This is a genomic window from Streptomyces sp. NPDC002867, assembly GCF_053591895.1.
Genome location: NZ_JBSFUR010000024.1, coordinates 56671 through 105281 on the forward strand (window position 1 = coordinate 56671; position 48611 = coordinate 105281).

The following is a 48611-nucleotide window of genomic DNA, read 5'->3' on the forward strand; positions in this document are numbered from 1 at the left end:
CGAGGGCCGGGATCTCGGTGCGGCAGATGTCGTCCGCCTTGGGGCAGCGCGGGTTGAAGGCGCAGCCCGCCGGGATCTTGAGCAGGTTGGGCGGCAGGCCCTTGATCGCGTACAGCTCCTGGCCCTTCTGGTCCAGGCGCGGGATCGAGTCGAGCAGACCCCGGGTGTAGGGGTGCGCCGGACGCTTGTAGAGCTCGTGCACGGGGGCGGTCTCGACGATCCGGCCCGCGTACATGACCGCGATCTTGTCCGCGACGTCGGCGACGACGCCGAGGTCGTGGGTGATCAGGATCAGACCCATGTTGTACTCGCGCTGGAGCTCGGCGAGCAGGTCCATGACCTGCGCCTGCACGGTGACGTCCAGAGCGGTGGTCGGCTCGTCGGCGATGATCAGGTCCGGCTCGAGGGCCAGGGCCATGGCGATCATGATGCGCTGGCGCATACCGCCGGAGAACTGGTGCGGGTAGTCGCCCACCCGGGCCTTGGCCGCCGGGATCTTCACCCGGTCCATCAGCTCGATGGCCTTGGCCTTGGCCTCCTTCTTGGACAGGCCCTGGTGCACCCGGAACATCTCGCCGAGCTGGTAGCCGACGGACAGCACCGGGTTCAGCGAGGACAGCGCGTCCTGGAAGATCATGGCGATCTTCCGGCCGCGGATCTTCCGGCGCTCCTCGGCGGACATGGTGAGCATGTCCCGGCCGCGGAAGAAGATCTGGCCCTGCGGGATGCGGCCGGGCGGCATGTCGAGGATGCCCATGACGGCCTGGGCCGTCACGGACTTGCCGGAGCCGGACTCGCCGAGGACGGCGAGCGTCTCGCCCGCGTCCACGCTGTAGTTGACGCCGTTCACGGCCTTGGCGACCCCGTCACGGGTGTGGAACTCCACGTGCAGGTCGCGCACTTCGAGCAGATGACCCTCGTGGTCCCCGGAACTCCGGGGCTCGGGGACGGCTGTCGTCTTGTCCAGCGGACTGTCGATACTGGTCACGTACGCCTCCCTCAGCGCATCTTCGGGTCGAGGGCGTTGCGTACCGCATCGCCGAACATGAGGAACGAGAGCACCGTGATCGAGACCATCACCGAGGGGATGATCAGCACGTACGGCGCGTTGCGCAGCTGCTCCCGGCCGCTGGAGACGTCCACGCCCCAGGAGACGGTCGGGTCGGCGAGGCCGACACCGAGGAAGGACAGCGTGGCCTCGGCCGCGATGTAGCCGCCGAGCGCGATCGTCGCGACGACGATGATCGGGGCGAGCGCGTTGGGCAGCACGTGCTTGAAGAGGATGCGCGTGGTCGAGGCGCCGAGCGCCTTGGCCGCCACGACGTAGTCGGCCTGCTTGATGGTGATGACCGCACCGCGGGCGACGCGGGCGATCTGGGTCCAGCCGAGGAAGGCCAGGGCGAGGATCACGACCCAGATGGCACGGTCGTCGAAGGTGGTGAGCACGACGAGCGCGCCCAGCAGGAACGGGATGCCCATGAAGATGTCGGTGACGCGGGACAGCAGAGTGTCGGTGATGCCGCCGAAGTAGCCGGCCAGCATGCCGACGATCGTGCCGAGGACGCTCACCAGCAGGGTGACGCCGACGCCGACGATGATCGAGGCGCGGGCGCCGTAGATGACACGCGCGTAGATGGAGCGTCCCTGGCCGTCGTAGCCGAACCAGTCGGGGGCGAAGAAGTGACCCCAGTTGGGGTGCTGCAGGTAGTGCTTCGCGAGGTCCGCGTCACGCGGCGAGGCCGAGGTGAACAGACCCGGGAACGCGGCGATCACCAGCAGCAGGACGATCAGCCCGGCCGAGATGAGGAACAGCGGGTTGCGGCGCAGGTCGCCCCAGGCGTCGGACCACAGGCTGCGCGCCTTGCCCGGCTTGGGGGCGCCCGCGACGAGCGCGGTGTCCGGGGCGGCGGCGGTGGTCGTGACCTTCTCGGTCTCGGTGGACGCCGCGGTGGCTGCGGTCTTCTCAGGCATACCGGATCCTCGGGTCCAGGACCGCGTAGAGCAGGTCGACGAGCAGGCTGCAGAGCAGGTAGACGAGGACGATCAGCGAGGCGATGCCCACGACCGTCGCGCCCTCGCGGCTGACAAGAGCCCGGAAGATGGCGTTGCCGACGCCATGCACATTGAAGATGCCCTCGGTGACGATCGCGCCGGTCATCAGGTTGCCGATGTCCGTGCCGAGGAAAGTGACCACCGGGACAAGGGAGTTGCGCATCAGGTGGACACCGACGATGCGACGGCGCGGCAGGCCCTTGGCCACCGCGGTGCGCATGTAGTCGGCTCGCAGGTTCTCCGCCATCGACGTGCGGGTCAGACGGGCCACGTAGGCCAGGGAGAGCGAGCCGAGGACGATCGCCGGCAGGAACAGGTCGCCGAAGCTCTCGGAGTCCTGCACGGTCGGGGTGATCAACTTCAACTGGAAGGCGAACAGGTACTGCATCAGGTAGCCCAGCACGAAGGAGGGCATCGAGATCAGTACGAGGGTGAGGCCGAGAAGACCGCGGTCCCGCACCGACTCCGGCTTCAGGCCGGCGACGATGCCGAGGCCGATGCCGACGACCACCGTGAAGGTGAAGGCGAAGAGCGTCAGCCGGAGGGTGACCGGGAACGCCATGCTGATGGTGTCGGCGATGGGGAGCCCGCTGCCGATCTCCGTACCGAAGTCGCCCTGCAGCAGCCCGGTGAAGTAGTTCAGGTACTGCTGCCACAGCGGCAGGTCGAGACCGAGTTCGTGCCGCTTCGCTTCGAGGATCGCCGGGTCGAACTGCTGTTCTCCCATGAGCGCTCTGACGGGGTCTCCGGGCAGCGCGTACATCATGGCGAAGATCAGAAAGGTTGACCCGATGAACACCGGGATCATCTGGAGCAGTCGTCGTGCGACGTAGCGCCCCATAGGTGCCTCCGTGAGGGGTTGAAACGCCCGGAGGCGTCCCTGAGTGCAGCAGGGCACCCCCGGACAACCGCCGCCGCCGGATGACCGACGGCGGCGGGTTATGGCCGAGTGGGGATAAGGCCCGTCAAGCGCGTGGCGCTTACTTGACGGTGACTCCGGTCAGCTCGAGGTCGCCGTGGAAGTCGACCTGGACGTTGTCGACACCCTTGCCGTGGCCACCGTTGATGCGGTAGTACCACAGCGGGATCGCCGGCATCTTCTCGAGCAGCTTCTTCTCGACCTCCTGGTAGCCCTTCACGGACTCTTCCAGGGAGTTGGCCTTGTCGGCCTCCGCCATCATCTTGTCGATCTCGGCGTCCTTGAAGCGACCGTTGTTCGCCTCGGCCTTGGAGTTGTAGAGCTCCTTGATGAAGTTCACGTTGACCGGGTAGTCGGCCACCCAGCCACCGCGGTACATCGACTTCACCTGGTCGTTGTCACGGGCCTCGAGGTCCGTGGCGAAGTCCGGCTTGGCGTCGCCGACGCAGTCGACGCCGGTCGCCTTGCGGATGGACTCGCAGACCGCGGTCACCCACTCCTTGTGGCCACCGTCGGCGTTGTACTGGATCATGATCTTGTTGCCGGGGACGCCGCCGCCCTCGGTCACCAGCTGCTTCGCCTTGGTGGGGTTGTACGTGAAGACGTCCGTGCCCAGGTCCTGGTTGCCCTTGACCTGCGGCGGCGTGAAGCTCGTCGCGGGGGTACGGGTGTTGTTCAGGACGGTCTTGGTGATCGTCTCACGGTCGATCGCCATGGACAGACCCTGGCGGACCTTGGGGTCCATCTCCTTGAACGTCGCGGTGTAGAACGCCGGGACGAGCGTCTGGATCGCCGCGTACGGCTGCTCGATGGCGCCGTCGCCCAGGTCCTGCTTGTACTTCGGCAGGTCCGTCGGGCCGACCTGGCGGATGATGTCCAGGTTGCCGGAGACGACGTCCTGGTACGCGGCCTCGACGGTCGCGTAGTTCTTGAACTGGATGCCCTTGTTCTGCGCCTTGTTCGGGCCCTGGTAGTCAGGGTTCGCGGCGACCTGGATGAGCTTCTTGTGGGTCCACTTCTCGAACTTGTACGGGCCGTTGCCGATCGGCTTCTGGCCGAACGCCTTCGGGTCGTCGTAGAAGACCTTGGGCAGCGGCGCGAACGTCGCGTAGCCGAGCTTGTAGTTGAAGTACGGGACCTTCTCGGTCAGCTCGATCGTGAAGGTGGTGTCGTCCACGACCTTCAGACCCGACATCTTGTCGGACTTCGGGTCGCCCTTCTCGGGGTGCACGTCGGCGTAGCCGGCGATGTCGCTGAACCAGAAGCTGTTCTGCTGCTGGTTCTTGACGTTGGCGTACCAGTTCCACGCGTCCACGTAGGACTGCGCGGTGACCGCCTCGCCGTTGTGGAACTTCCAGCCGGACTTGAGCTTCACGGTCCAGGTCTTGGAGTCCTTCGTCTCCACGGACTCGGCGTTCGTGTAGACGATGTTGCCCTTGGCGTCGAAGTCCAGCAGCTGGGTGAAGAGCGACTGAATCACGTACGAGCCGAGGCTCTCGTTGGTGTCCGCCGGGATCAGCGGCTTCTGCGGCTCACCGACGTCGATCGAGACGTAGCCCGCGGGCTTGCCCGAGGCGTTGTTCTTGTCCGAGCCACTGTCGCTGCCGCCACAGGCAGTTGCCGACAGGGCGACGACGATCGCACCCGCGACCCACTTGGCGCTCTTGGCACCGCGCATGGGTTCCTCCTCATGAGTCCACTTGTCACTACAAGAAGGGCACTGGAAGTTGCGCCGACACCCCTGACGACGCTGTGTCAATGCCCCGAGTGTGCTCGTGAGTCGGCGCTCCCCACAGCGCGTGACCCATTGACCCGAGCTCAATGGAGCCAACTATTAAGTACGTCCGGGCGGTAAACCACACTCAAAGGGTCTCGTTTTGACAACATCAGCTGGCGTTCACAGATCGAAATCCGGACAAAGCGATCACAGACAGACACCCGCGAAACGGACCGTTAACACATGTTCCGGAGAGCGACGGCCGATATACGGACACTCGGGCCGTCAAAATGAGTTGACGAAACGGCCCGGCCCCCCACAGTGTCTGCGGGGGGCCGGGCCGTCGGTCAAGGGCTGCTGCGTCAGCTGTGCTTGGCGCGCGAGGCCGCGCGGCCGCGCTCCTTCTGGTCGAGCACGACCTTGCGGATGCGCACGGCCTCCGGGGTCACCTCGACACACTCGTCGTCGCGGCAGAACTCCAGGGACTGCTCCAGCGACAGCTTGCGCGGCGGGACGATCGCCTCGAACGAGTCGGCCGAGGACGACCGCATGTTCGTGAGCTTCTTCTCCTTGGTGATGTTCACGTCCATGTCGTCGGAGCGCGAGTTCTCGCCGACGATCATGCCCTCGTAGACCTCGGTGCCCGGGTCGACGAAGAGCACGCCGCGCTCCTGAAGGTTCGTCATCGCGAAGGCGGTGACGGAGCCGGACCGGTCGGCGACCAGCGAGCCGTTGTTACGGGTCGTCAGCGTGCCGAACCACGGCTCGTGGCCCTCGTGGATGGAGTGCGCGATACCCGTGCCGCGGGTGTTCGTCAGGAACTCCGTACGGAAGCCGATCAGACCACGGGACGGGACGACGAACTCCATGCGGACCCAGCCGGAGCCGTGGTTGGACATGTTGTCCATGCGGCCCTTGCGGACGCCCATGAGCTGCGTGACGGCGCCCATGTGCTCCTCGGGCACGTCGATCGTCATGCGCTCGACCGGCTCGTGGACCTTGCCGTCGACCTCCTTGGTGACGACCTGCGGCTTGCCGATGGTCAGCTCGAAGCCCTCGCGGCGCATCTGCTCGACCAGGATCGCCAGCGCCAGCTCACCGCGGCCCTGCACCTCCCAGGCGTCCGGGCGCTCGGTGTCCAGCACGCGCAGCGAGACGTTACCGATCAGCTCGCGGTCCAGGCGGTCCTTGACCTGACGGGCCGTGACCTTGCGGTCCTTGACCGCGGTCTTGGCGTCCGCGCCCTTGCCGGTGCCGCCCCGGCCGACCAGCGGCGAGGTGTTGGTGCCGATGACCATGGAGATGGCGGGCTCGTCGACGGTGATCAGCGGCAGCGCGATCGGGTTCTCCGGGTCGGCCAGCGTCTCGCCGATCATGATGTCCGGGATACCGGCGACCGCGCAGATGTCACCGGGGCCGGCCACCTCGGCCGGCTTGCGGGTGAGCGCCTCGGTCATCATCAGCTCGCTGATGCGGACGTTGGAGATCGTGCCGTCCCGCTTGATCCAGGCCACGGTCTGGCCCTTGCGCAGCTCGCCCTGCTCGACGCGGAGCAGTGCGATGCGGCCGAGGAAGTTGTCGGCGTCGAGGTTGGTGACGTGCGCCTGCAGCGGGGCGGCCTCGTCGTACTCGGGGGCCGGGACGTGCGACAGGATCGTGGTGAAGAACGGCTCGAGGTTCTCGCTGTCGGCCGGGACGGTGCCGTCCTCCGGCTTGGTCAGCGAGGCGACGCCGTCACGGGCGCAGGCGTAGACGATCGGGAACTCGATCTGGTCCTCGTCGGCGTCCAGGTCCAGGAACAGGTCGTACGTCTCGTTGACGACCTCGTCGATCCGGGAGTCCGGGCGGTCCGTCTTGTTGATGCAGAGGATGACCGGCATCCGGGCCTGCAGCGCCTTGCGCAGCACGAAGCGGGTCTGCGGGAGCGGGCCCTCGGACGCGTCGACGAGGAGCACGACCGCGTCCACCATCGACAGGCCGCGCTCGACCTCGCCACCGAAGTCGGCGTGGCCGGGGGTGTCGATGATGTTGATGGTGATCGGGTCGCCGCCGTCCTTGGGGTGGTACTTGACGGCGGTGTTCTTGGCCAGGATCGTGATGCCCTTCTCACGCTCCAGGTCGTTCGAGTCCATCATCCGGTCGTCGAGCTGCTCGGCGGCGTGCGCGGCGAAGGCACCGGCCTGCTTCAGCATGGCGTCGACCAGGGTGGTCTTGCCATGGTCGACGTGGGCGACGATGGCGACGTTACGGATGTCGTGGCGCGTGGGCATGCTGGCTGGCGCTTCTCTCGATCGTGGGATGCGGCGTCTTTCCTCGTACGCCCGCCGGGCGGACACGCCACGGCTCCTCCCATGGTACGGGCACGCCGGACGAACAGGCTTCCGGGACGGATGGGGGGAGGCCGAAGGAGGCGGGGATCACGCCGGGGAGCGGCGCGTGGAGTGTGGCCGGCAACAGCCGGAGAAACGGGAGGCGTCGTACGGGTGCCGGGCGGCCGGCGCGCTGTTCGGGGAGCACGCGGGCTGCTGTCGGCGCCGGGCGGAGCTGGGTCGGGAGGCGGCACGAGCTTGCCCGCCGGCGCGACCGGCGGGCAAGGGAATTGAGGGACTTCTGAGGTTGGCGGGACAAGGGGTGCCCGGCGGCCGAGGGGCGGACGGCCCGGATGCCGGGCCCTACTGCCGGGCGGCGCCCGAGGCCCCGGTCTTCTTGTAGCCGATGTCCTGGTAGACGGGGGTCGCGAAGCCGAAGGCGCCGACGTTGACCAGCCCGGAGCGCACCGCGACCAGCTCGGGGCGCTGGTAGAGGGGGATCGACCCGGCCGCGGCCCAGATGCGGGCGTCTGCCCGGCGCATCAGATCACGGGCGGCGTCCTCGTCCAGCTCGCCGGCCGCCTGGTCGAAGAGCTGGTCGATGTGGTCCGTGCCGACGCGGGTGTAGTTCTGCTCGACCAGCAGCGAGCCGTCCGACGCGGGACGGGGCTTGGCGTAGATCGGGCGGGCGTCGGTCGCCGGGTAGGCGCTCGCGGGCCAGGAGTAGAGGGCGAGGTCGAAGTCGCCGGACGCGATGTGGTCCTTGAAGTAGCTGTCGTCGGAGACCTTGGTGATCTCGGTGCCGACGCCGATGCGGCGCAGCATCTCGGAGATCTTCTCGCCCACCGTGCGCACCACCTCCGAGCCGGGGCCCGACGGGAGCACGAAGCGCAGGCTCAGCGGCTTGCCGTCCTTGCCGACGGCCCCTCCGGCGGACGCCGGATCGGGGGCGGCCGTGCCGCGCGGGGCGTAGGCCCCGGCCATGCCGTCGTCCTCCCGCGCCGCGATGTCCGTGCGGCGGCCCCCGGTCCCGTCGCCTTCGGCGAGCGACCGCGCCTGGCGCTCGACGACCAGGCTCTGGAGGGCGGCGGCCGGGGCGGGGGCCAGGACGTGCGTGCCGGAGGCGGCGGAGTCGCGCAGGCGGGCGTCGGCCGGGGGCTTGTCGTCCCCGACGATGTAGAGGCCCTCGTCGGAGGCGCTGTCGCCCGCGCCGGAGGACTTCTGGCCGGGCTTCTGCGCGTCCTTGTTCTTCTCCGACCCGGTGGCCTCGCCGCCCGCCTTGGCCGGCCCGGAGGTCTTCAGGGCGCCGCCGGGCGTCCAGCCGGCGTCGGCGAGCAGGGCCTGCGCCTCCTGCGTGTTCTGGTCGCCGAGCGCACCGCTGTTGTCGCTGTACGCGCGCTGCCCGGCCAGCGCGACATGGCTGCCGGGCGGGTCGGCGGGCAGTCCGAGCGGTGTCAGCACGGTCTCGGCCAGTTCCTTGCGGTCGATGGCACGGGCGACGGCGCGCCGGACACGGTCGTCGGACAGCGGCCCGGACTCGCCGTTCATCGCGAGCTGGGTGTAGGCGGGCTCCAGCGACTTGCGGACCTGGTAGCCGCGCAGCACCGACTGCTCCGCGGCGTACTGCGCCTGCGCCTTCGCGGTGCGCTCACGGGCCGCCCGCGCCGCCTCGGCCAGGTTCTCGTCGGAGCCGTACGCCTGCGCCCAGGACCTGAGCGCGGCGGAGGGGGTGATGTCGGAGCCGGGGCCGTGCGCGAGCGGCCGGCCGCCGCGGCCGGCGTCCTTCGCGGCGTAGGAGATACGTTCCGCCGCGGCCCTGTCGACGTCCGCCACGTCGAGCGTGCCGGAGGTGAGCGCGGCGACGCGCCCCTCGCGCGGCACGGCGGCGAGCACCAGGGCGTCGAGCTTGGCCTGCCGCCCCCACCAGCGCGGATTGCGGACGAGGGTCGTGGTGGCGGCCTTGCGGTCGATCTTCTTGACCGTGAAGGGTCCGGCCGTCCTCGCGAGCCTGGCACGGGCGCCGTCGTTGAAGGCGGCCGGCGTCGCCGTCACCTCCTTCGGGTACAGCGGCGTGAACAGCGCCCGCCAGTCCGCGTAGGGCTTGCCGAAGGTGACCTTGACCTCGAGGTCGTCCTTGCCGCGCTCGATCCGCTCGATCCGCTCGTAGCCGGCGTTGCGGGCCGTCCAGTACGCGGAGTCCTTGCCGCTCAGTGCGCGCCACTGGGCGAGGAAGTCGGGTGCGCCGATCTCGCGGCCGTCGCTCCACACGGCTTGCTGGTTGAGCTTGTAGAGGACGACCTGCTTGGGCTCGCGCTCGACGATCTCGGCCGATTCCAGATAGTCGGGGTTGCGCTCGGGGCGGCCGTTCTCGTCGAGGACGAACAGTGCGGGCAGCACGGCTCCGGCGATCCGGCTCGTGGTGGCGTCGGCGTCGGCCTGGAACGCGTTCAGCGTGGCGGGCACGCTGTCGACGGCCCACCGCACGGTGCCGCCGTCGGCCGTCTTGTCCCGTGCGGCCGGAGCGATGTCCTGGGCCACGGGCTTGCCCGTGCCCTCGTCGTCGCCCGAACCGCAGCCGGCGAGGACGGGCAGGGCGAGCACACCGCTGGTGAGCAGCGCGACGGAGCGGAGCTTTCGGGAGCATGTCCGCCCGCGGAGGGCCTCGACCTGGGACATGGCTTATACCTCTTAGTCCTGGTTTGTCGATTTTGGAGATGATCACACCGATTCCCCCCACTGAAGTGGACGAGGGCGGCGGGCCGCCGCCGACACGACGGAGGTTCGCGGAAGGTCACCCGCGCGGGTCAACCGCGAATGCCGCACCGACGTGCATAAAGGAACAAAATGGGGGGAGCGAGACACCAACCACGAGGGGCGCGCCGACAGCGCGTGCGCCGGGAATCCCCTGCACGTCCCTTCACAAGCGGGGATGTGACGCGCGACACTCTCAGGCGCATGAGCGATGCCACCGCACCCTGCGGAAGTGAGGACACGTCATGTCCCAGCAGGAAGAGATGACGGCGATGCGGCAGCGCATCGACGAGCTGGTCCAGCGCGTCGGGCAGCTGGAGCGGACCGTCGATCAGCTGCGGGTGTCGGGCCGGGCCGAGCCCGGCGGCCGACCGAAGGAGCCGAGCCGCCCCGAGCTGGTCACCATCCCGGACACCCCGTACAACCACGCTCTGTGGACGGACACGGACGACGAGGGGCTGGGCGCGCGCGACCGGCACGCGCCCTGACAGGCACGCACCCCCCGGACCTCACCCGATCCCACTCCACCCGGAGTCCTCGTTGGCCACAGGTACCGAACCACCACAAATCCACAAGGGCGTGCACGGGCGGACGCGCGCCGCCATCGGCCCCCGCCATCTGCGGACGGACCGGTGGTGGCTCGCCCCGGCCCTCACCACCGCCGGACTGCTCGCCTTCATCGTCTACTCGACCTGGCGCGCGTTCGCGAACGCCGACTACTACGCGGCGCCGTACGTCTCGCCGTTCTACTCGCCCTGTCTGGCCGAGAACTGCGTGCCGATGCGGGCGGGACCCAACTGGGAGATCTTCGGGAGCTGGTGGGGGCTGTCGCCCGCCCTGCTGATCCTGATCTTCCCGCTCGGCTTCCGGCTGACCTGCTACTACTACCGCAAGGCCTACTACCGGGGCTTCTGGGCGTCGCCGCCGGCCTGCGCGGTCGCCGAGCCGCACACGAAGTACACCGGCGAGACGCGCTTCCCGCTGATCCTGCAGAACATCCACCGGTACTTCTTCTACGCGGCGCTGCCCGTCGCCGGGATCCTCACCTACGACACCGTGCTCGCCTTCCGCGACGAGCACTACGCCTGGGGACACATGGGCCTCGGCACGCTCGTCTTCCTGGTGAACATCGTGCTGATCTGGGCGTACACCCTCTCCTGCCACTCCTGCCGGCACATCGTCGGCGGCCGGCTGCGGCACTTCTCCAAGCACCCGGTGCGCTATCGCCTGTGGAGCTGGGTCGGCACGCTGAACGCCCGGCACATGCAGCTCGCCTGGGCCTCGCTGTTCAGCGTCGCGTTCGCCGACCTCTACGTCTACCTCGTCGCGTCCGGCGCCTTCGACGATCCGCGCTTCTTCTAGGGGAAGGTGCCATCCGACATGACACAGCTCGAACGGCAGGAGTGGGACGTCGTCGTGGTCGGCGCGGGCGGCGCCGGTCTGCGCGCCGCCATCGAGGCGCGCGAGCGGGGGGCGCGTACGGCCGTCGTCTGCAAGTCCCTGTTCGGCAAGGCGCACACCGTCATGGCCGAGGGCGGCATCGCCGCCTCCATGGCCAACGTCAACGAACACGACAACTGGCAGGTCCACTTCCGCGACACGATGCGCGGCGGCAAGTTCCTCAACCAGTGGCGTATGGCCGAGCTGCACGCCCAGGAGGCGCCCGAGCGGGTGTGGGAGCTGGAGACCTGGGGCGCGCTCTTCGACCGCACGAAGGACGGCCGGATCTCCCAGCGCAACTTCGGCGGCCACGAGTACCCGCGCCTCGCGCACGTCGGCGACCGGACCGGCCTGGAGCTGATCCGCACGCTCCAGCAGAAGATCGTCTCGTTGCAGCAGGAGGACAAGGAGGAGTTCGGGGAGTACGAGGCCCGGCTCAAGGTCTTCCAGGAGTGCACGGTCACCCGAATCCTGAAAGAACACAGCCTGAAGGAGGGCGACAGGGTCGCCGGGGCCTTCTGCTACGAGCGCGAGACCGGCCGCTTCTTCACCCTCGAAGCGCCGTCCGTGGTGCTGGCCACCGGCGGCATCGGCAAGTCCTTCAAGGTCACGTCGAACTCGTGGGAGTACACCGGCGACGGGCACGCGCTGGCCCTCCTGGCGGGGGCCCCGTTGCTCAACATGGAGTTCGTGCAGTTCCATCCGACCGGCATGGTCTGGCCGCCGTCGGTGAAGGGCATCCTCGTCACCGAATCGGTGCGCGGCGACGGCGGGGTGCTGCGCAACTCCGAGGGCAAGCGGTTCATGTTCGACTACATCCCCGACGTGTTCAAGGAGAAGTACGCCGAGTCCGAGGACGAGGGCGACCGCTGGTACGACGACCCGGACAACAACCGTCGCCCGCCCGAGCTGCTGCCCCGCGACGAGGTGGCCCGCGCCATCAACGCCGAGGTGAAGGCCGGCCGCGGCTCCCCGCACGGCGGCGTCTTCCTCGACGTGTCGACCCGGATGCCGACCGAGGTCATCCGGCGCCGGCTCCCGTCGATGTACCACCAGTTCAAGGAGCTGGCGGACGTCGACATCACCGCCGAGGCGATGGAGGTCGGGCCCACCTGCCACTACGTGATGGGCGGGATCGCCGTCGAGTCCGACACCGCCGCCGCGGTGGGGGTCCCCGGCCTGTTCGCCGCCGGGGAGGTGGCGGGCGGGATGCACGGCTCCAACCGGCTCGGCGGGAACTCCCTCTCCGACCTGCTGGTCTTCGGCAGGCGGGCTGGCCTGTACGCGGCCGAGTACGCCGAGGGCCAGGCCGTCCGCCCGGTCGTGGACGAGGCCCAGATCGACGCCGCGGCGGCCGAGGCACTGCGCCCGTTCAGCGCGGAGGGGGCCGAGCCCGGGGCGACGCCGGAGAACCCGTACACGCTCCACCAGGAACTCCAGCAGACGATGAACGACCTGGTCGGGATCATCCGGCGCGCGGGCGAGATGGAGCAGGCGCTCGACAAGCTCGCCGAGCTGCGGGTGCGGGCGCGCCGGGCCGGGGTCGAGGGGCACCGGCAGTTCAATCCCGGCTGGCACCTGTCCCTGGACCTGCGGAACATGCTGCTCGTCAGCGAGTGCATCGCACGGGCCGCGCTGGAGCGCACCGAGAGCCGCGGCGGCCACACCCGCGAGGACTGCCCCGCGATGGAGCGCTCCTGGCGCCGGGTGAACCTGGTGTGCCGGCTCGCCGATCCGGGCGGAGACGTCGCGGCCACCGACCCCGAGCGCGGCCGGATCGTCCTGGAACGCACGACGACCGAGCCCATCCGACCCGACCTGCTCGGCCTCTTCGAGAAGGAGGAGCTGGTCAAGTACCTCGCCGAAGAGGAGCTGACCGAATGAGCACGTACGACGCCCGCTTCAGGGTGTGGCGGGGCGACCAGGACGGCGGGGCGCTCACGGACTTCACCGTCGCGGTGAACGACGGCGAGGTCGTTCTCGACATCATCCACCGCCTCCAGGCCACCCAGGCCCCCGATCTCGCGGTCCGCTGGAACTGCAAGGCGGGCAAGTGCGGATCGTGCAGCGCGGAGATCAACGGCCGGCCGCGGCTGCTGTGCATGACCCGGATGTCGGTGTTCTCGCGCGAGGAGACGATCACGGTCACCCCGCTCCGGGCGTTTCCCGTCGTGCGGGACCTGGTGACCGACGTGTCCTTCAACTACGAGAAGGCGCGCGAGGTCCCCGCCTTCGTGCCGCCGCCGGGCGTTGCGGCGGGCGAGTACCGGATGCAGCAGATCGACGTGGAGCGCTCGCAGGAGTTCCGCAAGTGCATCGAGTGCTTCCTGTGCCAGGACACCTGCCATGTGGTGCGCGATCACGAGGAGAACAAGGCGGCTTTCGCCGGCCCCCGCTTTTTGATGCGCGTCGCCGAACTGGACATGCACCCGCTGGACGCGGCGTCCACCGCGGGCCTCGACCGGAAGACGACGGCCCAGGACGACCACGGCCTCGGCTACTGCAACATCACCAAATGCTGTACGGAGGTGTGCCCGGAGGGCATCAAGATCACCGACAACGCGCTGATCCCGCTGAAGGAGCGCGCGGCGGACCGCAAGTACGACCCGCTGGTGTGGCTGGGGAGCAGGATCAAGCGGCGGAAGGACGAGGCGATCGAGTGATGTCAATCGGCACGTCACCGAACCGCTCCGCACGGCATCGTGCGGTGGACGGCGTCGACGAGCCAGGCGGCCCGGGGATACCGGTCGGCGGGCAGCAAGAGTAGGGAGTTCCCGCGGCGGGCGTGCGGTCGCGGGCGTTCCGGACCGGGCATAGCCTCCCGAATGTGACACGAAGAGCCACCCGGGCCGCCCTCGCCGTGCTGGTGGCGGCGTGGTGGCTGGTCGTGCCCGCCGCCCCCGGCGTCCGTGCCGACGACCCCGTCGAACTGTCGCGGCAGGGGCAGATCACCGACCGGGTGGGCGCCCTGGGGGACCGGGAGCCGCAGGTCGTACAGGCACTGGACCGGCTCTACGACGAGCAGCGGCTCCAGCTGTTCGTGGTGTACGTCCGCGACTTCTCGGGCCTCGGCGCACAGCAGTGGGCCGGCGAGACGGCCGGCCGGAACGGCCTCGGACAGAGCGACGCCCTGCTCGCCGTCGCCACCCACGACCGGCAGTACGCGTACTGGGTCGACGACGCCTCGCGCCTGACCGACCCCCAGCTCGCCGAGGTCGCCGCCAGGGGCGTCGAGCCCGCGCTGCGGCAGAACGACTGGGCGGGCGCGGCGATCGGCGCGGCCGAGGGCTACGGCGCCGTACTTGCCGGCCGGCCGGTGCCCGAGGTCGCCGTCACCCCGGGCGTCGCGGATCCCGGCGCGGACCAAGGCGCCGGGACGGGCGCGGGCGACCTGGTGCTGCCGGTCGCGGTGCTCGGCGGGGCCGCCGCGCTGGCCGCCTACACGTACGCCAGGCGCCGGCGGCGCACGGCGACCCGTACGACACCGCAGGGCGGCCAGGAGGGCTGGGGGAAACCGCGGCAGAGACCGCTTCCCGAACTCGACGCCGCGGCGAAGCGGACCCTCGTGGACACCGACGACGCGCTGCGCACCAGCCAGGAGGAACTGGGCTTCGCCGTCGCGCAGTTCGGCGAGGAGGCGGCCGGTCCGTTCACCGCGGCCGTCGAGCACGCGAGGAACGAACTCACCGCGGCGTTCCGGCTGCGGCAGCAGCTCGACGACGCCTACCCCGAGGACGACGCGACCCGGCGCAGGATGCTGGACGAGATCCTCGCCAGGTGCGCGGAGGCCAACCGCCGCCTGGACGCGGAGTCCGAGGACTTCGACCGGCTGCGCGCCCTCGAACAGAACGCCCCCCAGGCGCTCGCCGCGGCCGAGGCCGCCCTCGACGACGTCAGCGGGCGCATGGTGAGCGCGGAGGCCGCCCTGGGCGTGATGCGCGAACGGTACGCGTCGACGGCGTCCGCGCCGGTCTCCGACGACGTGGAGCAGGCGAAGGACCGCCTGGAGTTCGCGACGAACAGTCTCGGACAGGCGCGCAAGGCCGTCGAGGGCGGCGACAACGGCACGGCCGCCGTCCACGTACGCGCCGCCGAAGGCGCGGTCGCCCAGGCCGTACGGCTCGTCGAAGCGGTCGACCGGCGGGCGCAGGAGCTGGCGGAGGCGGCCGGGAAACTCCCCGGGGCGCTCACCGAGACCGAGGCCGACCTGGCGGAGGCGCGCGGGCTGCTGGAGGGGACCGCGGACGGCGTGTCCACCGCCGCGCTGCGGGGGCGGGTCGCCCGCGCGGAGATGGTGTCGGCCGAGGTGCGGCAGGAGTTCGATGCGGGGCCGTACGACCCCATCGACGCGCTGCGGCGGGTCGAGGAGGCCGACGCCGCGCTCGACGAGGCTCTGGCGGAGGCCCGGAAAAGCGAACAGGGGACGCTGCGCGCCCGCGCGCTGCTGGACCGGGCCCTGCTCGGCGCGCGCGCGGCGACCGATGCTGCGGCCGACTACATCGTCACCCACCGCGGCGCGGTCGGCAGCGAGGCCCGCACCCGGCTCGCGGAGGCGCAGCGTCGGCTGGAACGGGCCCGGGCGCTGGGCGAGGGCGACGCCCGGACGGCGCTGGCCGAGGCCCAGAACGCGGACGCGCTGGCGCGGCAGGCGCAGTCGCTGGCGGAGAACGACGTACGGGGCTACCCGGGTCACGGCGGCTTCGGGGGCGCCTTCGGCGGCGGGGGCCTGGACGGGGGCGGACTGGGCGGTGCCGTGCTGGGCGGGATCATCCTCGGCGGAATGCTGGGCGGCGGGGGCAGGGGCGGGGGCGGTGGGGGCTTCGGGGGCGGTTTCGGAGGCGGGGCGCCCGGGAGCTTCGGGGGCGGGGGCACGCGGGGACGGATGGGCGGTGGCCGTTTCTGACCCTGCTCCGATCCCGACCGTACGGCGTTCAAGGAGAGTGCGATGACCAAGCAGACCGTCCTCGGACGGGTCGCCCGGTTGGCCAAGGCGAACCTCAATGCGCTGCTGGACCAGGCGGAGGACCCGCAGAAGATGCTCGACCAGCTGATCCGCGACTACACGGACAACATCGCCGAGGCGGAACAGGCGATCGCGGCCACCATCGGCAACCTGCGGCTGATGGAACAGGACCGCCGGGAGGACGTGGAGGCCGCCAAGGAGTGGGGCGGGAAGGCGCTCGCGGCGAGCCGTAAGGCGGACGAGCTGCGCGCCGCGGGGCAGTCGGCCGATGCGGACAGGTTCGACAACCTGGCGAAGGTGGCGCTCGGCAGGCAGCTCCGGTCCGAGAGGGAGGCGAGTGCTGCGGAGCCGACGATCGCCGCGCAGACGGAGGTCGTGGACAGGCTGAGGTCCGGACTGGAGCAGATGAAGTCGAAGCTGACCCAGCTCCGGGCGAAGCGGGACGAGCTGGTGGCGCGGGCGGCGTCGGCGCAGGCGCAGAACCGGATGATGGACGCGGTGAAGAGCATCGATGTGCTGGACCCGACGAGCGAGCTGAGCCGCTTCGAGGACAAAGTCCGCCGCGAGGAGGCGCGGGCGCTGGGCAAGCGGGAACTGGCGGCGTCGTCGCTGGACGCGCAGTTCGAGGAGCTGGAGGCGATGGGAGACAGCGCGGAGATCGAGGCGAGGCTGGCGGCGCTGAAGTCACGGTAGGGGCGGCGCCGCTGCAGGGACCGCCGGACGGCTGCACGGCAGCCCCGCTGGGGGCACTCCCCCCTCGCTTCGCCGGGCCGCCACCCACGGCCGCCAGGCCGGAGGGGAGACGGAGGCGATGGGTCCCCACGCCCGCAGGGGGAAGCGGGGGCTCCCCCGCACCCGACAGGGCATGGCTGCGAGTCCCCCACGACGCAGAGCGTAGCTGCGGGTACCCACGCCGCAGGGCGAAGCTGGAGGTCTCCTCACGCCGCAGGGCCTAGCTGCGGCTCCCCCACACCCGCAGGGTGAAGCTGAGGGCTCCCCCATACCCACAGGGCGTAGGGGTCGTGTCCGGGGCAGCGCCCCCGCTTACGGGATGAGGCACTTCCCACGGCCGCCAGGCCGTAGGGGAGAGCCGGTGGGGAAACGGCGCCCGCCCCCGTCAGAACATGCTCAGCAGCTGCTCCACCGTGGGCTCCGCCGACCCCCCGCCGTCCGGGAGCGGGAGTTCGAACCAGACCGTCTTGCCCCGGGGCGTCCGTCGGGAGCCCCACGACGCGCTCAGCAGGCCCACCAGTTGCAGGCCGCGGCCGCCCTCGTCCGTGTCACGGGCGCGGCGGCGGCGGGGCTGGACCAGGCCCGCGTCCCAGACCTCGCAGACCAGCGTCCGGTCGCGCAGCAGGCGCAGCCTGATCTCGCCCTCTCCGTAGCGCAGCGCGTTGGTGACCAGTTCGCTGACGAGCAGCTCGACGGTGTCGACCAGCGCCTCGAGGTCCCAGGCCACGAGCTGCCCCCGCGCCAGCTCGCGGGCCCGGCCCACCGAGCGCGGTTCGCGCGGCAGGCGCCAGTCGCCGACGGACTCGGCCGGCAGGCCCTGGACGCGGGCCATGAGGAGGGCGATGTCGTCCTCGCCGTGCCGCGTGTCCAGCGTGCTCAGCACGTGGTCGCAGACGTCCTCCAGCGGACGCCCCGGATCGGTGAGCGCCGTGCGGAAGGCGTGCAGGCCCTCGTCGAGGGGGTGGTCGCGGGACTCGACGAGGCCGTCGGTGTAGAGCGCGAGGAGGGCTCCTTCGGGGAGTTCGACCTCCACCTCCTCGAAGGGCTCGCCGCCCACTCCCAGCGGCATCCCGGGTGGTACGTCGAGCAGCAGCGCCTCCTCGCCCGGTTCGACGAGGACGGGTGGCAGATGGCCGGCGTTGGCGAAGGTGCAGCGCCGGGTGACCGGGTCGTAGACGGCGTACACGCACGTGGCGAGGTAGACCTCGGAGAGGTCCGCCTCGCGTGACTTGCGCGAGGCCTGGTGCGGGACCTGGGCGCCTCCCGTGGAGCGGCGGAGCTGCGAGGGGCTGCCCGGGCTGCCGAGGCCGCGGGCGATCTCGTCGAGCGCGGAGAGCACCTCGGCCGGCTCCAGGTCGAGCAGCGCCAACGTCCGTACGGCCGTGCGCAGTTCGCCCATGGCGACCGCGGCCCGCAGCCCGCGGCCCATCACGTCGCCGACGACGAGCGCGGTGCGGTGCCCGGGGAGTTCGATGACGTCGAACCAGTCCCCGCCCACCTCGGTGGCCGTGGTGCCGGGCAGGTAGCGGCAGGCGATGTCGAGGCCGGCGGCCTCGGGGTCGCCGGGCGGGAGCAGGCTGCGCTGCAGGATGAGCGCGCGCTCGTGCTCCCTGCGGTAGAGGCGGGCGTTGTCGATGCAGACGGCCGCGCGGGCCGCGAGCTCGACGGCGAGCGCCCGGTCCCGGTCCCCGAAGGGCTCGCTGCCCTTGGCGCGGGCGAACTGCACCAGGCCGACGACCGTGTCGTGCGCCACCATCGGGACGGCGAGCGTGGACTGGACGAGGCTGCCGTCGCGCCCGGGGATGGTCTGCGGACTCGCGGTCCGAAGAGCGCTCGCACAGGGCGAGTTGAACGGGTAGCGGTGGACCTCGCCGACCTCGGTGGGCCCGCCGCCCTCGGGCACGCAGTCCGGTGTGGTCATCAGGGGCGCGTCGGACACGGCGCTGGCGAAGGCGACCCGGCGCAGTTCGGCGCTGCCGCCGCCGAAGCTCTCGGCGTGCACGGCGGCGAACTGCCCGGGCGGTGCCTCGTCCCCGGTGAGCAGGCCCTGGTAGAGGTCGACGGAGGCGAGGTCGCAGAAGCCGGGAACGGCGACGTCGAGCAGCTCCCGGGCGGTGGTCTCCAGGTCGAGGGAGTTGCCTATCCGCGCGCTCGCCTCGTTGAGCAGGGCGAGGTTGCGCCGGGCGTTCGCCGCCTCGCGTGCGGCCATGTGTCGCCGTGTGACATCGGTGCCGAGTCCGGCGACGCCGACGGGCCGGCCCGATCCGCCGTGGACCCGGTAGAGATTGATCGACCAGTGCCTGCGCTCGGTGCTGCCGGGTGCCGTGCCCACGACCTGGAGGTCGGTGACGGCCTCGCCGGTCTCCAGGACGCGGCGCAGGGCGGCGTTCATCCGGTGGGCCTCGGGGCGGGAGAGGTAGTCGTCGACGGTGCGTCCGCGGTGCTCCTCGGCCGCGCCGCCGAAGACGGTGGCGAAGCGCTGGTTGGCACGCTGCACGGTGAGGTCCGTGCCGAAGAGCAGGAAGCCGAAGGGGGATTGACCGAAAATGGCCTGTGATGCGGCGAGATCGCTCTCGATCCGGCGCAGCGCCCGCACGTCGACGACGATGCACAGCGCGGCCTGTTCGCCGCGCTCGGTCTCGCTCGGCATCACATAGATCTCGGCGAGCCCGTGGGCGCGGTCCTGGCCCGGCACACGGAAGGGGACGAGGCCCGTCCACTCCTTGCCGTCCAGGATCTCGGCGACCTTGCGGTGACCTCGTGGCCTGAGGTCGGCCGACATGAACACATCGACCGGGTCCTTGCCCCTGACCTCCTCGGCAGTGATGCCGAAGAGCTCCGCGGCGCGTTTGCTCCACTGATCGACGAGCCCATCGGGGCCGATCGAGAACGATGCGACCTTGATGTAGTCATAGATCGAGCCAGGCGCGCTGGTCTGCCACATGGCACCGCTCGCCGTCCCAGGTATCTCGCTCACGCGACCGTCCCCTCCAGCTCACCGCACCGGACCGGCCATGACCGCAGTATTCAGCACTACGGCTCCGACCGGCACGGCGTTCACGATCACAGAGAGGTCTCGTTCATTTTCGGTCGAGCCCCCGTGATCGTCGTCCCTCCAGACTCCTAACCCGTCAGGGCCAGCTCGAACCACACCGTCTTGCCGGTCCTGCCCCGCCGGGTACCCCAGCGACGAGCCGTGCAGGCCACCAGTTGCAGACCTCGGCCGCCCTCGTCGTCGGGGTGGGCGGACCGCTCGGTGGGGGGATCCGGCAGCGGGTCCGACACCTCCACCCGCAGGGTCGGCGCGTTGCCGTTGCCGCTGGGGCGGACCATCCGCAGGCCGATCGGGCCCGAGGTGTAGCGCTGGGAATTGGTCACCAGCTCGCTGACCAGCAGCACGGTCACATCGCCGACGGCTGTGTCCAGGCCCCACGCCCTGAGGGTCTCGCGGACGGCGTGGCGCGCGGCCCGCACGGCGTTCGGCTGCGCCGGGAAGGTCCACTCGGCGCTGTCGCCTGCGCTGCCGGTCACGCCGATCACTTCCCCAGACCGAACACGGGAGCAATGACCCTTTTGATGGGGTTAATCAGGACATACCCGATATTCGATGCCGAATATCGCGGCACGGGCGGGAACCAGAGCACGGTGGCCCGTACGGCGCACTCGTCGCGCCGCATGCCGGGACCCGCCTCCACACCGCGGGCACGGCGGCCCCGACGGGCGGCCAACTCCCGCGCCCGGGAACCGCCCGAACCCTGCCCCGGGTCCGGGCGGTCGCCCGGTCGTGTGTCAGGTCCGCGTCGTGCCGTTCCCCGATCGCGAGAGCAGCAGGCGCGCGGCCTCCGCCACCGCGGGCCGGTCCTGGTCGAGCCAGTCGACGTCGTCGCTCTCGTGGGGCGCGAGCCAGCGCAGCTCGTCATGGTCCTGCAGGGCGCGGGGGCGGCCGGATACCAGCCGCACCGTCCAGACCTGGAGCACATAGCCGGGCTTCAGCGGCCACTCACCCGGGATGCGCTCCATCGGCTCGGTCTCCACGCCCAGCTCCTCGCGCAGCTCGCGCACCAGCGCCTGCTCGGGACTCTCCCCCGGCTCCAGCTTGCCGCCGGGCAGCTCCCAGCGGCCCGCCAGCTCCTCGGGGGCGCTGCGCCGAGCGGCGAGGAGCCGCCCTCGGTCGTACACGGCTCCGGCCACCACCACGCGATCACTCATGTGCCGGAGCGTACTGCGCCCGCACGCCCCGGACCCGGGACGATCTCTCCTCCCGCTCACCGGGCACTCGCGGGCGGCCCGCTGTCAGGGGCCCGTCTGCCCGACGCGTTCCACCGAGTAGAGCTGCTTGTGGCCTCGGCCGTCGAGGGTGTCCGCTATCTGCTGGGCCTCGTCGCGCGTGGCGTAGCGGCCGACGCGATAGCGGTTGCCGTTGTCGTCCTGGCGGACGACCTGCCAGGGGAGCGCGGCGCCGCCGTCGTTCATCGCGACCCTCCTCGACTCGCCCTGCCTGCCCGTAAGTTGATGCTTGAAACCCCACTCAGCATATGCCCAAGCGTACGCCTGACCTTCACTGAGCGGATACGGGTTTTCACAAAGAGGTACGCGAGGGGGCGCATCCGGCTGGATACGCCCCCTGTTCCGCCCGAAAGGCCCGCTCGTGCGCTGCCCCGCCCAGGCCCTCCCTCAGCCGGCCCGCACCGTGGGCAGGGGCATCAGGACGGGTTCCCGGGCCGGTTCCTTGCGGCACGCGTCACCGCATGCGGCCTCGAGGGAACAGCACAGCGAACAGATCGGGCCGCAATGGACGGGGCAGTCGGCAATGTCGGGGAGCTCGTACGCCGTCACGCAGACCGTGCAGTCGTGCGTGGCGGTGAGCTCGGCGGCAGGGGCGTCGGGGCTGCGCACACCGTGTTCGGGTGGGCCAGGCATTACCTGCCCTTCGTGGCCCAGGCGATCAACGGGCAGAGCACCAGGGCGAGTCCGGCGGCGATGAAGGTCGAGAACGCCTCGGCGTACCGGCCGAAGAGCCCGAAGAAGGCGAGGATCGAGACGGTCGACGCGATGACCATGGCACCGAAGCCGGCCGGGTTCACCGCGTACAGGTACGCCCGCTTGAACTCGATGTGCTTCGGACTCAGTCCGAGACGCTTGTTGATGACGAGGTCGGCGGCGACCGCGGCGATCCAGGCGATTCCCACGTTCGGCCAGGACCGCGAGGTTCCAACGGCGCTTGTTCTGTTCGGTCTTCGCCGGCACGAAGCGCAGGCAGTCGGCCTGCTCGCCGATCTGCGCGATCAGGGACAGACGATCGAGGCGCCGATCGCACAATCTGTTGCATCTGCCCGTTGCCCTGGTGCGACGGGAGCCTGGCCGCGATGAACGCGCCGTCACAGACCCCGAGCCGACGCCCTCACTTCACGGGAAGGTGGTACGCGACCCGGTAGCGGTCCGCCGGCACGACCACGTCCGCCGTCTCGACCGCGCGCCCCGACGCGTAGTACGTCCGCTCGATCACCATCACCACATGGCCCGGTACGCCGCCGAGCGCGAGCAGCTCCTCCGCGAGGCCGGGCCGCGCGCCGACCTCCTCCACCACGTTGTCCACGACGACGTCGATGGCGGCCATGCGCTCGACCACACCGCATCCGCCGAGCGGCCCTTCCTCGGGGAGCATCACCGGCGTCCGGCCCGTGATCTCCAGGGGCTCCCAGGAGGTGGAGATCATCATGGCCTCACCCGCGTCCCGGTACAGATAGCGGGTGCGCATGACCCGGTCGCCGCGCTGGATGCCGAGCCGGGCGGCGATCTCCGGGTTCGCGCCCTCCTGCTCGCTGCTGGACTCCCAGGTGCCCCGGGTCCCGCCCTCCGCCTGCTCCTGGCGGAACGGACTCGCGCCCGACGGCGGCCGGAACCCGGAACGGGCCACCCGCCGCGGAACGGGTCGCTCGCGCACGTACGTCCCGGAGCCGGAACGGCCCTCGACGAGCCCCTCCGCCATGAGCACCTTGCGGGCCTCGAGGGCGACGGTGTCCGAGACGCCGTACTCCTCGCGGATGCGCGCCTGCGAGGGAAGCCGGGTGTGCGGCGGCAGCGAGCCGTTCACGATCTTCTCCCGCAGATCGCTCGCAACGCGCAAGTAGGCGGGCTGCTCACCGAATGTCACTGGCCACTCCCAACAGGTTGACAGACAGCAACAGACTGGCAACCGTGGGTCGTTGACCGCAAGTGTGGGCCAAAGTTTCACTCGATGTGATGATTTGCCGGTCGGCAGCGGTTTACCGCCGGTACGTCCGGGTCTCGAAAGCGCTCAGACGCCGACCCCGTCGCCCTCCGGCTCGTCGGCGGCCGCGCGGCCTCGCAGGCTCCCCGTCAGCTTGCCCTCGCTCGCCGCATACGCGCAGGTCACCGTGCGGTCACCGATCCGCCAACTGTCCTCGGTGGGGACGTAGTAGTACAGCTCGGCGTTCGACGGGACCGCGGCGGGGTCGACGTACGCGTCGTTGATCGCCTGGCAGCGTTCCTGGACCTCCGCGTCGGCCTCGTCCGAGCCGGGGTAGCCGTCCGTTCCGTCCAAGGTGAAGCCGCCGGTGACCTCGGCGTCGTGCGCCGTGTCGCAGTCGACGGTCCGGACGCTCGCCGTCTCGAGCTCCTCCCCGACCTCGGGGCCGGGGATGTCGAAGCAGTCGCCCTTGCGCAGATCGAAGGTGCTCGTCGTCCGGGACGCGTCCTTCATCCCCTCCCGGAAGCCCCGCCAGGCGTCACCGGCCTCGCCCGTCACGAAGAAGACCAGCATGAGCAGCGTGCTGATCGACGAGAGCACGAATCCGGTGACGGCCATGCCCTTGCCGCTCTGCCCCTTGCGGCGGATCTGGCTCAGGGCGACGAGGCCGAGGACGAGGCCGAGCGGCGGGACGCAGCAGACGATGCCCAGGACGAGCGCGGCGATGGCGAGGCCGTTCACGCCCGGCCTCTGCTGCGGCGGCTGGGGGCGGGGGCCGTACGGCCGCTGCCCGTACGGCCCGTACGGCTGCTGTCCGTACGGCTGCTGAGGGTACGGCTGCCCGCCCGGGGCTGCGGGGTCCACGGCTCGTTGCTCCTTGAGGTCGTCCGAACTCCTGCGAACGGGCGCGGATCATACGATGGGACGCCCGCCGGGCGGCAGGCGGCAGACATTCGGGACATCCTGACGCGGAGAAAGGGGCGGCCGCGAGCGGCCGCCCCTCCCGTTTGTCAGGTCCCTACGAGGGCTGAGCTCAGAACTGCAGCGCCCAGGCGTCGATCCTGCCCGTGTCGTAGCGCGCGTTGTCGCTCACCCGCAGCTTCCAGGTGCCGTTGGCCGGCTCGGACGACGCGTTCACCGTGTAGGTGTTGATCACGTTGTCCGCACTGCCGCCGGACCCGTAGGCCTTCAGGTTGTAGAGCGAGCCGTCGGGGGCGACGAGGTCGATCTTCAGGTCACCGATGTAGGTGTGCTTGATGTCGACCGAGACGGCGAGGTTCGAGGGCGCGTTGCCCGTGACACCGCTGACGGTGATCGGCGACTCGACGGTGGCGTTGTCGTTGATCGCGTAGTCGCCGGTGTTCTCGAACTTCGGTCCGGGCGGGGTGGTGCTGCCGCCGCCGACGTACAGCAGGCGGTTGGGCGAGCCGGTGCCCGGGTTGCCCACCACACCGGAGGTGGCGGCGAGGGTCAGGGCCGAGGAGACCTGGGCCGGGGTCGCGGTCTTGTTGGCCGCCAGGTACAGCGCGGCCGCACCCGCGACGTGCGGCGTCGCCATCGAGGTGCCGGAGATGGTGTTCGTCGCCGTGTCGCTGGTGTTCCAGGTCGACTTGATCGACGAGCCCGGGGCGAAGATGTCCAGCACGCTGCCGTAGTTGGAGAAGCTGGAACGGGCGTCGGAGCTGGTGGTGGAGCCGACGGTGATGGCCTCGGCGACCCGCGCGGGCGAGTAGTTGGAGGCGTTGGACCCGTCGTTGCCCGCCGCGACCGCGTAGGTGATGCCGGAGGCGATGGAGTTGCGCACGGCCGTGTCGAGGGCGGTGTCGACGCCGCCGCCGAGGCTCATGTTGGCGACGGCCGGCTTGACGGCGTTCTGCGTCACCCAGTCGATGCCGGCGACGACCTGCTCGGTCGTGCCCGAGCCGGAGTTGTCGAGCACGCGGACGCCGACGATCTTGGCCTTCTTGGCCACACCGTGGGAGGACCCGGCGACGGTGCCGGCGACGTGCGTGCCGTGACCGTGGCCGTCCTGTGCCGTGTTGTCGTTGTCGATGGCGTCGTAGCCGTAGGACGCGCGGCCGCCGAAGTCGCTGTGGGAGATGCGAACGCCGGTGTCGATGACGTACGCCGTCACACCCTCACCCGCGGTGTCGGGGTAGGTGTAGCTCTGGTTGAGCGGGAGCGCCCTCTGGTCGACCCGGTCGAGGCCCCAGGACGGCGGGCTGGGCTGCGTGCCGGAGATCTTGAAGACGCGGTTCTGCACGACGGACTCGACGGCCGGGTCCGCCGCGAACTTCTTGGCCTGCGCCTCGGTGAGCTGCACGGAGTAGCCGTTGAGCGCGGCGTCGTACGTCCGCTTGATCTTCGCGCCGTACTCGGCCGCGAGAGCCTTGCCCGCCTTCGAGCCCGCGTCTGCCTCGGACTCGTCGAGCGTGACGATGTAGCTGCCCTTGATGGCGCCGGGGGCACCGGCGTTCTCGATGACGCCTTCCGGCGCAGCGGCGGCCGCGACGGCCGGAAGGGCGGAGACCGTGCCGAGCGAGAGCGCGGCGACGGCTATGGCGCTGGCCGCGGCGAGTCTTCGCCGCGAGTCACGCATCACAGACATGTGAGGGGTCCTCCTCATAGGTGGTGCGTTGCTGTGGGGGTCATGACAGAAGGACGACAGGGGCATGCCAACGATTCGGTCTCAATGCGACTACCCCCCTTGTCCGTCCGCCGAGCGAAAGATTGGCGGATCCATAGGAATCGCACAAGAGGACGGGCGGCAGTGAAACGCAACCGCCACACAGCCGCCATCAGGCACCCCACGGCTGCCATGCTGGCGGCCCATGACGACCTACCGCTGTCCCGATTGCACGAGTTACTGGCCGGTCGATTCTGACATCTGGTGCTGCCCGGACTGCCGGAGCCCCCTCGACCTGGACTTCCAGGCCTCGGCCGTTCCCCGTTCCGCGCTGGCGGGCCGCGTGAATTCGCTGTGGCGTTACGAAGAGGCGCTTCCGCTGTCCGCGCCCGCGGCCACCCTCGGCGAGGGCCGCACCCCGCTCGTTTCCCTCACGGCGAACGTGTCGGCGAAGCTCGACTTCGTCATGCCGACGCTGTCCTTCAAGGACCGGGGCGCGGTCATGCTGGCGGAGCTGGCCCGCCGGCTGGGGCCGCGCCGGGTGATCGCCGACAGCAGCGGGAACGCGGGCACGTCCGTCGCCGCGTACTGCGCGCGGGCGGGCCTGCCGTGCACCGTGTACGTCCCCGAGGGCACGTCCGCGAAGAAGACCGAGCAGATCCGGGCGCACGGTGCCCGCCTGGAGGTGGTCCGCGGCGACCGCGAGGCCACGGCGTCCGCCGCGCGGGCCGCGGCCGGCGAACCCGGTGTCTTCTACGCGAGCCACGTCTACAACCCGTACTTACTGCACGGCACCAAGACCTATGTCTACGAGCTCTGGGAGGACCTGGGCGGTCGGCTCCCCGAGGCGGTCGTCGTGCCCGTCGGCAACGGCACCCTGCTGCTCGGCGCCGCGCTCGCGCTCGACGAACTGCTCGCCCACGGGCTGATCGACGCCCGCCCCGCGCTGGTCGCCGTGCAGGCGGAGGCGGTCTCCCCGCTGGCGGCGGCGTTCCGCGCGGGCGCGCAGGACGTGCTCGCTCCGGCCCGGGCGACGCCCACGCTCGCGGAGGGCATCGCGATCCCCCGCCCGCCGCGCGCCCGGCAGATCCTGCGGGCGGTACGGGAGTCGGGCGGCGAGATCCTGACGGTGACGGAGCCCGAGATCCGCGCGGCGCAGAAGGACCTGGCGGCACGGGGCCTGTTCGTGGAGTCGACGGGCGTGGCGTGCTGGGCGGCGGCCGGTTCGTGGACCGACCGCACGGCGGTGGTCCCCCTGTGCGGGGCGGGCCTGAAGACGGGGTTCGTCGGCGACGACTGAGGCGGACGACTGAGGCGTGGGTACGTGTGAAGCCCCGACGGCGGCGCGACCGAGGCGTACGACGGGCGCGATGGAGGCGCGGCCCATCAGCGGCGGAGGCCCACCGGGGGGAGCCCCCGGTGGGCCGGCCATGCCCACGCTGCCTCAGATGCGTTCGAGCACCGTCGCGTTGGCCATGCCCCCCGCCTCACACATCGTCTGGAGGCCGAAGCGGGCGCCCCGGTCCTCCATGGCGTGCAGCATCGTCGTCATGATGCGGGCCCCGCTGGCGCCCAGCGGGTGCCCGATGGCGATCGCGCCCCCGCGCACGTTCACCTTCGCGTGGTCCGCACCCGTCTCGCGCAGCCAGGCGAGCACCACCGACGCGAACGCCTCGTTGACCTCGAACAGATCGATGTCCTCGATCGACAGCCCCACCCGCGCGAGCACCTTCTCCGTCGCCGGGACGATCGCCGTGAGCATCAGCAGCGGATCGTCGCCCGCTACGGCGAAGGAGTGGAAGCGGGCACGCGGCCGCAGCCCCAGCCGCTCCGCCACGTCCGCGCCCATGACGAGCACGGCCGCGGCTCCGTCGTTGATCGGTGAGCTGTTGCCCGCCGTGACCTGCCATCCGATCTCCGGGAAGCGCTCGGCGACGGCGGCGTCGTGGTACGCGGACCCGAGCCCCGCCAGTGCCTCGGCCGACGTCGTGGGCCGTACGCTCTCGTCGCGCTGCCCGGTCCAGGCCACCTCGCGGTCGAACTCCCCCCGCTGCCAGGCCTCGGCGGCACGGCGATGCGACTCCAGGGCGTACGCGTCCTGTTCCTCGCGGGAGATCTTCCAGCGGGCAGCGATGAGTTCGGCGCTGACGCCCTGTCCGACGAGCCCGCCCGGGTAGCGCTCCGCGAGCCGCAGCCCGAACGGATCGCTGCCCGGCAGCACGGCGGACCCCATCGGGACCCGGGACATCGACTCGACGCCGCAGGCGATGGCGATGTCGTACGCCCCGCTGATGACGCCGTGCGCGGCGATGTGCGCGGCCTGCTGCGAGGAACCGCACTGCCGGTCGACGGTCATGCCCGGCACGCTCTCGGGGAACCCGGCGGCGAGCACGGCGTTGCGCGTGATGTTGTACGACTGGTCCCCCACCTGTGTCACGCACCCGCCGATGACGTCGTCGACGAGCCCCGGGTCGATCCCGGCCCGCTCGACGAGCTCGACGAGGGTGCGCGCGAGCAGATCGACAGGCCGCTCCTCATGCAGCGCACCTCCTGGCTTCCCCCTGCCGACGGGCGTACGCACCGCCTCGACGATCACCGCGTCCCGCACGACAACCTCCTGAGTTGGAATTCCGAACCGTCCATGGCAGAGACTATTCCGGGGTCGGTTGGAATTCACAACCCACTCACGGAAGCGCGTCACGTGGGCCCGGTCACAACCCGCTCCGCTCCCCGCCCCGGGACCGGCGTCGGCTGCGTTCGCGGGACGACGCGGGTGCCGAAGGGGTCGCGGCGGCTCACCGCCGAGGGCGTCGACCACCGCTGGCGCGTGCGACCGCCCGACCTACGCCCAGGGCCTGTGCTGGTCACCGCTGACGTACGCGGTCGAGCTCGCCGGCCGGCCGGGTGCGACACTGATCGCCGCGCCGGACCGCCCGGCCGCCCGGCCAACTGGACGGGCCGCCCCGCGGGTCCGGTACTGCCTGCCGAGGTGGCGGCCTCGATCCGCCTCACGCGGGCGTCCGGCTGGACGCCCACGGCACCGGGTCCCCGTTCCGCCTCGACCGGCCGGAGGGCTGCACCCCCGGATTCGCCCCTGACCCCCGCGGCCCCTCTCCCGACCGGACCGGCGGCGAGCAGCTCCCGCCGTCAGGCACGTTCCGGTCCCCGCTCCGGCGAAGCCGAGCGCCTCGGCGTGCCAGCGGCTCCCGCAGCCGTTCGCGGCCCGGGCGCGCCACTGCCGGCTGCGGTCACTCTCCGCGCGGGCGACCTCCTCGTCGTACGCGACGGCGCGAGGCCCACGGTCGGACCCCGAAGCGCTGAGGGACGCGACGACGTCGTTGATCACCATGTCGCCGGCCTGGAACTCGGAGACGTACTCCGCTAGTTGCTCAGAACGCGTGCCGTGCGCGGCAACGCATGCTCGGGTTCCGTGGGGACGCGGCCGAGCAGCGGCCGGCCGGGATGCTCTCGTCCGGACACTGCGCGCGCGCAGAACGGCGGAACGGCGGAACGGGCGCAGCGGCCCTCTCGGTGGCCGTCACCGCGCGGAGCGGAGCTCGATTCTGTGGACTGCGCGCGGCATGCCGCCACGAGCCGGGAGCCGCGAGGCGACAGAAGCCGCTCGGCAGCTTGATGTGGAGACACCCCGATCCCGCCCTCACCGTCCCGGATCTGCACATGGTGGTGAACTGTGCGCTGTGCACGGTCACCTGTGCGCTGTGCTGAGCTGCTGTGTGATCCGGGGAATCGAACCCCTGCGCTGCTCTCCACGCACCAGGCGAGGGCCGGATTGACCGCCGGCCCGCGGCTTGTGCACGCCTCCATGACGACTACCTGCTCCACACCGGGCACCGCTCAGTCCAGCAGATCGACCTCCCAGTTCGACCGCTGGATCAGGACGTCGATCTCGCGGATCTCGCGGGCCAGCACATCCGCCTGCACGCGCAACTCCGCGACCGGGAGTGCCGCGAGCATCTTCAGCTCGGATCTCAACTGCCGGACCCTGCCGTGCTGGTCACGGCCGGCGGCCGCGTCGGCCGCCGAAGTGATGACAGCGTGGCGCAGGCGCAGCACATCCCGCCGCGCCAGCGCATCGGTGAGGGTGCCGCCCCCGTCGATGACCGCCTGGGCGTTGGTCCGGTTGATCCGCCGGATCAACGTCTCGAGTGCGTCCAGCGTCTCTCCAGCCTCCGCCGGCAGGCTCGCCGAGTCCTCGGCCGGCGCTTCGCCCGACTGGAGGCGCCCGCCCCGCGCGGAAGGCTGGTTCGCGGAGGACCTGGACCGCCTCCCCAACACCGAGCTGATCGACGGAGCACTCGTCTTCGTGTTGTCCCCGCAGCGGTCGTGGCAGGGCCGCCTCGTCACTGGTCTCACGGTGGCACTCATGGCTCACACCCCCGATTGGCATTGAAGTCGAACGGGAGATGACCATCCGCCTCGATGCCCGCAACCGCCCGGAGCCGGATCTCCTTCTGACCACCGCCCCGTACGACGCAGACGCTGGTGCATCGAGGACGAGGACACCGTCCCCGCCGTGCACGTCTGCGAGCTCGACGAGCCGACCGGCTCGTACGCGCCGGCAGGGATCTTCCGCCATACGCTCCAACGGTCCCTGCCGTTCGAGATCAGCCTCGACCTCGACAAGCTCACGCCGAAGCCCACCACCTGACCGGCAGCACGCGGAAGGGCCGGACCCACAGGGTCCGGCCCTTCGCGCAACGCTCAGACGTTGAAGCGGAACTCCACCACGTCGCCGTCCTGCATCACGTACTCCTTGCCCTCCATGCGCGCCTTGCCCTTCGCGCGGGCCTCCGCGACCGAGCCCGTCTCCACCAGGTCCGCGAAGGAGATGACCTCGGCCTTGATGAAGCCCTTCTGGAAGTCGGTGTGGATCACGCCGGCCGCCTCGGGGGCCGTGGCGCCCTTCTTGATCGTCCAGGCGCGGGATTCCTTGGGGCCGGCCGTGAGGTAGGTCTGCAGGCCGAGGGTGCGGAAGCCGACGTGGGCCAGGGTCGCCAGGCCCGGCTCCTCCTGGCCGACGGACTGGAGGAGTTCCAGGGCCTCGTCCTCGTCGAGCTCGGCGAGGTCCGCCTCCAGCTTGGCGTTCAGGAAGATCGCCTCGGCCGGGGCGACCAGGGCGCGCTGCTCCTCCTTGAAGGTGTCGTCCGTCAGCTCGTCCTCGTCGACGTTGAAGACGTAGAGGAACGGCTTCGTGGTGAGCAGGTGCAGGTCGTGCAGCAGCTCGGCCTTCTCGGACCCCTGGAGGATCCCCTGCGAGAAGAGGGTGTCGCCCCGCTCCAGGATCTCTTTCGCCGCCTCGACGGCCGCGACCTTCGGCGCCACGTCCTTCTTGATGCGCGCTTCCTTGGCCAGCCGCGGCAGGACCTTCTCGATCGTCTGCAGGTCCGCGAGGATCAGCTCGGTGTTGATGGTCTCGATGTCGTCCTTCGGTGAGACCTTGCCGTCGACGTGCACGACGTTCTCGTCCTTGAAGGCGCGGATGACCTGGCAGATCGCGTCCGACTCGCGGATGTTCGCCAGGAACTTGTTGCCCAGGCCCTCGCCCTCGCTCGCACCGCGCACGATGCCCGCGATGTCGACGAAGTCGACCGTCGCCGGGAGGATCCGCTGCGAGGAGAAGATTTCGGCCAGCTTCGTGAGGCGGGCGTCCGGGACGCCGACGACGCCCACGTTCGGCTCGATCGTGGCGAACGGGTAGTTGGCCGCCAGCACGTCGTTCTTGGTCAGGGCGTTGAACAGGGTCGACTTGCCGACATTCGGCAGGCCGACGATTCCGATCGTGAGCGACACGTTGGCGACTTCCTGAGTGGAGAGTGAGGACTGGCGGGGGCCGTACGGCCCGGCATGGGCGGGCCGATCCACCAGTTTACGGGCGGGCCACGCCGGACAGCGACGGCCGCCGGGAGTCGAACGGAGGGCCAAGCTCACCCAAAGGGCGTGTCTGGTACCTCCCTACCGGCACCCGGCAACCTACGTTGGTCGATGTGGAGCAGCCCAGAACTCGTCGCCCCCAGCCCCGGCAGCGGCCGCAGGGCACCCTTCCCGCCCGGGGTGCGCTCGCCGACGGCACCGTCTACCCGGTGCCCGCCCGGCCCCCGCGGCCGGTGCCGCCGGTCGTGCTCGCGCTGCGCCGGCTGCCGAATCCCCGGCTGACGGGACTCGGCGCCGGGCTCTTCGGGGCCGCGGTGATGCTGGCGCTCGGCAGCCTGGACTGGCTGCTCCTGGACGGCTCGGCCGTGGCGTACGGGCTGCTGTTCCTGCCCGTGAGCGCGCTGACCGCGCTGTGGGTGCGCGAGGCCGACCTGGTGATGGCCCCGGTGATCGTGCCGATCGCCTTCGCCGTGGGGATCGTGCCGATCTCCGGCGGCGACGGCGGCCTCGGCGGGCAGACCATGGCGGTCGTCACCGCCCTCGCCGTGCACGCCGGCTGGCTGTACGGCGGGACGCTGATCGCCGGGCTGATCACCTGCGTGCGCAAGGTACGGGCGATGGGGCGGCGACGGCGCCGGACCCGTCCCGGCGGGCCGGGGCAGCCGGGCGGGGCCGCCCGCCAGGACTGACCCCCGGCGCCGACGGGCGGTGTCGCCTCAGCGCCCCGCAGCCGCCATCGCCGCCCCCACGATGCCCGCGTTGTTCTGCAGCTCCGCGGGGACGATCTCCGCCCGCACGCCCTCGATCAGCGGCAGGAACTTCTCCGCCTTGCGGCTCACCCCGCCGCCGATGACGAACAGCTCGGGCGAGAACAGCATCTCCACGTGCGCCAGGTACTTCTGGACCCGGTGCGCCCAGTGCGCCCAGCTCAGGTCCTCGTCCTCCTTGGCCTTCGTGGAGGCGCGCTTCTCGGCGTCGTGCCCGTCCAGTTCGAGATGGCCGAGCTCGGTGTTCGGGACCAGGCGGCCGTCGACGAAGAGGGCGCTGCCGATGCCCGTACCGAACGTCAGCAGGATCACCGCGCCCTTGCGCCCGCGGCCCGCGCCGAACGTCATCTCCGCCACACCCGCCGCGTCCGCGTCGTTCAGCACGGTCACCGGCAGCCCGCCGAGGCGGTCGCCGAGGAGGCGTGCCGCGTCCTGGTCGATCCAGCCCTTGTCGACGTTGGCCGCGGTGCGGGTGACGCCGCCGGTGACGACGCCGGGGAACGTGATGCCGACCGGCCCGTCCCAGCCGAAGTGGGCGACCACCTCGGCGACGCCGTCGGCCACCGCGTCCGGTGTCGCGGGGTGCGGCGTCAGCACCTTGTGGCGCTCCGCGGCCAGGTCGCCCCGCTCCAGATCCACGGGAGCGCCCTTGATCCCGGAACCGCCGATGTCCACTCCGAAGACGTTCATGGACACCACGTTAAGGGGGCGAGCGGAGCGGGACGAGCGTGTCGGGGCGACGGCCGGCGGCTACTGGCCCGACAGCTCTGCCGCCTCCGCGCGCAGGTCGCGGCGCAGCTCCTTGGGGAGCGAGAACGTGATCGACTCCTCCGCGGCCTTGACGATCTCGACGTCCTCGAAGCCGCGCTTCGACAGCCACTCCAGGACGCCCTCGACGAGCACCTCGGGCACCGAGGCGCCGGAGGTGACGCCGACCGTGGAGACCCCCTCCAGCCACGCCTCGTCGATCTCCTCGGCGAAGTCGACCAGGTGCGCGTCACGGGCGCCGGCGCCGAGCGCCACCTCGACGAGCCGCACCGAGTTCGACGAGTTCTTGGAGCCGACGACGATGACGAGGTCGGCCTCGGCGCCCATCTGCTTGACGGCGATCTGGCGGTTCTGCGTCGCGTAGCAGATGTCGTCGCTCGGCGGGGAGATCAGGCCGGGGAACTTCGTCTTCAGGGCGTCGACCGTCTCCATCGTCTCGTCGACCGAGAGCGTGGTCTGGGAGAGCCAGACCACCTTGTCGGGGTTGCGGACCTCGACGTTCGCCACGTCGTCGGGGCCGTCGACGAGCGTGATGTGGTCGGGCGCCTCGCCGGAGGTGCCGATGACCTCCTCGTGGCCCTCGTGGCCGATCAGGAGGATGTCGTAGTCCTCCTTGGCGAACCGCACGGCCTCCTTGTGGACCTTGGTGACCAGCGGGCAGGTCGCGTCGATGGTCGCGAGCTTCCGCTCGGCGACCTCCTCGTGCACGATCGGCGCCACGCCGTGGGCGGAGAACATGACGATCGATCCCTCGGGGACCTCCGCCGTCTCGTCGACGAAGATCGCGCCCTTCTTCTCCAGGGTCTGCACGACGTACTTGTTGTGGACGATCTCGTGGCGGACGTAGATGGGCGCCCCGTACTGCTCCAGGGCCTTCTCCACGGCGATCACGGCACGGTCCACGCCCGCGCAGTAGCCGCGGGGGGCGGCGAGGAGGACGCGTCGGGCAGGCGGCGTAGCAGTCATGCGTCCCATCGTAAGGCCGCCCCCGCAGGCGGGTGATCGCCTGTGGACAGCTCACCGGCGGGACATCGGGGCCCTGACGGCGTTCGTCCTACGGCACACGCGCGTGATCGGCACAGGATCCCCCCGAACGGGGCCGGGCAAGGGCACGGGCCGGGGCGCCGGGCAGGCCGCCTGCGGGCGAGGCGACCGGTTCGGGTCACCGGGGTTGTCGTACCCGGCCGTTACGCTCGCCCGTATGGCTCTCAACACGTCCGCGGAAGCTCCCCTGCCCGTCGGCGAGGTGTCGCGGCTCATCGGGGGGTGGATCGACCGGCTCGGGGCGGTCTGGGTGGAGGGACAGATCACCCAGCTGTCGCGTCGGCCGGGCGCCGGGGTCGTCTTCCTGACCCTGCGCGATCCGTCCTACGACATCTCGGTGAGCGTCACCTGCTTCCGGCAGGTGTTCGACGCGGTCGCGGACGTGGTGTCCGAGGGCGCTCGGGTCGTGGTGCTCGCCAAGCCGGAGTGGTACGCGCCCCGGGGGCAGCTGTCGCTGCGGGCGTCGGAGATGAAGCCGGTCGGCATCGGGGAACTGCTCGCGCGGCTGGAACAGTTGAAGCGCTCGCTGGGAGCCGAGGGGCTGTTCGCGCCGGACCGCAAGCGGGCGCTCCCGTTCCTGCCGCACCGGGTGGGGCTGGTGTGCGGACGGGCGTCGGCGGCCGAGCGGGACGTCCTGGAGAACGCGCGCCGGCGCTGGCCGCACGTCCGTTTCGAGGTGCGCAACGTCGCGGTGCAGGGCGTGCACGCGGTGACCCAGGTCGTCCAGGCGGTGAAGGAGCTGGACGCGCTGGACGACGTGGACGTGATCATCGTGGCGCGCGGCGGCGGCAGCGTGGAGGACCTGCTGCCCTTCTCCGACGAGCAGCTGGTGCGTGCGGTGGCCGCGTGCACGACGCCTGTCGTGTCGGCCATCGGGCACGAGCCGGACTCGCCGCTGCTGGACCTCGTGGCCGACCTGCGGGCGTCGACGCCGACGGACGCCGCGAAGAAGGTCGTCCCGGACGTGGGCGAGGAGCTCCAGCGGGTGCGCCGGCTGCGGGAGCGCGCGCTGAGGACGGTGCAGGGGCTGCTGGACCGCGAGGAGCGCGGCCTGGCGCACTGTCTGGCCCGGCCCTGTATGGAGCATCCGCAGCGCATGGTCGACGAGCGCGAGGACGAGGTGGACGCGTTGCTGGCGCGCAGCCGGCGGGTGCTCGGCCACCTTCTGGACCGCGCGGACTCGGAGCTCGCGCACACCCGCGCACGGGTGGTCTCGCTCTCCCCGGCGGCGACGATGGAGCGGGGCTACGCGGTGCTGCAGCGCGCCGACGGCGCGGTGGTGCGCTCGCCGGAGGACGTGAGCGCGGGCGAGGGGCTGCGGGCGCGGGTCGCCCGGGGCGAGTTCGCGGTGCGGGTCGAGGACTGAGGGCCCCGGCGGCCTCGGGAAGTGCGTACGTTTCTCACACATAGGGTGGATGGCATGGCTGCCAAGACGGAAGAGGCCGCGCTCGGTTACGAGCAGGCGCGGGACGAGCTCATCGAGGTCGTGCGCCGCCTGGAAGCGGGCGGTACGACGCTCGAGGAGTCGCTCGCCCTGTGGGAGCGCGGCGAGGAGCTGGCGAAGGTGTGCCGCCACTGGCTGGAGGGCGCCCGGGCGCGCCTGGACGCGGCGCTGGCGGAGTCCGAGCCGGGCGGGGACGACGGCGAGAGCTAGTCACGAGCGGGAAGCCGGCCCTGGCCGTCGTCGGTGCGGGAGCGGGCAGCCGGCCCGGCGGGGGCTGACGGACGGGGCTGACGGACGTCTGTGACTCGGCTCACGGCATCCAGACTTTTGTTGAAACTTGAACGTCACGCCTTGTACGGTGAATTCATTGGTTGACCCATGATCCGTTTCGGAAGGTATGCCCGTTATGTCGCTCGTTCTCGACCCCGCCGCCCAGGACCTCCTCTTCCGCGAGGCCCGCACCGCCAACACGTTCACCGACGAGCCGGTGACCGACGAGCAGGTCCAGGCGATCTACGACCTGGTCAAGTACGGACCGACCGCCTTCAACCAGACCCCGCTGCGCGTCGTGCTGGTCCGCTCCGCCGAGGCCCGTGAGCGCCTGGTCACGCACATGGCCGAGGGCAACCAGGCCAAGACCGCCGCCGCCCCGCTGGTCGCGATCCTGGCCGCCGACAACGAGTTCCACGAGGAGCTCCCGAGCCTGCTGCCGCACTTCCCGCAGGCCAAGGACCTCTTCTTCAGCGAGCGCCCGGCCCGCGAGTCGGCCGCCTCCCTCAACGCCGCGCTCCAGGCCGCGTACTTCATCGTCGGCGTCCGCGCCGCCGGTCTGGCCGCCGGCCCGATGACCGGCTACGACGCCGTGGGCATCCAGAAGGAGTTCCTGGACGACGACCACACGCCGCTGATGGTCGTCAACATCGGCAAGCCGGGTGAGGACGCCTGGTTCCCGCGCTCCCCGCGCCTGTCCTACGAGGACGTCGTCACCACCGTCTGAGCCGCCGCCGCACGGCACGCGAAAGGCCGCCGCACCCGACCGGGTGCGGCGGCCTTCGCCGTACGCATCGCAGCTACGGCTACGGCTACGGCTTCGCGGACGGGGCCGCCGGGGCCGAGGACTGCGCGGCCTCCTTGGGCTCGCCCGGCCGGGGGCTGAGCGCGGCGGCCATCTCCGCCAGCCGCGCCGGCGGGGCCGTCCCCGTGACGACCGTCGTCGCGCCGCCGGCCGTCAGCACCAGGGCGTCGTACTTGGGCCCCTCCCACAGCTGCCAGGTCTCCCCCGCCACCTGCCGCGTCCTGTCGGTCCTGGCCGCCTGGCGGGTGACCTCACGCACGTACTTGTCGGCGGCCTTCGCCGTGGACTGCTCCACCGCCACGTACTGGTTGTCCGGGTCGAGGAAGCCGAGGTGCCAGGCGTGGGCGTCCGCGCGGTCGAAGGTGACCGACGTCGCCCGCCACTCCTTGCCCAGCCCCTCCGGCACGGCCACAGGGTAGGGTGCTGCCCGCTGCGCCGTCACCAGCTCGACGCGGTAGTCGACCGTCCTGATCGGGTCCGCGTGCTCGTCGTGCGGAACGAGCATGTAGATGCCCGCCACGACGACGCCGATCACCGCCATGGACTGGAACATGCCCCGGATCGTCTGCTTGCCTCGCATACCTGCCACGCCCCCATGGTCGCATCATGGTGTTGTGCTCATACGTGGGCCCCTCTGCTCAATTTGTCGATGTACCGATAGAGTCGCAGCACCCTCCCTATTCCCGGCCGTCGCCGTACAGAAAGGTGCGCTCCGATGACCGAGCATCATCTGCCGTCCGAGCTCGAGGTCTCCCCCGAGGCCCCCGACCGCAACCTCGCCCTCGAGCTGGTGCGCGTCACCGAGGCCGCTGCCATGGCCGCCGGCCGCTGGGTGGGCCGCGGCGACAAGATCGGTGCCGACGGCGCGGCGGTCAACGCCATGCGAACCCTCGTCTCCACCGTCTCGATGAACGGCGTCGTCGTCATCGGCGAGGGCGAGAAGGACGAAGCGCCCATGCTCTACAACGGTGAGCGGATCGGCGACGGCACCGGCGCCGAGGTCGACATCGCCGTCGACCCGATCGACGGCACCACGCTCAACGCCAAGGGCATGCCGAACGCCATCGCCGTCCTGGCCGCCGCCGATCGCGGCACCATGTTCGACCCGTCCGCGGTCTTCTACATGGACAAGCTGGTGACCGGCCCCGAGGCTGCCGACTTCGTCGACATCAACGCCCCCGTCTCGGTCAACATTCGCCGGGTCGCCAAGGCCAAGAACATGTCCCCCGAGGACGTCACCGTCGTGATCCTGGACCGCCCCCGCCACGAGGGCATCGTCAAGGAGATCCGCGAGACCGGCGCCCGGATCAAGTTCATCTCGGACGGCGACGTCGCCGGTTCGATCATGGCCGTCCGCGAGGGTACGGGCGTGGACATGCTGCTCGGCATCGGCGGTACGCCCGAGGGCATCATCTCGGCCTGCGCCATCAAGTGCCTCGGAGGAGTCATCCAGGGCAAGCTGTGGCCCAAGGACGACGCGGAGCGCCAGAAGGCGATCGACGCCGGGCACGACCTGGACCGGGTGCTGTCCACGAACGACCTGGTCAGCGGCGAGAACGTGTTCTTCGTCGCCACCGGCATCACGGACGGCGAGCTGCTGCGCGGCGTCCGCTACCGCTCGGAGACCGCGACTACGTCGTCGCTGGTGATGCGCTCGAAGTCGGGCACGATCCGCCAGATCGACTCCACGCACCGGCTCTCGAAGCTGCGCGCGTACAGCAAGATCGACTTCGACCGCGCGAAGTAGCCGCCGCCGACGTGTGACATACGGGAAGGGGCGCCCCTCGTGCGGGGGCGCCCCTTCCCGTATGTCGCGTGCGGCCGCTGTCGTGCGCTCAGGCCGCCGAGGGGGACTTCTTCAGCTCCACTTCGCGCCTGCGGCGCCGGGCCAGCACCACGCGGCGCTCGGCCGCCGTGAGGCCGCCCCACACCCCGTACGGCTCGGGCTGGAGAAGGGCGTGCTCGCGGCACTCGACCATCACGGGGCAGCGGGCGCAGACCCGCTTGGCAGCCTCTTCGCGCGACAGGCGCGCGGCCGTCGGTTCCTTCGAGGGGGCGAAGAAGAGCCCGGCCTCGTCGCGGCGGCACACCGCCTCCGCGTGCCAGGGACCGGCCTGATCCTCCCGAGCAGGGATGCGCTGAGGCGGAACGGCGGCTACCTGCAAGGACTGATGCGGCAGTTGCAGCACGGTCTACTCCTGACGACGGATTCGCGAGCGAGAGACGATGCAGCAGTCCCTACCCGCTGTGCGCACTCCTAAGCACTGAGTGGCACTGAGTTCCGACGTACGGAATTGCGTATCGGCGCGCGTGGCGGAAATGTTCCGGTGCGCGCGGCCGTCAGCCCAGGTGTTTGCGCAGACGGTCGTGGAGGTCGGAGATTCGGCGGCCCCGCTTGGGCTTGGCCTCGACATTGCCGAAAACCGCGTAACCGTTGACCACGACCACCGGCGCCTCGGGGTCGGCGGCCTCCAGCGTGACGACCTCGAAGTTCCCGAAGAAGCCGGTGCCGCTTCCGCGCAGCGTGATGTTCTCGGGAACGCGGACCTCCACGTTGCCGAAAATCGACGTCGCGTTGATCACGGTGAGGCGCTGTCCGAACAGGGCCTCGGTGAGGTCGATCTCGACGCTGCCGCAGAGGGAGAACGCGTTGGTCCGGCGGCTGACGCGCCAGCGTCCCTTGCGGGTGGAGCTGGAGAAGACGGCGACCAGGTTCTCGGCGGGGCCGGTGGACTCGTCGGTCTCCGGCGCGTACGGAGCGGCGCCGGGGCGCCGGCCCGTCGCGGGCAAGTCCGCGACGAGCGGCTCCAGTTCGCCGAGGGTCTTGGCGCGGTAGACGGCGTCGATGCGCTCGGAGTGCTCCTCGGCGTCCAGCCGGCCTTCGGCCAGGGCGTCCCTGAGGATGTCCGCGATCCGGTCACGGTCGGCGTCCGAGGCGCGGAGAGCATGGTCGGCGCGGCGGGTCTCCACGGGCACGGCCGGCTTCTGGGGCTGCTTCTCGAGGTCCACGTCATCAGCCTAGCGAAACGCGATAGATCGCGACCAGGGCCGGCAGGGACGGAACCGGCTGAATCGGCCGATTCCCCGCCCGGGCCCTGCGCGCCGACGCCACGGCCCCGGCGCGCCCGGCCATGGCCCGGGGAAACCCACCACCGACAGAAACCGCCGACGCCCCCGGCCTGATCAGCCGCAACCCCGCTACGTCGGGGAAGTGAGCCTTACCTCACACAATCGGGGCAGCGGGGGCGTTCTACGCTGGAGGGCGCTGCCGATGGAGGCCAGCCGCGTCTGTGAAGTGAGGAATGGGCGAAATGCCGGAGTTCGCGTATACGGATCTGCTCCCCTTGGGAGAGGACACCACCCCGTACCGGCTGGTGACCTCCGAGGGTGTCTCCACCTTCGAGGCCGACGGGCGCACGTTCCTCAAGGTCGAGCCCGAGGCGCTGCGCAAGCTCGCGGCCGAGGCCATCCACGACATCCAGCACTACCTGCGCCCCGCCCACCTCGCGCAGCTGCGGCGCATCATCGACGATCCCGAGGCGTCGTCGAACGACAAGTTCGTCGCCCTGGACCTGCTGAAGAACGCGAACATCGCGGCCGCCGGCGTGCTCCCCATGTGCCAGGACACCGGCACCGCGATCGTCATGGGCAAGCGCGGCCAGAACGTGCTGACCGAGGGCGGGGACGAGGGAGCCCTCTCGCGCGGCATCTACGATGCGTACACCAAGCTCAACCTGCGCTACTCGCAGATGGCTCCGCTCACCATGTGGGAGGAGAAGAACACCGGCTCCAACCTGCCCGCGCAGATCGAGCTGTACGCGACCGACGGCGGCGCGTACAAGTTCCTCTTCATGGCCAAGGGCGGCGGCAGCGCCAACAAGTCCTTCCTCTACCAGGAGACGAAGGCCGTGCTCAACGAGGCGAGCATGATGAAGTTCCTGGAGGAGAAGATCCGTTCGCTCGGCACGGCCGCCTGCCCGCCGTACCACCTGGCGATCGTCGTCGGCGGCACCAGCGCGGAGTTCGCGCTCAAGACCGCCAAGTACGCCTCCGCGCACTACCTCGACGAGCTGCCGTCCGAGGGGTCGGAGCTCGGCCACGGCTTCCGCGACGAGGAGCTGGAGAAGAAGGTCTTCGAGCTCACCCAGAAGATCGGCATCGGCGCGCAGTTCGGCGGCAAGTACTTCTGTCACGACGTGCGCGTGGTGCGTCTGCCGCGACACGGCGCCTCGCTGCCCGTCGCGATCGCCGTCTCCTGCTCGGCCGACCGCCAGGCCGTCGCGAAGATCACGGCCGAGGGCGTCTTCCTGGAGCAGCTGGAGACCGACCCGGCGCGCTTCCTGCCGGACACGACGGACGAGCAGCTCGCCGAGGACGGCGACGTCGTGAAGATCGACCTCAACCGGCCGATGGACGAGATGCTCGCCGAGCTGACGAAGTATCCGGTCAAGACCCGGCTCTCGCTGACCGGTCCGCTGGTCGTCGCGCGCGACATCGCGCACGCGAAGATCAAGGAGCGGCTGGACGCGGGCGAGGAGATGCCGCAGTACCTGAAGGACCACCCGGTCTACTACGCCGGCCCGGCGAAGACCCCCGAGGGCTACGCCTCCGGTTCCTTCGGTCCGACGACGGCCGGCCGGATGGACTCCTACGTCGAGCAGTTCCAGGCGGCCGGCGGCTCGAAGATCATGCTGGCCAAGGGGAACCGGTCCAAGCAGGTCACCGACGCGTGCGGCACGCACGGCGGCTTCTACCTCGGCTCGATCGGCGGCCCGGCCGCGCGCCTCGCGCAGGACTGCATCAAGAAGGTCGAGGTCGTCGAGTACGAGGAGCTCGGCATGGAGGCGGTGTGGAAGATCGAGGTGGAGGACTTCCCGGCGTTCATCGTGGTCGACGACAAGGGCAACGACTTCTTCCAGGATCCGGCGCCGGCGCCGACGTTCACGTCGATTCCGGTGCGGGGGCCGGGGCTGACGTAGCTTTTCCCCACCCCGCCCCTTCCCGTAACTGGGGGCAGGCCCCCAGACCCCCGTGGCTCTGCGCCCTGCGGACGCGGACCTCGGGGCTCGGCCCGGGCCCCGTACCGCGCTTCGCGCGGTGTTTTTGAACTCCCCCTACGGCCTGGCGGCCGTGGGGCCCCGAACGGGGCTGATTTCGCGCAGCGAAATCGGCCCCGTCGGCGCTTGAGGCGCGGGGGCCTGGAGCGGAACCCCCAGTTGCGCGGCGCAGAGGCCCGGGAGGGGCCCCACCTGCGCGCAGCGCAGGTACGCCGGGGCGGAGCCCCCACGTGCGCGCAGCGCAAGCGTCCCGGTCCCAACTCCCGCAGCCGGAGGCCCGGGCAGGGGTGGAGCCCTGGTTCGGCGAAACGCCGGGGCCTGGGGCGGAGCCTCAGTTGCCGACGCAGAGGCCCGGGACGAAGCCCCGGTTCCGTCGAGCGCGAAGGCCGGGGGGCGAAGCCCCCACGTGCGCGCAGCGCAGGGAGCCCGGGCGAAGCCCCAACTCCCGCAGCCCACAGGCCCGGGACGAAGCCCCGGTTCTGCCAAGTGCGGGGCCCCACTTGCGCGCAGCGCAAGCGTCCCGGGGCCGAAACCCCAACTCCCGCAGCCAGAGGCCCGGGACAAAGCCCCGCTTCCGCGAAACGCGGGGCCCCGGGTGCGGAGCCCCGCTTCCGCCAAGCGCAGGAATCCCGGGGCGGAGCCCCCACGTGCGCGCAACGCAGCCGGGGCTACGCGAAGCGTTGGCCCGGGGCGTCGTTGCACGGGTGCAGCGCCGCCCTCGAACCCGACGACGGCAGCGTCACGCACAACGACTGCGCCGCCGACGGGCGGATCGTCCCCGAGGTGCGGACGAACTGCTGGTTCGCGCCCCCGTGGCAGTCCCACACGATCAGCTCCGTGCCCGGCCGGTACGCGCCGTCCGGGACGTCCACGCACCGGTCCTGGGTCAGTTCCGTGTGCAGGGAGCGGCGCGCCGGGTCGTACCACCAGCCCTGGTTGCGGCCGCCGTGGCAGTCCCAGGCCAGCAGGGCCGTGCCGTTGCGGGTGACCGCCCCGGACACGTCCAGGCACGGCCCGGACGCCGCCTTCAGCGGGCGGTACGCGTCGTCCCATGCCAGCGGGAGCAGCACCGGCCTGCCCGTGGACGCCGCGTCCGCGCAGCTCGCCTCCCGCGCGTCCGAGGCGTAGAGCTGCGTCAGGCACGACGCGAAGGCCGCGTGGCCGCGGGCGTTCGGGTGGAAGGACTGGCGGACCGAGTTCGCGTCCGGCGGGAAGGGGTTGGAGACGTCCACGTACAGCCCCCGCGCCCAGGGGTCCTGGTAGCAGACCTCGTGGCCGTGGAAGAGGCGGGAATTGTCCAGGTACACCGCGCCCGTGCTGCGCGCGGCCGCGCGCATGCCGCGTTCGAAGGCGGGCACGGCGCTGTTGCGGCCCCACACGGTGTCGGAGTCGTGGCCCATCCCTCCGCAGGCCGGCTTGCCCGGGAAGTGCGGGTTGTCGCGGAAGTCGGGGCCGATCGGGCTCGGGTAGCCCATCACGACGAGCTTGTAGCCTCCGTCCGCGTACCCGGCGTCCCTCATGACGGTCCGCAGATCGCGCACGGTCTGTTCGACCTTGGGGACGAGGCCGTCGACGCGGGCCTGCCAGCCGGGTGCGTACTTCGGCTCGCACGGGCCCTGGAGGGTCATGTACCGCACGACGCAGTCGGTCATCACGGGGCCGAACTGGAGGTCGTCGTTGGCGCCCGCGACCAGCACCACCATCTTGATGCGGGTGTTGCGCGCCTTGACGGCCAGGTTGTCGCTCTGGACGAGTTCGTCGGCGTACTGCTTCGATCCGCCGATGCGGATGTTGCCGGTGGACGCGCCGGAACAGGAGACGTTGTACGTCAGGTCCGCCGCGATGCCCGTGCGGTGGATCGCCGCGTCGGGCGAGCGGTGGCACCAGTTGTCGGGGCCGTTGGTGCCGGGCTCGTAGGTGCCGACGCCCTCGCCGGAGATCTCGCTGTCACCCAGCGAGATCAGGCCGGTCTTGCGCTGTGCGAGCGGGCGTTCCTCCGGGCTGCCGTAGAGTGCGGTCGCCTCGGCCGCGCGGACGGCTTCGAGTTCGGGCGGCAGCGGTACCGCCGCCGGCGACGAAACAGCCGGGGTGCCGGCCGCGGCGGGGGCGGTGAGCGTCGTCCCGCCCAGGACGGTGGCGAGTACCACGGCGGCGGCCACGGTACGAGTCAGTGTGCGAACTCTTCGGCCTGTTCCCTTCATTGCGCCTCCCGGAGTTGTGGTTACTCGGGGTATTTACTGGCGGGTAGCGCAGTTGGGAATAGACGGAACAAGACAACTGCTCAACTTTTCGAGACGTTCGGGAGGAAGGACAGCGATGAGCGACGCCGACGCGGACGGGTTCCGGATCGAGCACGACTCGATGGGTGAGGTGCGGGTGCCCGCGCACGCCAAGTGGCGGGCCCAGACCCAGCGCGCCGTGGAGAACTTCCCGGTGTCCGGTCAGCGCCTGGAGCGCGCGCACATCGCGGCCCTGGCCCGTGTCAAGGCGGCCGCGGCGCGGGTCAACGCCCAACTGGGCGTGCTGGACGAGGACATGGCGCGGGCCGTCGCCGAGGCGGCGGCCGAGGTCGCCGACGGCCGGTGGGACGACCACTTCCCGGTCGACGTGTTCCAGACAGGCTCCGGCACGTCGTCCAACATGAACGCCAACGAGGTCCTGGCGACGCTCGCCACCGAGCGGCTGGGGCGCGACGTGCACCCCAACGACCATGTGAACGCCTCCCAGTCGTCGAACGACGTCTTCCCCTCCTCCATCCACATCGCGGCGACGGCGGCGGTCACGGGCGACCTGATCCCGGCCCTGGAGTATCTGGCGACCTCGCTGGAGCGCAAGGCGACGGAGTTCGCGACGGTCGTGAAGTCCGGCCGTACGCACCTGATGGACGCGACGCCGGTGACGCTCGGCCAGGAGTTCGGCGGCTACGCGGCCCAGGTCAGGTACGGCGTCGAGCGTCTGAAGGCGTCCCTGCCGCGGCTGGCCGAACTGCCGCTGGGCGGCACGGCCGTGGGCACCGGCATCAACACCCCGCCCGGCTTCCCGGCCGCGGTCATCGCCGAGGTCGCGCGCACGACCGGGCTGCCGCTGACCGAGGCCCGCGACCACTTCGAGGCGCAGGGCGCGCGCGACGGCCTGGTGGAGACGTCCGGTCAGCTCCGCACGATCGCCGTGTCGCTCACCAAGATCTCCAACGACCTGCGCTGGATGGCGTCCGGGCCGCGCACGGGGCTCGCCGAGATCGCCCTGCCCGACCTCCAGCCCGGTTCGTCGATCATGCCGGGCAAGGTCAACCCGGTGATCCCGGAGGCCGTTCTGATGGTGGCCGCCCAGGTGACCGGCAACGACGCCACGGTCGCCGCCGCGGGCGCCGCGGGGAACTTCGAGCTCAACGTGATGCTGCCGGTCATGGCCAAGAACCTGCTGGAGTCGGTCAGGCTGCTCGCCAACGCCTCCCGGCTGCTCGCGGACCGCACGGTCGACGGCATCACGGCGAACGTCGAGCGGGCGCGCGAGTACGCGGAGTCCTCCCCCTCCGTCGTCACCCCGCTCAACAAGTACATCGGCTACGAGGAGGCCGCGAAGGTCGCCAAGAAGTCGCTCGCCGAACGCAAGACGATCCGGGAGGTCGTCCTGGAGTCCGGCTACGTGGAGCGCGGCGCCCTGACCGTCGAGCAGTTGGACGAGGCCCTGGACGTGCTGCGTATGACGCACCCGTGACCTGTGTCGCAGCAACGGGGGTGCCTACCTCCTAAGATCTGCTCATGACAGGCACGGAACGCATCGCACGCTGGGCGCCCGGGGACCAGATCCTCTGGCGCTACCGCGGCCATGCCCCGGATCTGGACGGCTGCAGCGTGCACATCTGCCGGCCGGTGACGGTCGTCCAGGACACCGAGGAACTGCTCGCGGTCTGGATGGCGCCGGGGACGGAATGCGTGAAGCCGGTCCTGGTGGACGGCACCCCCGTTCACCAGGAGCCGCTCGCGACCCGCTACACGGCCCCGCGCACGCTCACCCGGGGCCGCTGGTTCGGCTCGGGCGTGCTGAAGCTCGCCCGCCCCGGCGACCCGTGGTCGGTCTGGCTGTTCTGGGAGACGGGCTGGCGGTTCAGGAGCTGGTACGTCAACCTTGAGGAGCCGCGCACGCGTTGGTCGGGCGGGGTCGACTCCGAGGACCACTTCCTCGACATCTCCGTGTACCCGGACCGCAGTTGGCTGTGGCGGGACGAGGACGAGTTCGCGCAGGCGCAGCGGGTCGGGCTGATGGACGCCCGGAAGGCGGCGCGGGTACGGGCGGCGGGCCGGGCGGCCGTGGAGTCGATCCGGGCCTGGGAGGCTCCCTTCTCCGCGGGCTGGGAGCACTGGCGGCCCGATCCGTCCTGGCCGGTTCCGGAGCTGCCCGCCGACTGGGCCCGTACTCCGGCCCGGCGGCTGGCCTCCTGACCGGCGCCGGCGGGACGGCGGCGCGCCGGGGGAGGCGGACGCGGAACGAAGCTGGCCGAAACTTTGCGTTTCGCCGACCACTCCGCCCCGATCTCTCCGTTCCTGTCGCCTCGCCGGTGACATCCAGGTGTCCGATGAGGAACAGTGAACGCGCTCCGGCGTATACGACCTCGTGAGACTCTTGATGCGCCCCCTGGGGGCAACCGTAGGATCGTCGTCCGCGAGGCTGCGCCGTACGAGGGAGAACTGAGCGCAGACCGAGGACCGCACGTCAGCACGAGTCAGTACGAGTCATACAGGGGGTAGAGCCGTGCCGGATGCCCGCCACCCTGTCGACGCCGCCTCCAGAGCGGGTATACCGCCCCACGAGGCGGTTGCATCGCACAACCGGCCCGGACGGACGGAATCCCACGCGTGACGGAGCATCCCACCTCCCACGAAGGCCGGCAGCCCCTGGTTGCCCGGTCCCAGGAACGCACCCGGCCGCGGGCGGAGGCGGCCGGGGCCTCAGCCGTGCCTTCCGGACCGCCGCCGAAGCCGCAGCCCCAGACGCACTCCGTGCAGGCCCAGGTCGCCCACGCCCAGGACATCGCCGGCACCGCGCGCCGCGAGGGCGACCGGCTGCGCTTCGTGGGGGCCGCGACCCGGCGGATCGCGCGCGGGATCGACCTGGACGAGATCGTGCTCGGCCTGTGCCGGGCGACCGTGCCGACGTTCTCCGACGCGATCCTGGTCTACCTGCGCGACCCGCTGCCCGTGGGCGACGAGCGGCCCGTGTCGCCGTTCGTGCTCCGGCTGCGCCGCAGCGACCGGCTGCGTTTGAACGCCGATGACGTCGACCAGGGCACCGGCCTCTCCATACCCCTGCTGGACCCGGGGGCCGATCTCGCGCCCGCCGCCGACCTGTGCGAAGTGCGCTCGGGCGGCGCCCTGTCCGAGGTGCTGCGCGGGGTGCGGCCGGTCTTCGGCGACTCCGCGGCGGCCCGCGCAGCGCTGCCCGAACTCCTCGGTGACGGACGCAGCGTGCCGAGCGGCCACCGGGCGATACTCGCCCCGCTCCGCGGCCGTCGCCGCGTGATCGGTGCCGCCGTCTTCCTGCGCCGACCCGACCGTCCGGCTTTCGAGCCGAACGACCTGCTGGTCGCGGCCCAACTCGCCACCCACACCGCGCTCGGCATCGACAAAGCCGTGCTCTACGGGCGCGAGGCGTACATCGCCGACGAGTTGCAGCGCACGATGCTGCCCGACTCGCTGCCCCAGCCGACCGGCGTGAAGCTCGCCTCGCGCTACCTGCCGGCCGCCGAGACGGCCCGCGTCGGCGGCGACTGGTACGACGCGATCCCGCTGCCCGGCAGCCGGGTCGCGCTGGTCGTGGGCGACGTCATGGGCCACTCGATGAAGTCCGCGGCGATCATGGGTCAGCTGCGCACCACCGCGCAGACCCTCGCCGGTCTCGACCTGCCGCCGCAGGAGGTGCTGCACCACCTCGACGAGCAGGCCCAGCGGCTCGGCGCCGACCGGATGGCGACGTGCCTGTACGCGGTCTACGACCCGGTCTCGCACCGCATCACCATCGCCAACGCCGGACACCCGCCGCCCATCCTGCTGCACCTGGGCGGGCGTGCCGAGGTGCTGCGGGTGCCGCCCGGCGCGCCGATCGGCGTCGGCGGCGTGGACTTCGAGGCGGTGGAACTCGACGCCCCGGCCGGCGCGACGCTGCTGCTGTACACCGACGGCCTCGTCGAGTCGCGGCTGCGCGACGTCTGGACGGGCATCGAGCAGCTGCGCGAGCGCCTGGCCGACACCGCCCAGCTGACCGGCCCCGACCACTCGCCTCCGCTGGAGGCGCTGTGCGACGACGTGCTCGACATGCTGGGCCCCGGCGACCGGGACGACGACATCGCGCTGCTGGCGGCCCGTTTCGACGGGATCGCGCCCAGTGACGTCGCGTACTGGTTCCTGGAGCCGGAGGACGCGGCGCCGAGCCGCGCCCGCCGCCTGGCACGGCGCGCGCTCGCCCGCTGGGGCCTCGAGGAGCTGTCCGACTCGGTGGAGCTGCTTGTCAGCGAGGTGGTGACCAATGCCGTGCGGTACGCGGAGCGTCCCGTCACGCTGCGGCTGCTGCGCACGGACGTGCTGCGCTGCGAGGTCGGCGACGACTCCCCGCAGCTGCCGAGGCAGCGCAGGGCCCGGGACACCGACGAGGGCGGCCGGGGCCTGTTCCTGGTGAACCGGCTGGCGAGGCGGTGGGGGGCGACCCGGCTGTCGACCGGCAAGGTCGTCTGGTTCGAGCTGCCCGCCCGGCCCTGACAGTTTCGTATACGGCTGCGCCCCGGGATCCGGCCGGCGCCATCCAGCGACAGATGAACGCTGACGAAGGGGAGGCGGCCAGCGCGTTCAAG

General features: G+C 71.0%; 38 protein-coding genes and 2 pseudogenes (1 of these 40 running past the window's edge). 17 read left to right on the plus strand and 23 right to left on the minus strand.

Annotated elements, in window-relative coordinates:
* The 6 genes from ACWD0A_RS22565 to ACWD0A_RS22590 all read right to left on the minus strand — a co-directional run.
* Positions 1-967: the 5' portion of an ABC transporter ATP-binding protein gene (locus ACWD0A_RS22565; protein ID WP_451300777.1), read on the minus strand. The gene continues 83 nt to the left of window position 1, outside the view; 967 of the gene's 1050 nt are visible here — the first part of the coding sequence; its start codon is at positions 965-967; its stop codon lies off the left edge, out of view.
* A gap of 32 nt (positions 968-999) precedes the next feature.
* On the minus strand, positions 1000-1971 hold the full coding sequence (locus tag ACWD0A_RS22570) for an ABC transporter permease (RefSeq protein ID WP_451300712.1): 972 nt from the start codon (positions 1969-1971) through the stop codon (positions 1000-1002).
* Positions 1964-2893 (minus strand): ABC transporter permease, encoded by a 930-nt coding sequence (locus ACWD0A_RS22575; protein WP_451300714.1) that lies wholly within the window; start codon positions 2891-2893, stop codon positions 1964-1966. The genes ACWD0A_RS22570 and ACWD0A_RS22575 overlap by 8 nt, the downstream gene beginning before the upstream one ends.
* Before the next feature lie 139 nt (positions 2894-3032).
* On the minus strand, positions 3033-4649 hold the full coding sequence (locus tag ACWD0A_RS22580) for a peptide ABC transporter substrate-binding protein (RefSeq protein WP_451300716.1): 1617 nt from the start codon (positions 4647-4649) through the stop codon (positions 3033-3035).
* 401 nt (positions 4650-5050) lie between these two features.
* A complete protein-coding gene (gene typA, locus ACWD0A_RS22585; protein ID WP_451300718.1) occupies positions 5051-6958 on the minus strand; it encodes a translational GTPase TypA in 1908 nt (635 codons plus the stop codon).
* 402 nt (positions 6959-7360) lie between these two features.
* On the minus strand, positions 7361-9673 hold the full coding sequence (locus tag ACWD0A_RS22590) for an ABC transporter family substrate-binding protein (protein WP_451300720.1): 2313 nt from the start codon (positions 9671-9673) through the stop codon (positions 7361-7363).
* Positions 9674-9993: 320 nt separating this feature from the next.
* Between ACWD0A_RS22590 and ACWD0A_RS22595 the strand changes: the two genes are divergently transcribed.
* The 6 genes from ACWD0A_RS22595 (at position 9994) to ACWD0A_RS22620 (ending at position 16844) form a co-directional block, all read left to right on the plus strand.
* Complete coding sequence (locus tag ACWD0A_RS22595) at positions 9994-10236, plus strand: hypothetical protein (protein WP_177150674.1); 243 nt, start codon at positions 9994-9996, stop codon at positions 10234-10236.
* A 52-nt stretch (positions 10237-10288) separates the two neighbouring features.
* Complete coding sequence (locus tag ACWD0A_RS22600; RefSeq protein ID WP_451300722.1) at positions 10289-11110, plus strand: hypothetical protein; 822 nt, start codon at positions 10289-10291, stop codon at positions 11108-11110.
* 18 nt (positions 11111-11128) lie between these two features.
* Positions 11129-13072 (plus strand): fumarate reductase/succinate dehydrogenase flavoprotein subunit, encoded by a 1944-nt coding sequence (locus tag ACWD0A_RS22605; protein WP_451300724.1) that lies wholly within the window; start codon positions 11129-11131, stop codon positions 13070-13072.
* A complete protein-coding gene (locus ACWD0A_RS22610) occupies positions 13069-13851 on the plus strand; it encodes a succinate dehydrogenase/fumarate reductase iron-sulfur subunit (protein WP_451300726.1) in 783 nt (260 codons plus the stop codon). The genes ACWD0A_RS22605 and ACWD0A_RS22610 overlap by 4 nt, the downstream gene beginning before the upstream one ends.
* Positions 13852-14015: 164 nt before the next feature.
* Positions 14016-16091: a TPM domain-containing protein gene (locus ACWD0A_RS22615; protein ID WP_451300728.1), complete on the plus strand. Its 2076-nt coding sequence runs from the start codon at positions 14016-14018 to the stop codon at positions 16089-16091.
* 42 nt (positions 16092-16133) lie between these two features.
* The gene (locus tag ACWD0A_RS22620) at positions 16134-16844 is read left to right on the plus strand and encodes a PspA/IM30 family protein (protein ID WP_451300730.1); all 711 of its coding nucleotides are present in this window, start codon (positions 16134-16136) and stop codon (positions 16842-16844) included.
* Between the two features lie 424 nt (positions 16845-17268).
* On the opposite strand, the gene ACWD0A_RS22625 is transcribed toward ACWD0A_RS22620, so the two are convergent.
* From ACWD0A_RS22625 to ACWD0A_RS22660, 8 genes and pseudogenes are all read right to left on the minus strand, one after another.
* Positions 17269-19860 (minus strand): SpoIIE family protein phosphatase, encoded by a 2592-nt coding sequence (locus ACWD0A_RS22625; RefSeq protein ID WP_451300732.1) that lies wholly within the window; start codon positions 19858-19860, stop codon positions 17269-17271.
* Between the two features lie 146 nt (positions 19861-20006).
* Positions 20007-20423, minus strand: a complete 417-nt coding sequence (locus ACWD0A_RS22630) for an ATP-binding protein (RefSeq protein ID WP_451300734.1) — start codon at positions 20421-20423, stop codon at positions 20007-20009.
* Between the two features lie 249 nt (positions 20424-20672).
* Positions 20673-21092, minus strand: coding sequence for a (deoxy)nucleoside triphosphate pyrophosphohydrolase (locus ACWD0A_RS22635; protein ID WP_451300736.1), 420 nt, complete (start codon positions 21090-21092; stop codon positions 20673-20675).
* Between the two features lie 84 nt (positions 21093-21176).
* On the minus strand, positions 21177-21356 hold the full coding sequence (locus ACWD0A_RS22640; protein WP_307713611.1) for an SPOR domain-containing protein: 180 nt from the start codon (positions 21354-21356) through the stop codon (positions 21177-21179).
* A gap of 201 nt (positions 21357-21557) precedes the next feature.
* Positions 21558-22081, minus strand: a pseudogene (locus ACWD0A_RS22645) (hypothetical protein); the annotation flags it as partial.
* Positions 22082-22284: 203 nt separating this feature from the next.
* Positions 22285-23037, minus strand: coding sequence for a GntR family transcriptional regulator (locus tag ACWD0A_RS22650; RefSeq protein ID WP_451300738.1), 753 nt, complete (start codon positions 23035-23037; stop codon positions 22285-22287).
* Between the two features lie 144 nt (positions 23038-23181).
* Positions 23182-23958, minus strand: coding sequence for a DUF4190 domain-containing protein (locus tag ACWD0A_RS22655; protein WP_451300740.1), 777 nt, complete (start codon positions 23956-23958; stop codon positions 23182-23184).
* Positions 23959-24127: 169 nt separating this feature from the next.
* Positions 24128-25702 carry a S8 family peptidase gene (locus ACWD0A_RS22660; protein ID WP_451300742.1) on the minus strand — a complete coding sequence of 525 codons (1575 nt, stop codon included), beginning with the start codon at positions 25700-25702 and terminating at the stop codon, positions 24128-24130.
* Between the two features lie 223 nt (positions 25703-25925).
* Between ACWD0A_RS22660 and ACWD0A_RS22665 the strand changes: the two genes are divergently transcribed.
* A complete protein-coding gene (locus tag ACWD0A_RS22665; protein WP_451300744.1) occupies positions 25926-27020 on the plus strand; it encodes a threonine synthase in 1095 nt (364 codons plus the stop codon).
* A gap of 144 nt (positions 27021-27164) precedes the next feature.
* Here ACWD0A_RS22665 and ACWD0A_RS22670 read toward each other — a convergent pair whose 3' ends face one another.
* Both ACWD0A_RS22670 and ACWD0A_RS22675 read right to left on the minus strand, forming a co-directional pair.
* A complete protein-coding gene (locus ACWD0A_RS22670; protein ID WP_451300746.1) occupies positions 27165-28328 on the minus strand; it encodes a thiolase family protein in 1164 nt (387 codons plus the stop codon).
* Between the two features lie 1247 nt (positions 28329-29575).
* Complete coding sequence (locus ACWD0A_RS22675) at positions 29576-30016, minus strand: DIP1984 family protein (RefSeq protein WP_451300748.1); 441 nt, start codon at positions 30014-30016, stop codon at positions 29576-29578.
* Between ACWD0A_RS22675 and ACWD0A_RS22680 the strand changes: the two are divergent.
* A pseudogene (locus ACWD0A_RS22680) lies at positions 29997-30389 on the plus strand (Uma2 family endonuclease). The gene ACWD0A_RS22675 and the pseudogene ACWD0A_RS22680 sit on opposite strands and share 20 nt — an antisense overlap.
* Before the next feature lie 53 nt (positions 30390-30442).
* Here ACWD0A_RS22680 and ychF read toward each other — a convergent pair.
* On the minus strand, positions 30443-31531 hold the full coding sequence (gene ychF, locus ACWD0A_RS22685) for a redox-regulated ATPase YchF (RefSeq protein WP_451300750.1): 1089 nt from the start codon (positions 31529-31531) through the stop codon (positions 30443-30445).
* Between the two features lie 194 nt (positions 31532-31725).
* On the opposite strand from ychF, the gene ACWD0A_RS22690 reads away from it, so the two are divergent.
* The gene (locus ACWD0A_RS22690) at positions 31726-32301 is read left to right on the plus strand and encodes a DUF6542 domain-containing protein (protein WP_451300752.1); all 576 of its coding nucleotides are present in this window, start codon (positions 31726-31728) and stop codon (positions 32299-32301) included.
* Between the two features lie 27 nt (positions 32302-32328).
* On the opposite strand, the gene ppgK is transcribed toward ACWD0A_RS22690, so the two are convergent.
* Both ppgK and ACWD0A_RS22700 read right to left on the minus strand, forming a co-directional pair.
* Positions 32329-33069, minus strand: a complete 741-nt coding sequence (gene ppgK, locus ACWD0A_RS22695; RefSeq protein WP_451300754.1) for a polyphosphate--glucose phosphotransferase — start codon at positions 33067-33069, stop codon at positions 32329-32331.
* A 60-nt stretch (positions 33070-33129) separates the two neighbouring features.
* Positions 33130-34122, minus strand: coding sequence for a 4-hydroxy-3-methylbut-2-enyl diphosphate reductase (locus ACWD0A_RS22700; RefSeq protein ID WP_451300756.1), 993 nt, complete (start codon positions 34120-34122; stop codon positions 33130-33132).
* Positions 34123-34348: 226 nt separating this feature from the next.
* Here ACWD0A_RS22700 and xseA point away from each other — a divergent pair, with 226 nt between their 5' ends.
* The 3 genes from xseA (at position 34349) to ACWD0A_RS22715 (ending at position 36632) form a co-directional block, all read left to right on the plus strand.
* Positions 34349-35557, plus strand: a complete 1209-nt coding sequence (gene xseA / locus ACWD0A_RS22705; protein WP_451300758.1) for an exodeoxyribonuclease VII large subunit — start codon at positions 34349-34351, stop codon at positions 35555-35557.
* A 54-nt stretch (positions 35558-35611) separates the two neighbouring features.
* A complete protein-coding gene (locus ACWD0A_RS22710) occupies positions 35612-35845 on the plus strand; it encodes an exodeoxyribonuclease VII small subunit (RefSeq protein WP_177150772.1) in 234 nt (77 codons plus the stop codon).
* A gap of 196 nt (positions 35846-36041) precedes the next feature.
* Entirely contained in the window at positions 36042-36632 is a 591-nt protein-coding gene (locus ACWD0A_RS22715) for a malonic semialdehyde reductase (protein WP_451300760.1), read from the plus strand.
* A gap of 85 nt (positions 36633-36717) precedes the next feature.
* On the opposite strand, the gene ACWD0A_RS22720 is transcribed toward ACWD0A_RS22715, so the two are convergent.
* Positions 36718-37290 carry a DUF4245 domain-containing protein gene (locus ACWD0A_RS22720; RefSeq protein ID WP_451300779.1) on the minus strand — a complete coding sequence of 191 codons (573 nt, stop codon included), beginning with the start codon at positions 37288-37290 and terminating at the stop codon, positions 36718-36720.
* A 135-nt stretch (positions 37291-37425) separates the two neighbouring features.
* Here ACWD0A_RS22720 and glpX point away from each other — a divergent pair, with 135 nt between their 5' ends.
* A complete protein-coding gene (gene glpX / locus ACWD0A_RS22725) occupies positions 37426-38457 on the plus strand; it encodes a class II fructose-bisphosphatase (protein ID WP_410363467.1) in 1032 nt (343 codons plus the stop codon).
* Positions 38458-38545: 88 nt separating this feature from the next.
* On the opposite strand, the gene ACWD0A_RS22730 is transcribed toward glpX, so the two are convergent.
* Both ACWD0A_RS22730 and ACWD0A_RS22735 read right to left on the minus strand, forming a co-directional pair.
* The gene (locus tag ACWD0A_RS22730; RefSeq protein ID WP_177150775.1) at positions 38546-38899 is read right to left on the minus strand and encodes a WhiB family transcriptional regulator; all 354 of its coding nucleotides are present in this window, start codon (positions 38897-38899) and stop codon (positions 38546-38548) included.
* 151 nt (positions 38900-39050) lie between these two features.
* Positions 39051-39719, minus strand: a complete 669-nt coding sequence (locus ACWD0A_RS22735; protein WP_451300763.1) for a DUF1707 SHOCT-like domain-containing protein — start codon at positions 39717-39719, stop codon at positions 39051-39053.
* 302 nt (positions 39720-40021) lie between these two features.
* On the opposite strand from ACWD0A_RS22735, the gene ACWD0A_RS22740 reads away from it, so the two are divergent.
* Positions 40022-41689, plus strand: coding sequence for a fumarate hydratase (locus tag ACWD0A_RS22740; protein ID WP_451300765.1), 1668 nt, complete (start codon positions 40022-40024; stop codon positions 41687-41689).
* A gap of 746 nt (positions 41690-42435) precedes the next feature.
* Here the strand turns inward: ACWD0A_RS22740 and ACWD0A_RS22745 are convergent.
* Complete coding sequence (locus ACWD0A_RS22745) at positions 42436-43968, minus strand: ricin-type beta-trefoil lectin domain protein (RefSeq protein ID WP_451300767.1); 1533 nt, start codon at positions 43966-43968, stop codon at positions 42436-42438.
* Positions 43969-44083: 115 nt separating this feature from the next.
* Between ACWD0A_RS22745 and ACWD0A_RS22750 the strand changes: the two genes are divergently transcribed.
* The 3 genes from ACWD0A_RS22750 (at position 44084) to ACWD0A_RS22760 (ending at position 48519) form a co-directional block, all read left to right on the plus strand.
* Positions 44084-45484: a class II fumarate hydratase gene (locus ACWD0A_RS22750; RefSeq protein ID WP_451300769.1), complete on the plus strand. Its 1401-nt coding sequence runs from the start codon at positions 44084-44086 to the stop codon at positions 45482-45484.
* Between the two features lie 44 nt (positions 45485-45528).
* Entirely contained in the window at positions 45529-46209 is a 681-nt protein-coding gene (fomD, locus tag ACWD0A_RS22755; RefSeq protein ID WP_451300771.1) for a cytidylyl-2-hydroxypropylphosphonate hydrolase, read from the plus strand.
* A gap of 414 nt (positions 46210-46623) precedes the next feature.
* A complete protein-coding gene (locus ACWD0A_RS22760; RefSeq protein ID WP_451300773.1) occupies positions 46624-48519 on the plus strand; it encodes a SpoIIE family protein phosphatase in 1896 nt (631 codons plus the stop codon).
* The last annotated feature ends 92 nt before the right edge of the window (positions 48520-48611 follow it).

Coding starts and splice junctions, on each gene's coding strand:
- ACWD0A_RS22570 (WP_451300712.1), bottom strand. CDS start 1,971: ATGCCTGAGAAGACCGCAGCCACCGCGGCGTCCACCGAGACCGAGAAG.
- ACWD0A_RS22575 (WP_451300714.1), bottom strand. CDS start 2,893: ATGGGGCGCTACGTCGCACGACGACTGCTCCAGATGATCCCGGTGTTC.
- ACWD0A_RS22580 (WP_451300716.1), bottom strand. CDS start 4,649: ATGCGCGGTGCCAAGAGCGCCAAGTGGGTCGCGGGTGCGATCGTCGTC.
- typA (WP_451300718.1), bottom strand. CDS start 6,958: ATGCCCACGCGCCACGACATCCGTAACGTCGCCATCGTCGCCCACGTC.
- ACWD0A_RS22590 (WP_451300720.1), bottom strand. CDS start 9,673: ATGTCCCAGGTCGAGGCCCTCCGCGGGCGGACATGCTCCCGAAAGCTC.
- ACWD0A_RS22595 (WP_177150674.1), top strand. CDS start 9,994: ATGTCCCAGCAGGAAGAGATGACGGCGATGCGGCAGCGCATCGACGAG.
- ACWD0A_RS22605 (WP_451300724.1), top strand. CDS start 11,129: ATGACACAGCTCGAACGGCAGGAGTGGGACGTCGTCGTGGTCGGCGCG.
- ACWD0A_RS22610 (WP_451300726.1), top strand. CDS start 13,069: ATGAGCACGTACGACGCCCGCTTCAGGGTGTGGCGGGGCGACCAGGAC.
- ACWD0A_RS22620 (WP_451300730.1), top strand. CDS start 16,134: ATGACCAAGCAGACCGTCCTCGGACGGGTCGCCCGGTTGGCCAAGGCG.
- ACWD0A_RS22635 (WP_451300736.1), bottom strand. CDS start 21,092: ATGAGTGATCGCGTGGTGGTGGCCGGAGCCGTGTACGACCGAGGGCGG.
- ACWD0A_RS22640 (WP_307713611.1), bottom strand. CDS start 21,356: ATGAACGACGGCGGCGCCGCGCTCCCCTGGCAGGTCGTCCGCCAGGAC.
- ACWD0A_RS22660 (WP_451300742.1), bottom strand. CDS start 25,702: ATGTCTGTGATGCGTGACTCGCGGCGAAGACTCGCCGCGGCCAGCGCC.
- ACWD0A_RS22665 (WP_451300744.1), top strand. CDS start 25,926: ATGACGACCTACCGCTGTCCCGATTGCACGAGTTACTGGCCGGTCGAT.
- ppgK (WP_451300754.1), bottom strand. CDS start 33,069: ATGAACGTCTTCGGAGTGGACATCGGCGGTTCCGGGATCAAGGGCGCT.
- ACWD0A_RS22700 (WP_451300756.1), bottom strand. CDS start 34,122: ATGGGACGCATGACTGCTACGCCGCCTGCCCGACGCGTCCTCCTCGCC.
- xseA (WP_451300758.1), top strand. CDS start 34,349: ATGGCTCTCAACACGTCCGCGGAAGCTCCCCTGCCCGTCGGCGAGGTG.
- ACWD0A_RS22710 (WP_177150772.1), top strand. CDS start 35,612: ATGGCTGCCAAGACGGAAGAGGCCGCGCTCGGTTACGAGCAGGCGCGG.
- ACWD0A_RS22715 (WP_451300760.1), top strand. CDS start 36,042: ATGTCGCTCGTTCTCGACCCCGCCGCCCAGGACCTCCTCTTCCGCGAG.
- ACWD0A_RS22720 (WP_451300779.1), bottom strand. CDS start 37,290: ATGCGAGGCAAGCAGACGATCCGGGGCATGTTCCAGTCCATGGCGGTG.
- glpX (WP_410363467.1), top strand. CDS start 37,426: ATGACCGAGCATCATCTGCCGTCCGAGCTCGAGGTCTCCCCCGAGGCC.
- ACWD0A_RS22740 (WP_451300765.1), top strand. CDS start 40,022: ATGCCGGAGTTCGCGTATACGGATCTGCTCCCCTTGGGAGAGGACACC.
- ACWD0A_RS22745 (WP_451300767.1), bottom strand. CDS start 43,968: ATGAAGGGAACAGGCCGAAGAGTTCGCACACTGACTCGTACCGTGGCC.
- ACWD0A_RS22750 (WP_451300769.1), top strand. CDS start 44,084: ATGAGCGACGCCGACGCGGACGGGTTCCGGATCGAGCACGACTCGATG.
- fomD (WP_451300771.1), top strand. CDS start 45,529: ATGACAGGCACGGAACGCATCGCACGCTGGGCGCCCGGGGACCAGATC.